We start from the raw sequence: 53887 nt of genomic DNA, 5'->3' as shown, positions 1-53887 counted from the left end.
TCGGCCAGAATGCGGCGCCCGAAGGTGGACAGGTCGATCCGAGGCCAGGGCGCGCCGGACGGGCCGATCGCCATGATCGACGATCCCACCGCGAAAGGAGTCAGGGGAGGCAGCGTCTCGGGCTCGGCAATCAGCGAACCGTCGGCCCGCATGATCTCGCCTTCCAGCGGGATCAATGTCACCGTTCCGCCTTCGACGGACAAGGCCGCGTGATGCGCCATCACCTCGTCGATGGCAAGGACGATATCGCAGTCCGGTGCAGAGCCGACAACGGTGCGGCCGTCGCCAAGAGTTCCCTTGGCGCCCGCATGCACACCCTGCAAGACCTTGATTCCAAACATATTTTTCATGAAACGCCGCAACTTTCGCTGCGTTCGACTATGGCAAGAAGAATCTCTAACAGCAACCAATAAAAGTATCGGGAACTCTCTGCCGCCTGCCGTTACTAAGATTTCAGAGGATTTGCATTTGCGTCGCGGGGCCAGGCTTCTGGACGTGATGTCTTGGCCCGCGGCGGCGCAATGGGAGACGATAAGGATGAGCTTGGACAGGTTGCTGACGGATTTTGCGGCCAAGGCGGGAGTGGACAGCATTCCCGTCAAGCAGGATGGGTCGCGCGTGCTGGTCTTCGATGGCCGTTACAAGGTGACCATCCTGCCCGAGGGAGCGTCCACGGCGATCCTGCGGTCCCGCCTGGGCAAGCTGCCGGAGGAGGATGTCGAACGCCGCGAGGAATTGGACCGCCTGCTGCAACTGAGCACCAGCCGCATGCGCGCCTCGGGCGATATCCTGTCCTATGACGAGGAGCGCCGGGAACTGGTGCTGCACCACCGCTTTCCCGTCGACCTGCAGCCTCATGACTTCAGCAAGCTAATGGGGGATTTCGTCAATTCGCTCGCTTTCTGGCAGCGCCAGATGACAGCGCGCCCGTTGCGTCCCGCCGTCCCCCCGCCCTTCCAGATGATGTTCCGTTGAGAAAGCCGCCGATGTTCCGCGTCCTTTGCCTGCTGGCCGTCCTTCTGCTTTCCAGCATGGCCACGACCGCCCAAGCGGCTCCACCGCCCTGGCCGAATACCAGCTACGCCTATCACGCCACGGGTGAGTCCATCCGTCAGGTGCTGGAGACCTTCGGCCGCAGCTTCGGCGTGCGCACCCAGGTCAGCCCGGCTGTCTCCGGCACCATCGAGGGGCGCTTCTTCGCCGACACGCCCTCGGCCTTTCTCGACCGACTGTCGATGGCCTATGGCCTGACCTGGCATTACCATGCCGGTGTTCTGCACATTCATTCAGCCGCCGAAACCGTCAACCGTCCCATCGAGGTTCCGAACGAGGACCTTGCCACGGTGCGGGATGCCTTGCTCGGCCTGGGCGTGCTCGACGAACGCTTCGGCTGGGGGGAATTCCCCGATCGTGGTGCCGTCATGGTTTCCGGCCCGCCCTCCTATGTGGACCTGGTGGAGCGGACCTTGCGCAACCTGCCGTCCGGGCGCTCGCCGGGCATGACCCTGTCCGTCTTCCGCCTGCGCCATGCCACAGTCGACGACCGCACCTTCACCTATCGCGACCGGCAGGTCACGGTGCCCGGCGTCGCGGCGGTGCTGCGCAACCTGGTCACCAACCAATCCCTGGCCGGAACCGGTACACGGACGGAACCCCTGACCACGGTCGCCCCGGCGTCGCGTGGCGGAATCCTGGGCTCGGGCGTGCCGCCGCTGATCGTCCAGCCGGAAGGACAGGCCGGCAATGGCGAAGGCGGCCAAGCCCAGGCCGTTCACCGCGACGCCTCGACGGAAAGTCCGGTCATCCAGGCCGATACCCGCTTGAATGCGGTGATCATCAAGGATAGGGCCGAGCGTATGCCCGCCTATCAGGCGCTGATCGAATTGCTGGACGTGCCGACCGCGCTGATCGAGATCGAAGCCACCGTGATCGACGTCAACACCAGCCGGGTCGAGGAATTGGGCATCCGCTGGCAAGGACGGTCGGGTAATTTCGCGGGCGGTTTCGGCACGATCGATTCGGCCCAGCCGTCGGATCGTGCCATCTCCATCGGCACCGCCAACAACGCGAACCTGCAGACCATTCTCTCCGGCACGGGGGCCTTCTTCCTGGCCCGCATCAGTGCGCTCGAAGAGGTGGGGGATGCCTCGATCCTCTCCCGCCCCTCGGTCCTGACCCTGGACAACCTGCAAGCCGTGCTCGACCTTAGCGAAACCTTCTATATCCGCCTCGAAGGCGAACGGGTCGCCGATGTGGTGCCGGTCTCGGCCGGTGTAATGCTGCGGGTGACGCCGCGCATGATCGCCGACACCTCCGGCCATCGCATCCAGCTTGCAGTGGATATCGAAGACGGCACCATCATGCGTGAACAGACCGTTTCCAACATTCCCACCGTACGCCGCAGCACCATCAGCACCCAGGCCGTCATCGGCTCCGAGGAAAGCCTGCTGATCGGCGGCTATTACTACGAAACCGGCGTGGACAGCGTCGAGAAGGTGCCGCTGCTGGGAGACATTCCGGTCCTCGGGCTACTGTTCAGCCGCACCGCCAAGGAAGCGCAGAAACGGGAACGTCTCTTCATGATCACGCCCCGCCTGATCGAGGTGCCCGGGCAATGACGACTGCGGACAACAGCGTGACGGGACGCCTGAGCACCCTTCTGGCACAGTTCGGGGAAGCCATGGGGATTCCCGGCCTCACCTTCGACCAGAACCGCAATTGCTGCCTCGTCTTCGACCGCCAGATCCTGGTCAACATCGCCCACCAGGAACGGCTGAACCGCGTGGTGCTGTTCTCCTATCTCGGCCGGACACCGCAGAACGTGGCGGGACGTTCGCTGCTGCCCCTGCTGGAAGGCAACTTCTTCTGGCAGGGCACTGACGGCGCGACGCTGAGCATCGAGGCCGCCTCGCGCAGCATCGTGCTGATGCGTGAACTGCCCACCGACAAACTCGACCTGCCCCTCCTGCAGGAGGGCGTGGAACGATTCGTCAATGTCGCCGAGCATTGGATCGGCCGGCTGCGCTGCGAGGATGATGACGACGACAGGCCGAATGAACGCCACAGACCCCTGGGAATGAGGGTCTAGAGATGAGGAGGCGTCATGGCTCCCGTCGGCTTTAATCCCTTCCGCCCTCCCCCCGGGACAGGTGAACGCACCGTCGAGGGAGCCGGTACAGCTGCGCCTGCTTCCACCGACGGCACGCAGGCAACCGCCGACTCAAATGTCAGTGGAACCTTCGGACGTCGTCAGGTCGAACCCCTGAAGATGGACAGCCAGACCGCGCAACTGGCCTTCAATGCCATGGCCGCTTTCAGCCATCTGCTGCAGGCGCCGCAAGACAAGGCGCTGCCCGAAGCCAAGGATCTGAGCCAGCGCAGCCTCTCCATCACCGAAACCGGGCCGCAGGAACAACGCGCCGGGGCGGATATGATGACGGCGAAGCTGTCATTCTCGGCCTGTGCCGGCGGGCCGAAGTTCGAGGCGCTGGCGAAAGCCGCCGGTTTCGACTCCTCCCTGCTGACCGAAAGGCAGAGGATGCAGGTGGATTCCCTGGCGGCCCAGATCGCCATCCCCCTGCAGCCCGCGGCCTTGGCCGAACGGCTGTTGGAGCGGGCCACCGGCCTCGCCCTGGACCAGGTCGCCCATTCCCGCGATGGGGCCGGAGACGGCAAAGCCTTGGCGGCAGCCCTGGCGAAGGAAATGCGCGCGCTGGCGGCCGACGCCTTGTCCACCATGGTCAAGACGGGCGAAACCGGCCATGCCGCCGAACTTCTGGCCGATGCCTTCCTCCGGAGTCACGGCGACATAGGCGGAAACAGGAAAGTGGGGGCAGAGATGCTGAGAGATTTTGCGATGACTCTGCTCGATGAAGGCAAAGTTTCGATGGGGCGTGAGGATGCTGTGACAGCCTCTTTCCTCCAAAGAGCCGTGGATTATATCTCGAACAACAAACACATCGCGTCACATGGGCAGCATTAAGCGCCTCGTTCCGCTGAACGCTGCCCTCCTTCGTGAGCCGTGAGAGAAAGATAAGAATAATGACTACCGTATTCCCTTCTTTGGACGCCTTTGTCCAAGCCGCAGCGGCCGGGGAGTATATCGACATCCGAAACGAGCCGAATGGCCCGGCGGTTATCGCCACCGGCCGCGCCCCAAGCGGACGCCGTGTGGATTGGGTCGATCCTTCTCAGCCCGGTGCCTTGCCCCCGGGCATGGCCGATGCCACCCGCGCCTTCCTGGCTGCCCTGGAAGCCGTCTATGGCGAACGCATCACCAATGTGGTGCGCAAGGAGCTCGGCCTTTCTTCCGGCCAGCATCTGCCCTCGCCCCTGGTACGGCGCGCCGTGGAAATGGCAAAAGCCAGCCAGTCCATGTTCTCGGGCTTCAATTTCATGTCCCGGCTGCATTTCTCGGCCGTGCGTGGCGGCGCCGAGCTGGATGCCGCCTGCGCCGCAGCCGGTATCGAGGCCCGCAAGATGGGTCCCGGCCAGAAGGCCCTGGCCGATGAACTTTTCGGCCGCAGCTTCGAGGCGGCGGCGAAGGGGGATACCGTGCAGATCGAGGTGGATGAGGCTCGCCCCCTCTTCCGGGAAGCCGTGGCCCGCGCCATCGCCGTCCCCGAAGGCCAGGCCGCCGCTCTCACCGCTGGCCGCACCGAGGGCACGGGCGGATCGGCATAAAGGATGGAAAGCGAACAGGCAGGGGCTTGCAAGCCAGCCCCTGCCCGCAGCCCTCGCAGCTTGTGCCTGATGCCGTCTATGCCGGCTTTGCCAGCAAACCGGTCGCAAGGCAGCGGAACGCCTCGACGGCTTTCGGCAGAACCTCCGCCGGATTGTCGCTGGCCGCGATCCAAAGAGCGGCATTGAGGGCGGCTCCGTTCAGGAGCCGGGCCGCGGCTTCGGCATCCACCGGCTTGAGGATGCCCCCCGCGATCAGTCTTTCCACCGTCCGCTTCGTCGTCTGCAGGCAGCTGTCCTGGCTGGGCCATTGGGAAGGGTCGCCAAGGACAGCCGGCCCGTCGAGCAGGACGATGCGCTGCACTTCAGGGTCCAGCGCCATTTCGATATAGGCCACCCCCTCGGCCAGCAGCGCCTCCCAATCATCTTCGGAACGGGCGGCGATCTGCCGTGCACGCGCCGCCATTTCCCCGTCGACCCGGGCGACCACCGCCGCCAGCAACCCTTTCTTGTCGCCGAAATTATGGTAGAGCGCGCCCCGGGTAAGGCCGACCTCGGCGGTCAGTTCATCCATCGAGGCAGCCGCATAGCCCTTCTCGGCAAAAGCCTTGCGCGCGGCCTGAATCAGCTTTGCGCGGGTCTCCTCCATCATCTCGGCGCGGCGTCTCGTGGCCATGAATGATTCCCTCCACATCACATACACAGCGTATATGAGTTGACATACGCTGCGTATGTGTCAATTTCACATACACGGCGTATATCAGCTTGCGCCGGCATGATGAAGAGGAATCAAGCGATGACACAGCGTGAAGCGATTTTTCCTGCCGACAGACATGCTCTCTACGAAGAACATGGCTACTCCGCCGCGATCCGTTCCGGCGATCTTCTGTTCGTCTCCGGGCAGGTCGGCAGCCGCCCCGACGGCAGCCCGGAACCGGACTTCGAGCGCCAGGTCCAATTGGCCTTCGACAATCTTGCCGCCACGCTGAAAGCGGCTGGCTGCACGTTCGCAGATATTGTCGACGTGACCACCTTCCACACGGATCCGGAAAACCAGTTCGCCACCATCATCGCCGTCAAGAACCGGAACTTCCCCGCCCCGCCTTATCCCAATTGGACGGCGATCGGCGTGAACTGGCTGGCGGGGTTCGATTTCGAGATCAAGGTCATTGCCCGGATCCCCGCCAAGGCATGAGCCTATACGGGCCGGAGCGGAATCTCTTTGGGCTCCGCTTCGGCCCGCCGCCGACAGGCTGTAGCCCCCCTGTTTCCATCGTCATTCCCGCGAAAGCGGGAAACCATGCTGCCACAGCATCAGTCGTTAGAGGGTTCGCTTTTCCGCAACCGCTAAAGCTCGATCCGCCCCAGCGGCTGGATGTTAATTTCCTGGGTCAGTTCCTGATAGGACAGGACCGGCAGGTCATAGAGATCGAGCTCGATCAGCTTGCGGACATAGCGGCGGATGTCCATCGAGGTCAGCAGCACCGGCTTCTGCGCCGTCGCCGACAGATCGCCCACCATCTTGCTCACATTGGCCACCAGCTTCCGCGAGACGTTGGCGTCCAGCGCCAGATAGCTGCCGCCCGAGGTCTGGCGCACGGCATTGCGGATGGTATCCTCGACCGAGGGCGCGAACATATAGGCGGGCAACATGTTATGGCCGCTGCTGTATTTGTAGCTGATGTAGCGCCGCAGGCTGGCACGGACATATTCGGCCAACAGCACCGTGTCCTTTTCCTTCTGCCCCCAATCGATCAGCGATTCCAGGATGGTCCGCAGGTTGCGGATCGACACGTCCTCGGACACCAGGCGCTGCAGGATCTCGGTGATCTTCTGCAGCGGCAGGATACGCTGGACCTCCTTGACCAGATCGGGGAAGCGGCTTTCCATGCTGGCGAGCAGGAAGCGGGTTTCCTGGATGCCGATGAAGTCCTCGGCATATTTCTTCAGGACGAAGGCCAGATGATACGTCATCACTTGGCCATGATCCATGAAACCGATCCCGGCCTTGCCCAAGGTCTCGCGCCGCGCCTCGGGAACCCAGAGGGTCGGCAGGTTGGGCAGGAAGGCGCGGTCGGACTTGTAGTCGATGGACAGGGTCTTCAGGTTGTCTTCGCGTTCGCGGACGAAGACGTGATCGGCCAGCAGGCTCCCCTGCGACACCGGCACCTCATGCAGCATGATGGCATAGCCCCCGGACGGCAGATGCTCGTTGTAGCGCAGATGGATGCCGGGGAACGGCACGCCCAGGTCGTAGTAGAGCGCCCGGCGGACCTTCAGCAATTCCTCGTTCAGGACATCGGGCTTCAGCTTGTGTTCCAGATGGGCCGACACATCCACCAGCAACGGCACCGTCAGGACGACTTCCTCGTTCTTGTCGGCCGAATTGGGCCGCTTCGGCGCCGGTTGCCCCGAGGCCGCCAGGGCCGGCATGGTGTCGTCGACGGGGCCTCCCGCCGCGACCCTTTGGGCATTGCGGAAGAGGATGAAGCCCACCGAGCCGATGACCAGGGCCAGCACCACGAAGGTCGGCGTCGGCATGCCGGGAATGAGGCCGAAGCCCAACATGATCGTGGCGCCGATCAGCAAGGCGCGGGGCTGGGCCAGGACCTGGCTGCCGATGTCGCGGCCCACATTGCTCGGCCCGTCGTCCGAAGACACGCGGGTCACGATGATGCCCGCGCAGATCGAGATGAACAGCGCAGGGATCTGGCTGATCAGACCGTCGCCAATGGTCAGGATCGAATAGACCTGCATGGCCTGCCCGACCTCCATGCCGCGCTGCAGGGAACCAATGGTGATGCCCCCCAGCAGGTTGACGGCCACGATGATCAGACCGGCGATGGCGTCGCCCTTAACGAATTTCATGGCGCCGTCCATGGCGCCGTAAAGCTGGCTTTCCTTTTCGACCATGCCACGCCGCCGGCGGGCCTCGTCCATGTCGATGACGCCGGCGCGCATGTCGCCGTCGATGGACATCTGCTTGCCCGGCATGGCGTCGAGCGAGAAACGCGCGCCCACTTCGGCGACACGTTCGGCGCCCTTGGTGATCACGACGAACTGCACGATGGTCAGGATCAGGAAGACGACCAGACCGACGATCAGGTTCCCGCCGACCACGAAATTGCCGAAGGTCTCGACGATATGCCCGGCATCGCCCTGCAGCAGGATCAGGCGCGTGGTCGAGATGGACAGCGCCAGTCGGAACAGGGTGGTGATCAGCAGCACCGCCGGGAAGGCTGAAAAGGACAAGGGCGACGGAATATACATCGCCACCATCAGCAGGATCGCCGCCAGGGCCATGTTCGTCGCGATCAGCGCATCCACCAGCGCCGTCGGCAAGGGCAGAATCATCATGAAGATGATCGCCACCAGCAGGATCGCCAGAACGATGTCGGTACGGTTGGTGGCGATCAGAAGAAGGCGGTGCAGCTTTTCCATGGAACCTATCGTCAGGTGGATGCGCGGGCGGCGAGGAACGTCTCGACTGCCGCCGCCAATTGCTCGGGCCGGCCCAGCTTGGCCAGGGCCTTGGCCCGCAGGAGATGCGTCGTGGCATCGGCCACGCCCAGGGCCGAGAGGCGATCGAGCACGGCCAGCCCTTCCTCGGCCCGATCCGCTTCGACCAGGGAGAGGGCCAGCGACTTCATGGTCACCGGATTGCCCGGCTTGAGCACGTCAACAATGCCGAACAGCACGGCCGCCTTCTGGGGGCGTTCGTGCTGCAGGTAGAAATAGCCGAGAACGGCCAGGAATTCGTGATAGGGGCGCTCCACGTCCATCATCCCTTGAACAAGGCGTTGCGATAAAGGTCGAGCAGTTCCCGCAATTCCTGCTCTTCCCGCAGCACCGAGGCGGCCTCCTTGAACAGAGAGTCGTGTTCGGGATGCGCGCCGGCCTGCTGATTGATCATGTCCAGGGCCTCTCCCAGGGCGCGATGGAACCGGTCGGGCATCAGCATGTCGTTCTGGCTCAGCTTCGGCGCCAAGTCGCGCAGCAGAGCACCCCCCACCGTCTCGGTGTGCAGGATCTGGTCGAGACGCGGAATGGCGCGGCTGTCGCTGGGCGCCAGGCGGCCTTCGCTGGGCAGGCGGTTTTCCGGCTGGTCCTGGGCAGAAATGATCCGGTCGATGCCGCGATCGAAGGAGAAGCCCTTGATATTGAAGTCCATCTCGTTCTCCCGTCACAGACGCCGGATCAGCCGCGCGCCATGGCATGCAGGCGCGTCAGCAGGTCCAGGCTTTGTTCCAGCACATTCAAGGAAACCGCCCGCTGGGGCAGGCGCACCAGGAAAACCAGCCGGTCGGCCCCCCGCAATCCCGCCTGGACCGGCCATTCCCATTGCCGGATCTCGCCGCACAGCGCCAGGGCGCGCAGCTTGAGGGCGGGGTCGTGGCTGTCTACCTCGCGGATCAGGTAGACCAGCAACTCGTCCTCGACCTCTTCGAAACACAGCCGGTCACCACTGTCGAAGGCCATCTGCACCAAGCCCGCGGCATCGGGCTGCAAGTTGTCGATACCGATGCTGCGGCCGAATTCGGCGATGGTCTGTGCCACCCAACTCATTCTTCTTCCTCGATAGCAAGATCCAGGGCTTCCTGGGCAGCGCCCAGCAGCTTGTCGCGGGTTTCGGGTTCGGCGAAGATCTTCAGCGGCATGTCGCGCAGGATGTCGCGCGTCCCTTTCAGGAACGCGATTCTTTCCTCGACGCCGTACACCCCCATGTCGCGCGCCACGGCGGAGACGCGGTCCGACGTGATCCACCGCTCACCGGTCAGGCCGACCAGCTTGCTCATCATGTCCTCCGCCCGCAAGCCGGACTTGCCGAAATCCCGGGCCAGGCGGTCGGCGACTTCGTTGCAGCCCTCCAGCACCGTCACCAGCACCTTGAGCTGATAGAGATCCTCGAGGATGCTCTGCAATTCCGCCGGGGCGGTGGACGGGCCGCGGGCAGAAAGGTCGTCGCCCGCCGCACGGATCAGCATGCCGATGGAACGCGAGAGATCGTCCTTGCCGAAGCGCTGGAGCACCGAATTGAAGGTCTCGCCCAAGGCTTCGCGGCCCAGCACCGTCTCGCGGTAGCATTCGCGGAAGGAGTCTGCCTGCGCCTCGTTGCCGCCGCCGAAGGCCTGGGCCGCCCCGGCCGTGTTGAGGTCGGCCCAGATCGCCTGGTAATGATCCTCGTTCAGCTCTTCGAGCTGCTGGCGCAAGGAAGCCAGCAGCTCTTCCGGACCGCCCTGCTCCTCGAAATGCCGCAAGGCATAGTTCAGTGCCAGGAATTGCTTGGCCGGCTCGGCGAAGGCTTCGCCGACAGCCTCGCCGGGGCGGGCGCCATTGGACAGCCGCGCCACCAGTTCCTTGAGCTTTTCCTGATTATGCTCGCCGCCCAGCAGGCTGAGATAGTCCATGATCTGCTGGACTTGCATCAGTTCCGCCAAGCGCGGCGCCTGCATCTTGCGCTCGGAAACCTCCTTTTCCTCTTCCTTTTCGGATTGGGAAAAGGTCAGTTCCTCGGCGGCATCGGCCAATTGCGACGCAATGGAGCGTTCGACCGTGACCGTCTCTCCGCGCCACGCGCCTTGCTGCGGCGCCGCATCGGCGGCGTCATTCGCGCCGCCCTGCAACTGTCCGAATTGTGCGCCTTCAATCTTCATACCCGTCTCGCCGATCCATCGCCATACGCGTCTTGAAGCTTAGTAACGCCAGAAGGCGATGAGTTCCCGCGCGGGATCACTTCCCCAACCTGCCTTTCCTGCTATGCCACAAGGCTGAGACAAATCGAGTAAAAAAACGATGTGCCGCGTGAACCAAATTCTCGCCCAGGACACTAATTCCACGAAAGCGAGGCGAAAACACCAAGCGGTGGCCTCGGGAATGATTGCAAAGGGGATTTAAAGATGGCTAAGCAGCCGGAAGAACGCGCGGTCGAGATTCTTGCCGAGATGGATGCCCTGATCCACAGCTGCGAACGGCAGCTCGAAGAAACCCGCGAACTCTACAGCGCCAACGGCCTGGATGCGGAAAAGCTGAAGAATTTCACCGCTGACCTTCCCGCGGCCCAGCGCCGCGAACTCGAAGAAGCCATCGCCCGCGACAATCAGGAAATCGAGGACGAGGTGCAGCGCGCTCGCCTGGATGCCGATCATGCGCCGCGCAGCGTGGGCCGCATGAAAATGCGTCCGATGATCTGAGCCACTGAAGCTGAAGAAGAAGGAAACGAAGACATGTCAGATTTCGCAACGAGTGGCGTCTCCGGCAACATGACCATCGCCCAGGTCACGGGCGGCATGGACCTGGAAGCCTTCATGATGACGGTTCAGGCCCAGCGGGCGGAAAACCTGGAATCGCAGATGGCAGACCAGATTAACGAGATCAAGCAGCGCCAGGCCGAGGTTGCACATTACAACGATATGCTGGCCGCGCTGCGCCAAGAGCGCCCGGAAGGCAAGCCTGACGCCAAGACAACGGTGTCCAAGGACTTGCTGAACGATATGATCAAGGCCGGCCTCAAGGACGCGGGAGAAAACGTCACGACCGCGACGCAGATCAAATATGACAACTGGATCGAGCAGGTCAAAGCCAAGCTGGACAACCTGAACAGCACCTCGCAGCTCGACATGATCCGCCTGCAGAGCCTGTCGAACAAGCGCAACGAGGCCTTCGAACAGCTGACCAACGCTGTCCAGAAATTCGCCAAGGCCCGCGAAAGCATCATCGGCAACATGCGATAATCGACAGGGACACTCGGAGAGCGGGCTGACCCGTAGAGGATGACAATGACCACGACTCCCAATACCACTGTGGGTGCCACTGCGCCGCTCTCCCTTAGCCAGGTTACGGGCGGCCTGGACCTGGAAGCCTTCATGATGGCGGTTCAGGCCGAGCGCGCCAACAACCTGGAGGCGCAGATGGCCGACCAGATCAACGAGATCAAGCAGCGCCAGGCCGAGATCGCGAACTTGAACGAGCTTCTGGCCGACATTCGCGGCCTGCGCCCCAGCGGCGACAATCCGAACGCCTGGGCGGACTTGGGCTCCACCTACGAAGAATCCGAAGCCATGGTGACCCGCCTGGAAAAGGCCGGGGTGACCATCAAGCGCGACGGCAGCGATTCCGAAATGGGCGGTGTCAACGTGCCCGGCACTGGAAAGTATGATGCCAAGCAGATCTGGTTCGACAACTGGATCGAAGAGATCAAGGGCAAGCTGGACAACCTGAACAGTACTTCGCAGCTCGACATGATCCGCCTGCAGAGCCTGTCCAACAAGCGCAACGAAGCCTTCGAACAGCTGACCAATGCCGTCCAGAAGATGGCCAAGACCCGCGAGTCCATCATCGGCAACATGCGCTGACGCACGTCATTCATTGAAATAGGGAGAGTCTCGTGTCCGCTACCAATCCCAGCCTCGCCGTCGATCCCGCCTTGCAAGCCCAGATCGCGGAAGTCACCGACCTGCTTCTGAACCAGGGCATCACCATCGGGCAGATGCACAATCTGACAGACCAGGATTACGAAGCCGTCTACACGCTGGGCTTCAACCTCTACAACCAAGCCAAATATGAAGACGCCCTGAAGGCCTTCACCTTCCTGAACTTCTTCAATCACCTGGAACCGCGCTACATCAAGGCCCTGGCCGCCTGCCAGCAGATGCTCAAGCGCTACGAGACGGCGATCCAGACCTATGCGATCGCCACGATTCTCGATGCCAGCGACCCGAACCCCACGCTGCATATCGCCGAGTGCCTGATGGGGCTGGGAATGAAGGAAGAGGCCATCGAGGCGCTGCAGCTGGTGCTCGAAGCGACCAGCGGCAAGCCGCAATATGCCGCGCAGGGTGATCGTGCCGAAGCGCTGCTCGAACTGCTGTCCGACTCTGCCGCCAAAGAGGAAGAGAAATGAGCGTCGACGGATTGGGCCGGAGTGGCGTCCTGCCGACGCAGACCCCGACCACAACCGGCACGGAAGCGGCCGGACCGAACCTCCAGCAGCTCGTCCAGAAGGTCGTCGGCGATCTGAGCAAGGTGGCCATGCCCAAGGACAGCAAGGGCACCTCCGCGCCGCCCGGCGCACCGCGGCTTGAAGCCCCGAAGATGTCGTTCAGTGCCGACGATGCCGTCCTGATCCTCGGCTCGCTGCAAAACAAGCTGAACGAGAGCCAGCTCAAGACCGCCAAGGAAGGCATCCAGATGGATGCCAAAAAAAAGGACGAGCTGCACCAGGAGGCGATGAAGAAGCTCGAGGAAGCGGCCAAGAAACTGGCCGAAGCCTCCAAATCGAGCTTCTTCGGCAAGATTTTCGGCTTCATCAGCAAGATCGCCACCCTTGTCGCCTCGGCCGTGGCGGTTGCCGCCGCTGCCGCCTTGACGGCCGCCACCGGTGGCGCGGCGGCACCCCTGCTAGTGGTGGCATGCATCGGGATGAGCATCGCCATCGTCGATACAGTGGCAACCATCGCAAACGAGATCTCCCAGGCCCTGGGCGGACCGGACCTGACCATCAACGGCCTGATCACCGCCGCCGTCACCGAGATCGCCAAGGCCTTCGGCGCCGACGAGGAAAAGGCCAAGGAAATCGCGGGCTGGACGGCCATGGCGATCCAGGTGGCCGTTGCCGTGGCCATGGCCGTGGCCAGTATCGCCGCCACCGTTGCCACCGGCGGCGCGGCGGCCGGCTCGATGGTCCAATCCTTCGCCACGACCGCCAACGTGATTTCGGGCATCGTCCAAGGCGGCCTCGCCGCGGCTCAGGGCGGCATCTCCATCAACACGGCGGTCAAAGAAAAACAAGCGACCAACGCCCAGGCCGACAAGCTCGATATCCAGAAGCTGATGCTCAAGGTGCAACAGCAGATGGAAGAGGAAGCCGACCGCGTCCGCGAACTCGTCCAGCAACTGGACGAAGGCATGCAGCGTGTTTCCTCGATCGTCGCAGCCGGCGGCGAGACGCGCATGCAGATTTCGCGCAACATGATCTAACGGCTGTCAAGGAAGACTGAAATGAGCGATATGCGCATTGGCGCCAACGCGCCGGGCCTCCAGCGCCCCGACTTGAATGGCGCCGCCGAAGCCAAGGCCGCGGCGGCCAGCGAAAAAGCCAGCCAGTTCAAGCTGGGCGAGGCCGACCTCAAGGCCGCCAGCAGCCGCTTTCTGGCGCTGAGCCAGGGCGATCTCCAGATCCCCAACCCCAACGGCAAGAGCACCGCCTCGGACGAGCTCAACACCAAGCTCGACTCTCTCAGCAACCACGTTGCCGGCGACATCTTTACCATGATGGCCCTGTTCCAGAAGCTGGGCCAGGAAATGCGGACCGCCGCCCGTGAGGAACGCCTCGCGGAGACCCAGATACAGATGCAGGCTTTGGGCGATGCCGCCAACAAGATGCGCGAGGCGGCCCAGGCCCGCCTGACCGGCGCCATCATCCAGGGCACGATGCAGATCGCGGGCGGCATTGCCCAGGGCATGGGCGCCATGGCCGCCGGCGGGGCCAAAACGGACTCAGCCGCTCAAATAAACATGCAACAAGGCAGGGCTGCGTCGGAGGTCTTCAACGGCATCGGCGCCATCGCCAATGGCATCTGCCAATTCCAGGCCTCCCTGGCCGATGCCGACAAGGCGGACTTGGACAAGCTGGCGACCCTGCATGGGGCCAAGCGCGACCAGGCCCAGGAAATGATGCAGGCCATGCGCGACCTGATCAAGGACATCCAGGACAAGCTGGCGGCGATCGAGCAATCCTCGCACGACACCAACAAGTCCATCGTCCGCGCCTGAGTTCGAGTTTCTTGAGAATGGAGAAGGGATGGATTTCCCGTCCGATATTGTTCGTCTGATGACTGAAATCGGTTTCCTGGCCGCCGGCACCGGCCAGGCCGAACAGGCACAGATTATTCTCGAAGGCGTGCAAGTCATGCGTCCGGGCCATGGTCAAGCCTTCATCGGCATGGCCATGGCCCATCTCAATGCGGGCCGCGCCGCCGAGGCGGTGCGGGTGCTGCAACAGGAAGCCTTGCCAAAGGTGGTAGCGGAAGACCAGGATATGCTAAAGGCATTCCTGGCCCTGGCGCTGAAGCTGGACGGACGGCCTCGCGAGGCAGGCGAGGTGCTCGACGCCCTGGATGGCGAGGCACGGGATGAAGCGGCCATCAAGCTGGCGGCCGCGATCCGCGAATCGTTGTGAGACTGGCGAGGCAAGCATGGTAGTCGAAGCTCCCCTTGGATCGGCCGGCGCGGGCCTTCTGACCGACCTCGGTCAGGGCGCGAGCCAGCAATTGCGCCCGGCCCAAACCAGCGATGTCGAACGCTTCCAAACGGCGATGGCAACGCCGCCCGCCGATCTTCTGGCACCTCCGGAAGCGCCCGAGCCGTCCGCGCAATCGGCTGTCTACCTTCAGCCCGTCGAGCCGCAGCCCGACCTGCCCGCGCCTCCCGTCTCGCTGGGCCAGACCATCCTGGACGGCATGAATTCCCTGCGCGGACAGTTCGATTCCCAGGTCAACACCATCCGCGATACCTTGACGGCCTCCGGCTCCGACCTGACCCTGCAACAGATGATGTCGATCCAGATGCAGATCAGCACGCTGTCGGTTCAGCAAGACCTGATGGGCAAGATCGTCGGCAAGGCCACCCAGAATGTCGACCAGTTGCTGAAGGCACAATAAGGGGCGCCACAGGACATGCTTTCATTTCTCGGCCGTCTTCGTGCGGTATTCCTGCTGGGCTTCCTGGCTGTTTCCGTGGCGGCCTGCGGCGATCGCGTCGAATTGCTGTCGGCCATTTCCGAACAGGAAGCCAACGAAGTGCTGTCCGCCCTGCTTTCGGTGGGGATCCAGTCGCAGAAGGTTCCCGGCAAGGACGGCCTGGTCAGCATCACCGTGGATGGTTCCCAGGTCGCCCACGCCCTGGCCGTCATGCGCGCCAGCGGCCTGCCGCGCCAGCAATTCGCCCGCATGGGCGATGTCTTCCGCAAGGAAGGGCTGATCTCCTCGCCGCTGGAGGAACGCGCCCGCTACGTCTATGCCCTGTCCCAGGGACTGGCGGAAACCATCTCGCAGATCGACGGCGTCATCACCGCCCGCGTCCATGTGGTCCTGCCCGACCGCGCGCCGGGAACCGGCGAGCAGCAGGCTCCCTCTTCGGCGGCGGTGTTCATCAAATACAAGGAAGTCTACGACCTCGACAGCGTGGTGCCGCAGATCAAGCGCCTGGTGACCAACAGCATCGCCGGGCTGAATTACGACAACGTCTCGGTCATCCTGGTGCCCTCCATGGAAAGCGCGCTGCTCGCCCCGATCAGCGAGATCGGCGGCGACGGCCAGGGCAATCCGATGATCCTGGCGGCCATGGCGGCGCTGGGCGTGCTGGCGCTGGCAGGCTTCGGCGCGGCGGGTGGCATGTATTGGATGTGGCGCATCCGTCCCAACCGGCAGGGCGCCGATGCAGCCCGATCCTGATACGGGAGGGATGAGCCGGCTTGCCGCCATGATGGCGGCCCGCGACCCGCTGTTCCGCCTGATCTACCAGTTCAATCTCTTCCCCAGCCGCTACATCCATGCGAGCTGGGTCGACGTCATGTTCGAGCCGAGCCTGTGGCAGCGCATGGCGGCAACCCGGCGCTGCGAGGCCGCGCTCAATCGCGTGCTGCTGCAGGAACTCTCGCTCGAAGACAGCTTTCCCGTCGATTTTTCGGCCCCGGCCGCGCGGGTCGGACTGCTGGACCAGGAAAGCCTGTCCCGGCTGAGCCTGTATCTGGGCCTCACCCTCGACCATTCCAGCATCCGCCGGGTGATTCACGGCCCCAGCGTCGCCGTCTTGCGCCAGACCCTGGGCGACGACGCCTTCCTGTTCGCGGTGCAGCGCGCGCCGCTGCTGGCACCGCCGCCGGGGTTGCTGTCCCCTTCCCTCCTCCCCGAATCCGATCCGTCGGACGAACCGGGCGCCATGCTGGGCCGCTTCCAGGCCATCGGCCGCCGGGTCCTGGCCATCGCCCTTGGCGGGCTGCCGCCCGACATCCTCAAGCGCTTCCGCCTGAAGCTGCCTTATGACCCGGACATGGATTTCTCGGCCTCGGATGCGTCGCCCCAGACGCAGGTCCTGCTGAACCGCGTTTTGAAGGAGACAGAGCCGCAATGGGCTTTCTTGTTCGCGCCAACGACCGCCTGATCCGCTTCGCGCCCGAAGGCAAGGTGCTGAAGGCCCGCGACCACCTGGTCTTCCTCCAGGCCGAGGAGGTGCTGGACCGCGCGCTGGTGCAGGCCCGCCAGATCCTGGATGCGGCGCAGACCGGCTATGACCTGGAATGCAAGCGCGGCTATGCCGACGGCCAGGAAGAGGCCAAGCTGGAGGCGGCCGAGCACATGATCGACACCGTCAGCCGGGCCATCGACTATTTCGGCAAGATCGAGACCCGCGTGGTCGAGCTGGTGCTGACGGCCCTGCGCAAGATCCTGTCGGAATTCGACGAGCGCGAGCGGGTCGTGCAGGTGGTCAAGAACGCCCTGTCGGTGGTGCGCAACCAGAAACAGGTGACCCTGCGCCTGAACCCCGCCCAGGCGGACATGGCGCGCGAGCGGATCAACGACCTGCTGTCAGCCTATCCCGCCATCGGCTTCCTGGAAATCACCCCCGACGCCCGCTTGCGGCCCGATGCCTGCATCATCGAAAGCGAGATCGGCTCGGTCGAGGCCGGGATCGAGGTCCAACTGGACGCCATCCGCCGGGCCTTCGAGAAAAGCCTCGGCAGCCGGCACGGCTAGGACAGGATCAGCACGCCATGCGGCAGTTCGACTATATCATCGATCTGATGGAGATCGCCCTGACCGACACCCCGACCATGCATGTCAAGGGGCGGGTGGTGCAGGTTGTCGGGACCATCATCAAGGCGGTCGTGCCGGCGGTGAAGATCGGCGAGGTCTGCCTCCTGCGCAATCCGGGCGAGAATTTCGAGATGCAGGCCGAGGTGGTGGGGCTGAGCCGCGACGCCGCCCTGCTGACCCCCATCGGCGACATGTTCGGCATCTCGACCGCGACCGAGGTCATTCCCACCGGCCGCACCCATCTCGTCCCGGTCGGGCCGGGATTGCTGGGGCGCGTGCTCGACGGCCTGGGCCGCCCCATCGACACCAAGCAGCGCGGGCCGCTGGAGGCCGAGCAATATTATCCCGTCTACCAGGATGCCCCCGACCCGCTGACCCGCCGCGTCATCAGCCAGCCCCTGCCGCTTGGCGTGCGCGTGCTCGACGGCCTGCTGACCTGCGGCGACGGCCAGCGCATGGGCATCTTCGCGGCGGCGGGCGGCGGCAAGTCCACCTTGCTGGGCATGCTGGTCAAGGGCGCCGAGGTCGATGTCACCGTTCTGGCCCTGATCGGCGAACGCGGCCGCGAAGTGCGCGAATTCCTGGAACATGAACTGGGCGAGGAAGGCCGCCGCAAATCGGTGATCGTGGTCGCCACCTCGGACAAGTCCTCGATGGAACGCGCCAAGGCCGCCTATGTGGCCACCGCCATCGCCGAGTATTTCCGCGATCAGGGCAAGCGCGTCCTATTCCTGATGGATTCGGTGACCCGTTTCGGCCGCGCCCAGCGCGAGATCGGCTTGGCCGCCGGCGAGCCGCCGACCCGCCGCGGCTATCCGCCGTCGGTCTTCGCCACCCTGCCCAAGCTGATGGAACGCGCCGGCACCAACGACAAGGGCTCGATCACCGCCCTTTACACCGTGCTGGTCGAAGGCGACGACATGAACGAGCCTATCGCCGATGAAACCCGCTCCATCCTCGACGGCCATATCATCCTGTCGCGCAAGCTGGCGGCGGCGAACCACTATCCCGCCATCGACGTGCTGGCCAGCGCCAGCCGCGTGATGAACAACGTCACCACGCCCGAACACCGCGCCTCGGCCGGGCGCATCCGCGAATTGATGGCGAAATACAAGGAAGTCGAACTGCTGGTGAAGATCGGCGAGTACAAGCGCGGCGCCGACCGGGTCACCGACGAGGCCCTGGACAAGATCGATTCCATCAACGCCTTCCTGCGCCAGCGCACCGATGAACGGGTCGCCTTCGCCGATACGCTGGCGCATATGGACAAGCTGGTCAAATGAGCGTCTTCACGGAATTGCTGCGGATCAAGGAATTCCGCGAGACGCAGGCGGAAACAGAAGTCCAGCGCCGCCGCGTCCTGTTGGCCGAGGCCGCCGAGGCGGTCGAAACCCTGAACCGCAAGCTCGAAGAATACCGGATCTGGAGCCTGGAACACGAACGCGGCCTCTATGCCGATCTTTGCACCCGGCTGGTGAAGCTGCGCGAGATCGAGGAATTGCAGCATCGCGTGGCCGATTTGCGCAACCAGGAACGCAACCTGGAACAGGGCATCCTGGATGCGGAAAAGCAGCGTCACCAGGCGACGTCGGCACTCGACACCGCCGTCGAACGCCTGCGCGACGCCGAACGCCAGAAGGGCAAGTTCACGGAACTGGCCCGCATTTATTCCGAAGAAGCCCGTCTCGAACTGGAACGGATGGAGGAACTGGAAATGGAAGAATTCCAGACCCCCGACCGCGACGACGAATGGCAAGGGGGAGAAGAAGATGAGTCAGATTCCGCCTTCCATTAACGGCCTGGGGGCCGGAACCGGAACAGGCAGCCCGTCCGACGGCCTCTCGAACGAACGGCGCCCGGCCGATGGCGGCGACACCCGGCATTTCGACGAGATGATGCGCGGCAACCGGGAACGCGAACCGGGCGGATCGAAAGACTCCGGCACGGGCCAGCAGGATGGCGGGGGCGAGCAGCCGCAATCGCTGCCCAATCCCTTCGACCTGCTGCGCCCGGGAACGATGCCCAGTACGGCCCCCGCCGCAGCGCCTTCACCGCTTGCCTCCGCCGACCTCACCGCTTTGGCAGATACGGTGGCCGAGCGGATCCTGGTCTCGGACGAAAATGCCGATGGCAGCCAGGAAGTGCGCATCCAGTTGAAGGAAAACGTCCTGCCCGGCACCGAGATCAGGCTGCGGCATGAGGGCGGCCGTCTGGTCGTGGAACTCGTCTGCGCCAATGCCGACAGCCTGCGCTTCCTGGACAGCCAGCGCGACGGCCTGAGCAGCCTGCTCAACAGCCGCCTGAAGGACGAGGTGCAGGTGCGCGTGACGCCCGCCGGGCCCGGCGAAGGCAGCGGCCAGCCGCAGGACGGCCGGTCCCGTGAGGAATATCTGGCCGAAGATGAAGACGGTAAGAAGTGATGCTTGACCTTCCGCAGCTTTCCTCGGTCGAGGCCGGATATTTCAATCGCCTGGCCGGACATTCCGGCGCCGCGGCGATTCCCTTCCTGGGCAGCCGGTGGGATTTCCGCCTCGACCTGCAGGCCGAATACGACGAGACCGAGCGGCCGAGCTTCCATCTCGCCATCGATCTCGGCGGCGCCAAGCTGGGCATCGCGGTCGAACAGGCCGTCTTCGCCGAAATGCTGCGCAGTTTCGATCCCGGCGGCGACCCGGCCTCCATGCCCGAGGCCCTGCTGCTGGCGCTGAGCGAACTGGCCTTTGCCGACATCACCACCGCCCTGGAGAAATTGTGCGGGCACGACGTCCGCATCATTGCCGGGGGCCTGTCGCCGCATCTGCCCCGGGGCCGCCATGCCCTGGGCTTCCACCTCCGGCGCCAGGACGGCAGCCGCAGCATCACCGGCCGCATCACCGCCGACACGCCGGGCCTGGCCGTCATCGCCGACCTGGCGCTTCACTTGCCGAAGCCGGTGGCGGAAACCGGCTGGGAAGATCTGCCCCTGCCCTTGCGCCTGGATGTCGGCTGGGTCGATCTGGGCCTGTCGGAGCTGCGCTCTCTCGAACGCAACGACATCCTGCTGCTGGACGACACCAGCCTGATCGAAAACGACCGGCTGATCCTGCGCCTGACCTCCAGGATCGCGCTGAAGGCGCGGCTGGAGGGCACGACATTGACCATTGAAGACATCATGAGGACCGCCATGACCGAGGATCCCGCCACGCCGCCGGCCGCAGACCAGGAAGTCGTCTCGGAAAACAATGCCGAGCCTCTTCTGCCGTCTCTTGACGACGTCGAGATCCGCCTGACCTTCGACATCGGCCACCAGACCCTGACCCTGGCGGAGCTGCAGGCCCTGGCGGCGGGCTTCACCTTCGACCTGGGGCATGATCCGCGCCGCGCCGTCAATATCCGCGCCGGCGGCAAGCTGGTGGGCCGGGGCGAACTGGTGCAGGTCGACGAGCGGATCGGTGTGCGGGTCGTCACCCTTTCAGGTGCGGTCGAATGACCCAGTTGCCCGATCCCTTAGTCCTCGCCGCCTTTCTGGCGGTGGTCGCGCTTGTGCCCTTCCTGGCCATCATGGTCACCTCCTTCGTCAAGCTCGCCATCGTCCTGTCGCTGGTCCGCAATGCCCTGGGGGTGCAGCAGATTCCGCCGAACATGGCGATCTACGGCCTGGCGATCATCCTCAGCGTCTACATCATGGCCCCCGTCGGCTACGCTATCGCCGAGGGCATCCGCGGCCTGAATGTGGACCTCAGCACCAGTGAAGGCGTCATGATGGCGCTGGAAACGGGGTCCGAACCGCTGCGCGAATTCCTCATGCGCCACACCTCGGCGGCGCAGCGGGAATTCTTCCTGCATACGGCGACCCGCCTCTGGCCGGCCGAAATGACCGAAACCCTGACCGCCGACAGCTATTTCATCCTGGCCCCGGCCTTCACCGTTTCGGAACTCACCCTGGCCTTCCAGATCGGCTTCCTGTTGTATCTGCCCTTCGTCGTCATCGACCTGATCGTGTCCAACATCCTGCTGGCCATGGGCATGATGATGGTGTCGCCGATGACGATCTCGCTGCCGCTGAAACTGTTCCTGTTCGTCATGGTCGACGGCTGGTCGCGCCTGATCGAGGGCCTTGTCCTCAGTTACGCCTGAGCGCCCGAAGGGGGGGCACAACATCATGAATGAAGCGGATATCGTCGGCTATCTGGCGCGCGGCCTGATCCTGGTCCTGCTTCTGTCCCTGCCGCCGATCATCGTCGCCTCGGTGGTCGGCACGCTGGTCAGCCTGCTGCAGGCCCTGACCCAGGTCCAGGAACAGACTCTGTCCTTCGGCTTCAAGCTGGTCGCCGTGGGCGTGACCATCTTCATCACCGCCCCGTGGCTGGGCGGCGAGCTGTACCGCTATACTCTCACCCTGTTCACCACTTTCCACGAAGTGGTCCGGTAAGGCGGGCATGTGATTTGGCCGAACTAGGCGACATCCGGGTCTTCATCCTGACCTTTGCCTTCGCCATGCCGCGCATCCTCGGCATGTTCACCGTCCTGCCCTTCTTCTCGCAGCAGGCCCTGCCCGGCATCCTGCGCATGGGGGTGGCCGCCTCCCTGTCGCTGATGGTCGCGCCGCTCGTCATTCCGGCGGCGTCACGGCCCGACCTGGACGGCCTGCTCATCGCGGCCATCGTTCTCAAGGAAGTCCTGATCGGCTTCCTGCTCGGCTATCTGGTGGCGATCCTGTTCTGGGGCATCGAAGCCATCGGCTTCTTCATCGACAACCAGCGTGGCGCGACCATGTCCAGTTCGATGAATCCCTTCACAGGGGTGGATACTTCGATCCTGGGCATGCTGCTCAACCAGGCTATCACCGTCTTCTTCTTCACCAGCGGCGCCTTCCTGCTGCTGTTGGCCGGACTGTACGAGACCTACGCGCTGTGGCCGGTGGATTCCTTCTGGCCGCGCTTCCATTTCGGCGATTCGCTCTTCTTCCTCGGCCAGTTGGACCGCCTGATGTATCTGGGGATCATCTTCGCCTCTCCGGTCATCATCGCCATGTTCCTGTCCGAACTGGGGCTGGCGCTGATCAGCCGCTTCGCCCCGCAGCTTCAGGTCTTCTTCCTGGCCATGCCGATCAAGAGCGCCGTCGGCGTGCTGGTCCTGGCCATCTACGTCCAGTTCCTGTTCGACTACATGGGCCCGGAACTGACCCTGGCGGTCGATCTGGCCGAGATGGCGCGGCGGCTGTTCCCATGAGCGAAAAGACAGAACAGCCAACAGCCAAGAAACTGCGCGAGGCCCGCGAGAAGGGCGAAGTCGCCTACAGCAAGGACTTCACCCAGACCATCCTGATCCTGGTGATCTTCGGCTATTTCCTGGGTAACGGCGCCAATATCGTCGAAGACATGGGCAAGCTGATCGCCCTGCCGGGCGCCGCCCATGACCTGCCCTTCGAGATGGCGCTCGACATCGTCGGCCGGGAAGTCCTCAGCCTGTCCCTGCGCATCCTCGCCCCCCTGCTGGTCATCGTCATCGCGGTGGGCATCTTCGCGGACATGATGCAGGTCGGCGTCACGCTGGCCTTCAAGGCACTGATGCCCAGCGCCAAGAAACTGAACGTTCTGGCGAACGCCAAGAACATGGTCTCGAAGAAGAATCTGGTGGAATTCGCGAAATCCATCGTCAAGGTGGTATTTCTCTCCGTCCTGATCTATCTCGTGGTGCGAAGCTCCCTGGACGGCCTGATGCGGGTGCCGCCCAGCGGCCTGCCGGGCGTGATGGGGGTGCTGGGCAAGCTGGTCGGCCAAGTGATGGCCTATACCGCCGTCGCCTATATCGTCGTCGCCGCCTTCGACTTCGCCTTCCAGCGCTTCAACCACACCAAGCAATTGATGATGAGCAAGGACGAGGTGAAGCGGGAATACAAGGAGATGGAAGGCGACCCGCATATCAAGGGCAAGAGGAAGCAGCTTCACCAGGAAATGATGACCACCAACATGGTGGAGAAGACACGAAAGGCATCGGTCGTGGTCACCAATCCAACGCATATCGCCGTCGCCCTCTATTACGACAAGGACGAAACGCCCCTGCCGGTGGTCCTGGCGAAAGCCGAGAACCTGATCGCCAAGCGCATCGTCGAAATCGCCAAGGAAGAAGGCATCCCGATCATGCGCAACGTGCCCTTGGCCCGCGCGCTGTTCGAGGAAGCCGAAATCGATCAATACGTGCCCTCGGACCTGCTGGAACCGGTGGCGGAAGTGCTGCGCTGGGTGCAGCAGCTGGAGCAGGAATAACCGCCGTTCCACTGTGTCGCGCTGACTTTCGTGAAATTCGCGAGTCACGGGAACCAAAAGGGTGCTTCGCGCCACAAAGACAAAGAACCGCAATGGCGTCCGGTTCCGGATGCAGAGAAGGATTTTGTCATGACCGCGCGCAACCTGCTGCTTGAACTCGGCCAACGCCTCAATCTCGGACAGATCGAGATCGATCCGGACGGCACCTGCCTGCTGGTCTTCGACAAGGATCTCGAGGTCGAGATGCTGGCAGACGACGCCAAGGGGCGGCTGATGATGATGTCCTGGGTGGGATATGCCCCGCACGAAGACCGGGAAGCCCTCTTCCGCGATCTGCTGTCGGCCAATCTGCTGGGGCGCGGCACCGGCGCGGCGGTCCTCGGCTTCGATCACTTGCGCGATATGGTGACCCTGCACCGCGACCTTCCCGCCACCACCGAGATCGAACAGGCGGTCGGCGCCCTGGAAGCCTTTGTCAATTACCTGCAGGCCTGGCGCACCCATCTGACCGAGCTGGCCTCTGCCGCGCCGGAAACGGCCCAGGCCGATACCGCGATGCCTTTCGGCCTCCGGGCCTGAAAAGGGGATGTCCATGAATAGCATCGGCAATGCGCTGAATAGCGGCCTCCGCTCCCTGGGGGAAGCTGCGCAAGGGGCCGCGCGGGCTGTCGGCAATACCATCGGCAGCCTGGGTGAACGAACCGTCACGGCCGCCAAAATCGCCAGTGGCGCCCTGCTTCAGGCCGGAACGGCCGTGTTCGAGGGCATCAAGGCGATCGGTCGCGCCATCGGTGATCGCGTCGCCCAAGCTTTCAGTGGCGAAGCCCGCGCCGCCCGGCAGCTCCAGTCGGCGGAACGGCATCTGTCTCATGTCTCCCAGAACGCGGTGGACGCACTTGCCCGCCAGCCCAATGCCAACATCCTGGCGAAACTTGCCATGCATTTGGACGCCGCCGCCGGCAAGGTGACCGAGCGCGGTGGAAACGGCGTGGCGTCGATGCAACAGATGCTGGGCCAAGCCCTCGCCGACTTGCCCCTCGGTGATAGCATCAAGGCCGCCAATGCCCTGAACGCCGTCAACGACGCCCAGATCCGTCAGGGAATACAGGCGGAGGTCGACCGCGCCGTCATCATCCAGGAACAATTGGTCGAAGCGGGCTTGATGGATCCCGAACCCTTCGATGCCGAGGCCGTGGTGAACGACAGGATGGCCGCCCTGACAATGCTGCGGGAAGCGGTCACGCAGCATGCCGAGCAGCAAGGCGTGGCGCATCTTTCCCATTTTGCCGAAAACAACACCTTCGGCGCGGATTTCAACGCCGTCAGGGGAAGCGATATTCCCGGCGCCACGTTCGCTGCCGCCCTGGAGCGGATCGATCGGGGCGGTGCCGAGATGATGAATTCGCTCAACGGCTATCTGCCCAATATCCTGAACGGCAGCAAAGACTCCAGCAAGCCAAGTCCCCTCGACGCACGGGTCTGCCAAGCCTTCATGACGGACGTGCCGCGCCTCAACATCACCCTGGACGGCATGCCCCTGTCCAAGGATAAGGCCGAGGCCGCAGAGATGCTGCACCAATGGACCGGCGGCGATGCCGGCCTGACCATGCAATTGTCGCGCATGCTCAATTCCGAGATCCTGCACGGCGTGATCGCCGCAAGCCGCGAGGTCAACAGCGCCGGCCTCCCCCTTGGCCGGACCTACGAAGGCTCGCAGAGCAGCATTGCCCTGGCCCGTAACGAAGACGGCTCGGTTCGTCTCGAGGCCAATGCGCGTCAGGAATATTCCCGCTGGATTTCGCTCACGCCTGAAAGCCAGGAGGACCTGCCCCTCGATCCGTCGGCCAGCTTCCGCGCCCTCTCCCTGTCCCTGAGCGCCACTCCCCAGCAACTGGCCTCGGGCACCGCCGACATCGTGGGCCAGCCGCTGTTCCACGAGCGCTTGGTCCCCACTTGGGACGGCGTCTAGGACCACGGGAAGGAAAGCGTCTCCGCCATGACCACGATCACCCTGCCGGTCTCCGATGGATTGCGCGGCATCCCGCCGGTCCTCGACACGCTGGCCGAATTGTGCGAGGCCCAGGGCCTGGCGCCCCAGGTGGCGATGCGCCTGACCCTGGCGCTGGACGAAGTGCTGACCAATGTCGTCAGCTACGGCTTCGAGCCGGACCAGGCACAGGACATCTCCGTTTCCTTCACGATCGAAGACGGCTGGCTGGAAACCATCGTCAGCGATGGCGGCCGTCCCTTCGACCCCCTCAGCCTGCCTCCGCCCGACCTGGACGCTTCCCTCGACGAGCGCCAGGTCGGCGGCCTGGGCATCCATTTCATGCGTCAATTGATGGATAATGTCAGCTATCAATACAGCAATGGCCGGAATATTCTGACCATGAAAAAGAACCTTGTCCAACAATGCCCAACCAAATGAAGCAGGCGAAGGAAGACTAAGTCATGGCTATCAATGTCACGGTCCTGGATACGCATGTGGTGTTCGCGCCCCAAGGCAGGATCGACAGCAACAATGCGGCGGAAGCGGAAAGTACCATCATCGGCAATATCGACGGCGGCGCCGAACGCGTGGTCTTCGATTTCGGCCAGTTGGACTACATCTCCAGCGCCGGTCTGCGCGTCATCCTGGTCGCTGCCAAGAAGATCAAGGCCAAGCGCGGCAAGCTGGCCATCTGCAGCATGAAAGCCTCGATCCGCGAAGTCTTCGAGATGAGCGGTTTCCTGTCGATCCTCACCGTCTGCGACACGCCCGAAGCGGCGCAAGCAGCCGTCGTCTAATCACCCCCACACGGCAATGTGATGTGAGGGATGCAAAAGGTGGCATCGTGACCAAGCCGTTCCGGCAAATGCGCACCAGCCTGGGAGTGGAAATCGAAATGGCGTTGGCCCGTCTTCACGACGGGACCTCCCATTGCGTCGGACCATTCTTCCAGGCCCTGCGGACGATCAAGCAGACCCAGGGGGAAGGTGCCACCTTGTCGCAGGTGGAAGGGCGGGACATCGCGGTGAACTCGCCCCTGGTCTGCACATCCCTCGACAATGCCTTCAACAACCTGGAATCGGCGATCGGTCCGGTCGTGGCGGACGGCGCCGAGTCCGGCCTGCATGCCCTCGACGCGATGATCCGCCGCGAATTGCGCGACATCACCGCGGCCTTGGCGGCCGAAGGTGCGGGCATCCTGAACCTGTCCCAGCACCCGGCCCTCGCCATCGACGAAGACCTCTACAAGGCGGTGCGGGCGCCCAAGGCCATCTATGATTACTGGGTTGATTATCGCGGCTGGGATCACAAGGTCGGCATCGACGCCAAGGCCCAGAACGGTCCCACCACCGGCATTGGCATCCGCGACGCGGTGGCGGCATTGAATGTGATCCTGGCGGCCAGCCCCGCCTTCATCGCTTTGTTCGCGAACAGCCCGTTCGAGAACGGGCGGGAGACGGGCTACAAGGAAACCCGCCTGACCATCTGGCCGCGCATGTTCGCCAAGAGCCGGTTTCCGGCAGACGACCAGTTGCACCGCCTGCCGTCGCGACCCTTCGCCGATCTGCGCGACTATTTCGCCTGGATGTTCGGCCCCCACACCCATATGCAGATCATCCCCCGAGGCGGCGGGCATGATTACAAATGCATGCGCGAAGTGGTGCGCGTTGCGGGCGATCCGGCGCTGCTCGAGTTCCTGAAGCAGCCCTCCTGGCAGGCTACCCATCTTGCCCACGGCACCGACCTGACCGTCACGCCCAGCCTGCGCCATCTGGAATTCCTGCAATTCAGCCAGTTTATCGACGCCCGCATCCGCTACGGCTTTGCGGAGGAACCCTCCGTCGAGGACTTCTTCGCGGCGTGGAACAGCCGCGAGGGCCTGGAACCGCTTTTCGAGCGCACGACCGCTTATTGCTATATCGAGGGACGCTCCCCCGGCGCCAATTTCCCCGACCGCGACCTGCTCGACCGGCAGGGCGAGGGGGCGGCCGCCTCGGTCACCATCGCCCCCAGCGCCCTGCAGATGGGGCTGTTGCGCAATCTCTCCACCGCCCGGCACTGGCTGGAAAAGCTGGACTGGAGCATCCTTCCGGCCCTGCGCGAGGCGGCAATCCGCGACGGCATGGCCGGCGAGGCCGGCGGCCTGCGTCTGCGCGACCTCTGCGAGGCCGTGATCGACCTCGCCGCCGACGGTCTTGCGGCGCATGAACACTGGATGCTGGCCTATCCCCAGAGGGTTCTGCGGGATGGACAAAGCGGCGCGGATCGCGCGCTTGCCCAATACCATTCCTTCCACGGCAGTTCCGAGGCGCGGCTACGGCGCCTTTGCGAATGGCGTCAGGCGGTCGTCGTTCCGGCACCGGCTCCACTCGTGGCGGCATAAGGCACTGAGTCCGGACCATGTTTCTGTATTCCATCAAGACCAAGATCTTCCTTGCCGTCACGCTGATCCTGGCGGCCGTGGCCGGTTTCGTCATGACCTCGTCCCGCTTCACGGTGGAAACCGAAGTGGTCGAGGCCGAACGGCGCTCGGGCGAGAACATCCTCAGCCTGGTCGAAGACAATATCCGGGGCCGCTACCGCACCTTACTCAAGGACAAGGTGGCGACCATCCAAAGCTACAAGGAACAATTCCGCGATTTCGACCGCGTGGTCCTGAACACGCTGGAGCGTTTCGCCCAACTGGCCGATCAGGGCCTGGTGACGGAAGACGAGGCGCGCGCCATGGCACTGCGCTGGCTGTCGGAAACGCGGCCAGCATCCGGCGATTACCTGATCGCCTTCGACAGCGACAACCGGGCCATCGTCTCGCCCGATCCGGCCCGCCTGAACACCGACATCTCCGCCTTCCTCGACGTCAAGGGCCGCAGCGTCGCCGCCGCCGCTCGGGACGAGACGGAACGCTACGGCGACACCTTCCTGACCTATCACTGGCCCGCCTATGGCGAGGACAGGACCGAGGCCAAGTTCGGCCATTTCGTGCTGTTCCGGCGCTGGGGCTGGGTGATCGGCTCGGTCGGCGACGTCGCCCGCGTCGAAGCCGAAGTGGGGCGCAAGCTTTACCAGCTTGAAGTGGAACTGGGCGAAACCCTGCCCAGCATCCAGATGGCCGGGCGCGGCAGCATCTTCATCTTCGACAGCGACGGCCGCATGGTGATCCCGCCCAACCCCGATTCACCGGGCGCCGGGGCGACGGCAATGCTGGACGATCTCGCCACGCTTGCGCGGCAGGGCAGCAGGCAGGAAAACGAGGTACTGCCGCTGACTACGCCGCAAGGCGAGGCGCTGGAGGCCCGCGCGATCTATATCAAGCCGCTGGACTGGTATATCGCCTCGATCGTCTCCCGCGATGCCATGCGCGCCCCTGCCGAAGCGCTGGTCGCCGGACAGGCCCGCATCTTCCTGGCCGCCTTGGCCGTCGGGCTACTTTTCGCCTATCTCTTCGCCCATCGCATCGCCCTGCCCCTCAACCGCCTGACCGCCTATGCCAAGACCCTGCCCGAAACCGATTTCGAGGCCGGTTCCCGCGCCAAGGAGGGCACACCCGACCTGCCGGTGGGACGCAAGGACGAATTGGGGCGGCTGGCCGAGGCTTTCGTCTTCATGGAAGAAAGCCTGCTGCGCAACGTGCGCTCGCTGATGAACGCCACTGCGGCCCGCCAGCGGATCGAAGGCGAGCTGACGGTCGCCCGCGACATCCAGATGGGCCTGCTGCCCAAGGTCTTCCCGGCCTATCCCGACCGCCCCGAGATCGACCTGTTCTCGGCCCTGGAATCGGCCAAGGAAGTCGGGGGCGACCTGTTCGATTTCTACTTCCTGGACGAGAACCGGCTGTGCTTCACCATCGGCGACGTGGCCGGCAAGGGCGTACCGGCCGCCCTGTTCATGGCGATCACCAAGACCCTGATCAAGGCGGCCTCGGAACGCGATGGCGATCCGGCCCGGATGCTGGCCAAGGTCAATGACGACCTCAGCCGCGACAATCCCAATTCCATCTTCGTCACCCTTGTCATCGGCATCCTGGACCTCCGCACCGGACAGGTGCACTACGCCAATGGCGGGCATAACCCGCCCATGATCCGCCGCCAGGACGGCCGGATCGAAACCCTGCGGGACATCAGCGGTCCGGCGGCGGGCGTCTTCGAGGACATGGACTATTCCCCGCTTGAAGTAAAACTGGAGCCGGGCGATACACTTCTTCTGTATACCGATGGTGTGACCGAAGCCATGAACCCGGCCAATGATCTCTACGGCGAGGAACGCCTAGTGCATCTGCTTGAACAACGCGAATGCGCCGATGCCGAACCCCTGGTCGCGCAGATCATGGAGGACATCCAAATTCATGCCGATGGCGCCGAACAATCCGACGATATCACGATCATGGCGATCGGGTTCCGGGGAGCCGCAGCCTCGGTTCTCGTGGACGGCGCCAAGAAGGAAGTAACTGTATGAGGATGAAATTCTCCCTTCTGGCCATGCTCGGCCTGCTCGTCGTCCTGGCGGTGGGCCAGCCGGTCCAGGCCTCGGACGCCGACCGCCTGCCGGCCACGCCGACTCTCAACGACGGCAAGAAGTGGCGCCTCGGCTATTACGAGGGCGGGCAATATCCCGATTACGAGATCATCCTCAAGGCCACCGTCCGCGGCCTGATCTCGCTGGGCTGGATGGAGCCCCTGGAACTGCCGCCCGAGAATGATCCCACCGCCGGCGGCTTCTGGAACTATCTGGTCGAGCATGCCGTCAGCGATTATCTCGAATTCCTGCCCGACGGCTATCACAGCGCCGGTAATTTCGACCGTGATCTGCGCGTCACCACCCGCGAAGCCCTGATCCGGCGCCTCAAGCAGAACGGCGACATCGACCTGATGATCGCCATGGGGACCTGGGCCGGTCAGGATCTGGCCAATGACAATCATGCCGTTCCGGTGGTGGTGGCGTCGACCAGCGACCCCATCGGGTCGGGCATCATCAAATCGGCGGAAGATTCCGGTTTCGACCATGTCCATGCCAAGGTCGAGCCGGACCGCTATGCCCGTCAGGTCGAACTGTTCCACGACACGATCGGCTTCACGCGCCTGGGCGTGGTCTACGAGGACAGCGCCGAGGGCCGAACCTTCGCCGCCATCGACGCCATCGAAAACACCGCCGCCGAACGCGGTTTCGAGATCGTACGCTGCCTCGCCCCCTTCAACGACGTGACGCTCCAGGAAGCCGAGGCCCGGGTCATCGCCTGCTACGAAGAACTGAGCCGTTCGGCCGATGCCGTCTACCTGACCGTCCACCGGGGCCTGAACGACAACAGCCTGCCCCATGCCATCGAGCCGCTGATCGCCGCCGAAGTCCCGTCCTTCTCGATGCTGGGCGAGACGGAAGTCCGCCAGGGCGTGCTGATGAGCGTGGCCCAGGGCAATTACATCTATGTCGGCCAGTTCCACGCCGAAACCATCGGCCGCATCTTCAACGGCGCCAAGCCGCGCGATCTGTCACAGACCTGGCTGGCCCCGGCCAAGATCGCCCTGAACCTGAAGACGGCCGAATTGATCGGCTACGACCCGCCGGTCGATATCCTGATGGCCAGCGACGAGATCTTCCAGACCATCTCCACCCGCTAGATCGCGGTCTCATTGTAGCCGGAGCACGAATCCTGACTGCCGTTCTTTCCCCTGCCGAAGCCTCCAGTCCCCGCAGCGGTCGCTATCACGGTCTCGCCCGAATGTTCTTCGGCTGCGTGGCCGTGCTGCTGCTGGTCCTCGCGCTCAATGGCGGCCTGACCCTGGGCGCCTTGCGCAACGTCCATCAGGATACCCTGTCGGCCTCGGCCCGCGTGGTGGGCAACGACTGGGCCCTGCGGATCCAGGGCGCCATCCGCTTCGGCAAGCCCATCGAGCAATTCTACGGGCTGGACCAGACGCTGCAGGAGATCAAGACGGACCTCACGGCCGCCTCGATGGTCGCGGTGACCGATGCGCGGGGCGAGGTACTGAACTTCGTCGGTGACACCCCCAGGGACATGGACCTGAAGCGGGCCGTCCAGGAAAGCCGCGACAAACCGCCGGGGCAGACCGTCACCCTCGGCGACGACCATTACCAGGTCTTCCCCATCCTGCACCGCAACGGGGAATGGGCCGGCACGCTGGCCCTGATCATCCCCAATGCCACGGTGACGCGGGCCGTGGAGCAGCATGTCCAGGACAATATCCTGCTTCTGCTGCTGGTCGCCGCCGCCGGTTCGGCCGGATTGCTGGCCGGGTTGCTGATCCTCAATCCCACCCGGCGCGACCGCCCGGTCTCGCGCCTGCGGCTCTATGCCATGCCGATCCTGGTGCTGATCCTGGCCCAGGGCGTCTATTCCTACGAAAGCATCCAGACCTTCCGCAGCCAGTATCTCGGCGCCACGCACGAGACGGCGCGGCTGTCCGTGCATCGCCTGGAAAGAGACCTGGAACGCCTGTTCGAGAAAGGCGTGAAGATCGAGCGTCTGGTCGGCATCGAGGCGCCGTTCCTCAGGGTCATGCAGCAGACGGCCGAGATCGGCTTCATGGAAATCGCCCGGCCCGACGGCCAGGCCCTTTACCGTGTGCATCGGGACGAGCGGCTGGAAAAGGATGCCGCCCCCTATCCCATGTCCCAGGAATACGACTTCGCCGCGCCGCTGGAGGATGCCGAGGGCAATGTGCTCGGCCTGCTGCGCGCGCATCTGTCGGAAGAGGCCATTGCGGCGGGGGTGCGCCAGCGCCTGCTGGATTCGGGGACCGTGGCGCTGGTCTCGGCGCTGTTCGTCGGCGAGCTGTTCCTGCTGCTGACGGTCCTGTTGCAGCGTCAGGTCGCGTCCGCCGCGCCCACCGCCGCCAATGACCGCCGCCATGTCCTGGCACGGCCCGGCGCCTTCCTGCTGCTTTTCGCCTGGGCCTTGCCGCTCTCCTTCATCCCGCTGCGCATGCGCGAGCTTCACATGCCCTCTCTCGGCCTGCCCGAGCATGTGATCCTGGCCCTGCCGCTTTCGGCGGAAATGCTGTGCGCCCTGGTCATGGCGCTGGTCGCCGGTGCCATGTCGGACAAGCGCGGCTGGCATCTGCCCTTCCTGCTGGGCGTGGGCATCAGCATCCTGGGGGCGGCCATGTCGGCCTTGGCCCATGACGGCCTGTCCTTCATCCTGGCCCGGGCGCTGGTCGGCACCGGCTATGGCCTGGCCTGGATGGGCATCCAGGGCTTCATCTTCGCCTGGGCGACGCCCCAGACACGGGCGCGCGGCCTGTCGCATCTGGTCGCCGGGATCTTCGCCGGGCATATCTGCGGCGGCGCGGTCGGCGCCATGCTGGCGCAGCAGATCGGCTATGGCTTCGTGTTCTGGACCAGCGCCGTCCTGACCGCCCTGCCCGCCCTCTTCGCCCTGACCTTCATGCGCCCCTATCTCGGCAAGCCCGCCGAGGGCGGATTGAGCGAAGCGGAAATGCGCCAGCGCCGCTTCGACTTCAAGAGCATGGCGCGGCTGCTGCGGGACCGCAATTTCCTGTGGCTGATGCTGGGCAGCGTGGTGCCCTTCTCGGTCGCCCAGGTCGGCCTGCTCTACTACACCCTGCCCCTGTTCCTGGCGGACCAGGGCGTCAATCAGGCCAGCATCGGCCGGATCATGATGATCTACGGCCTGTCGGTGATCTATCTGGGCCCGCTGCTCGCCCGCTATGTGGACCTTTCCACCGGCAAGCGGATGTTCATCGTCCTGGGCGGGCTGATCGGCTCGACCGGCATGATCTATCTATTCTTCGATCACAGCCTGCTGGCCATCACCCTGTCGGTCTTCATGCTCGGCCTCGCCAGCGCCCTGTCCGGTTCCGCCCAATCGGCCTTTGCGCTGGAACTGCCGGTGGTCAAGGAAATGGGCTCGGGCAAGGCCATGGGGGTGCAGCGCGCCGCCGACAAGCTGGGTCAGATGCTGGGGCCGCTGGTGATCGGAGCCATGTTCGCCACCATCGGCACCAGTTCCGGCCTAGCCGCCACCGGCCTCTATTACATGCTGGCGACGCTGGCATTCCTGCTGCTGACCCGCAGCGCCCTGACCGGCGTCAAGATGCCGCGGCAGGCGAGCTGACGACGCCCGGCGACGGGGTGCGGCCCTAACCCTGGGGCAGCACCCAGCCGGAGCCGATGGCGACCCGTACGAGATCGCCGACGGAGGGCGGGCGTCCGGCATGCTGGAGATGCAGCACGTCGTCCGGGAACATCTGCGGCGCGACCTCCAGGCTGTGCCAGGCGCCGCGATAGGTCGTGCCGATCACCCGTGCGGGCAGGCTGGTCTCGTTGCCCGTGGCAAGGCGCAGGTCTTCCGGGCGCAAGCAAATGTCGGCCATACCGCTCGGCCGGCCGGTACAGCTCAGCGTGACCTTCACGCCCAACAATTCGGCCTGGCAGTGCCGGTCGTCCACCATGCCGACGATACGGCCCCGCACCACCATGCCCGCCCCGATGAAGCGCGCCACCTCGGCATCGACGGGACGGCGGTAAAGGGCTTCAGGCGCATCGAACTGGCGCAGCCGTCCCCGCATCACCACCGCCACACGGTCCGCCAGGGCCAGGGCCTCGGCCTGATCATGGGTGACATAAACCATGGTCGCCCCGGTCTGGCGGTGGAAGGACTTGAATTCCGCCTGCATGGCCTCGCGCAGATGGACGTCCAGATTCGACAGGGGCTCGTCCAGCAGCACCAGGCGGGGCGACATGGCGAGGCAGCGGGCCAGGGCTACGCGCTGACGCTGCCCGCCCGACAGATCCGATGGCCGCCGCTCCTCCATCCCCTTCAGCCCCACCGTCTCCAGGGCCGAGGCGACGATCTTCTCGCGCTCCGCCCGCCCTATGCGCTGCACCTTCAGCGCATAGGCCACATTCTCGGCCACGCTCATATGCGGCCACAGGGCGTAGGACTGGAACACCATGCCGATCCGCCGGTCCTCGGGCGGGAGATGGATTCCCTCGCCCGAGACCACGTCGTCATCGATGCGAATACTGCCCATGTCCGGCTGCTCGAACCCCGCCAGCAGGCGCAGCAGCGTCGTCTTGCCGCAGCCCGACGGCCCCAGCAGCGCCACGAACTGGCCCGAGGCGATCTCCATGGAAACGCCGTCCACGGCACGGATCGCGCCGAAATCCTTGGAGACGTTCTCGATACTCACGCTTGCCACGGCAGGATTCCTTTCGGCAGGCGACGCGCCAGCAGGCTCAGCACGGCGGCACTGAGCAGGGTCGCCAGCACGGTCAGCACGGCCACCGCCGATGCCCCCGTCGCATTGCCCTCGTCATACATGTTGAAGACCATAACGCCGATGGTTTCATGGCCGCTGCTCCACAGCAGCACCGAAACCGTCAACTCGCTGAAGGCGCTCATGAAGATTAGGATCGCCCCGGCCGCCGCCGCCGGTGCGGCCAGGGGCAGGACGATCGTCGCCAGACGGCGCAGGCTGCGCGCCCCGGCCATGCGCGCCGCCTCTTCCAGAGCCGTGTCGATCTGCTGCATCCCCGCTAGGCTGGGGCGCAGGGCCAGGGCCAGGAAGCGCGCCAGATAGGCGGCCAGGATAATCCAGATCGTGCCGTACAGGCCGATGCCGAAGACCGGCAAGGGCCTGAGCAGCACCAGGATGAACGCGATCGACAGCACGATGCCCGGCAGGGCATAGGGTGCATCGGCGACGGAATTGAGAAAACGCGCCAGGGCGGAACGGCGGCAATGCAGGTAATAGGCGATGGGCACGGCCACGGCCATCGAGACCAGCGCGGCCCCCAGGGCAAGCAGGAAGCTGTTGCCGAAGGCGCGCTTGATGGTCGCCGAGGACAGCACCGCCTCGTAATGCCGCCATGTCCAACTGTCCAGCGTCAGGGGAACCCCCAAAGCCTGCACGATGGAGGTCGCGCCCAGCGCCACCAGCGGCAGGATCGAGATCAGCAGCAGCACGGCCCACAGCCCGGCTTCAATAGGCAGGCGCCAGCGCCGCAGGCGGAAGAAGGAACCGCTGCCGATGCCGCCGCCCATGATCACGACCTTGCGCCCGCGCATGGCCCATGCCTGGACCAGCAAACCCATGGCCGCCAGGACGGCCAGAACCAGGGCCAGCACCGCCACCTCGCCCAGAATGCTGGGGCCGAAGCCGTTGAGGCGCTGATAGATCAGCGTGGTCAGCATGGTATAGCGGCCGGGAATGCCCAGCAGCGCCGGAATGCCGAAATTGCCGATGGCCGAGACGAAGGCCAGCGCGCCGCCGGCGATCAAGGCCGGGCGCAGCAGCGGCAGGATCACGGTGAAGACGATCCGCAGGGGACGCGCGCCCGCCGCACGCGCCGCCTCGACCAAGTCGGCGGGCACGCTGCGCAGTCCCGCCAGCACAGCCAGGAAGACGATGGTCGAATGCTCGATCCCCATCAGCAGGATGATGCCTTCCCGCGAATACAGGGGATTGCGCGTCCCGGCGCCCGGCGCCAGCCCCAAGGGCGAGAGGATCGGGCTGCTCGGCCCCATCAGTTCCAGCCAGGCCAAGGCCGATATCTGGGCCGGAATCAGCATGGGCAGCAGGGCGAGGAACACCACCAGCGACTTGAAGCGCACATCGGCAACGCCGATGACGAGCGCCAGGGCAGTGCCCAGAAGCAGGGAGACCATCGTGGCGCCAAGGCTGGCCTCGATGGTCTGGAGGGTGGCGGTGCGGACGGCCCGGGAGGACAGGACCCGTTCGATCAGCGCCCAGTCGAAAGCCTGCCCCCCGGGGACAAGCGCTTCCATCAACAAGCGCCCCAAGGGCAATACGCAAAGCAGCGCCACATAAACGGCCAGGATGGCGAGCAAAAGCTGCCCGCCATCGAAAGACCGGATCGCGGCCGAACGCCGTATGGACGCCGTAAGGACGGCTACGGTCAAGGATCAGCCCCCGAAGAGGTCGGCGAACTTGCGCTTGGTTTCTTCCGTCCCCTTGAGCAGCAGGTCCGGATCGGCCGACATGATCTTCAGCCCCGCCGGATCAGGATAGCCCGCCGGCGGCTCGACGCCTTCGAGCAAGGGGAAGTATTGCTGCGCCACCGATTGGATCTGCGCTTCGCGCGACAGCTGGAAGTCGATGAAAGCCTTGGCCTCGTCGACATTCTTCGCCGTCTTCAGGATCGCCACCGGCTGGTTGATGGTGGTCACGCCTTCCTCGGGGAAGACGAAATCCACCGGCGAGCCCTGGGCCTTCTGCTCATAGGCCATGTATTCGATGATGATGCCATAGGCCTTTTCGCCACGCGCCACGGCATCGCGCACGCCGCCATTGCCACGGGTGGCGGTGGCGTCATTCTCGGCCAGGGCGTCGAAATAATCCCAGCCGAAGGCGGGATCGGCGGCCATGGTCCCGACATGGATGGCCGCGGCGCCGGAATAGAGCGGACTGGGCAGGATGACCTGGCCCTTGGCTTCCGGCTTCAGCAGGTCCTTCCACGAGGTCGGCTTGGGCAGGCCGGAAGCGGTGTTGTACATGATGCCGGTGGTGATCAGCTTGGTGCCGAAGAAGGTCTTGTCCGGATCGTACTGGCTGGGATGGTAGCCCGCGACCGGAGCGTCCTCGTAGGGCATCAGCAGGTCCTGGTTCTTCAGTTCCTGCATCGCCACCGAATCGGCGATCAGCATGACGTCAGCACGGGGTTCGCCGGCGGCGATCTCGGCCTGCAGCTTGTTCATGATCTCGGTGGTGCCGGAACGGAACAGCTCGACCTTGATGTCGGGATGCTTCTCGTTGAACAGCTTCAGCACCTCTTCCATCTGGTTCGTCGGCTGCGACGTATAGACAACCAGCGTCTTCTCGGCCTGGGCTTGGCCGGCCAGCCCCAGAGCCATGAGGCCCGCCAGAGATGCGATCAACTTGCGCATGTATCCTCTCCGCTCAATCAGGCATGGAACGAGCATGCCTATGCATTTCATGAAGATGACACTAGACGGGCACCGCACCCTCTCGCAATATTCGCCGGAAAATTTTACATTACCGCAACATTTGCCGGTCTCTAAAATTTTACATTACGGATATATTACAAATTCTTCTTGAAGACTCCTTTCTCAGAACTCCAGGAAAAAAGACCATGAAAGCAAGACTGACTTGCCTCTCCGGCATCGGCGGCAAGGGTCCGGCCTGCTTCCTCGTCGAGGCCGAAGGCTTGCGGTTGATGCTCGACCTGGGGGTCGGCCCCACCCCGGGCGAGTTTCCGCCGGTGGACGGCGTGGGGAAGGTGGATGCCCTTCTGCTGTCCCATCAGCATGGCGACCATATCGGCGCGCTGTCCCTGCGCCCCCGGATCGGATTGCCGACGATTCATGCCACGCCGCCGGTCGCCCAGGCCGCCGCCTTGGCCGAAGCCGATTATGTGCCCCTGCCGCTTCGGGGGCGTTGCGAGGTGGCGGGTATCGGCGTCTCGACCGGCCGCAGCGGCCATTCCCCGGGCGGCATCTGGCTACATCTGGCGGTCGGCGACGGCCTGCTCTATTGCGGCGACATCTCCTGCGAGTCCGCCCTCTTTCCTTTCGACCCGCCGCCGCCCGCCACCACCGTCCTGCTCGATGCCTCCTACGGTATCGACGACGTGCCGCAGAGCACCCGCGCGGCGGCGGTCCTGGCGGAACTGGCGGCCGGGCCGGTCCTTCTGCCCGTTCCGGCGGCCGGACGGGGGGCCGAGATCGCGCTGATGCTGCATGACGCCGGAGCCCCCCTGCCCCGACTCGATGCCAAAGTCCGCACCGCGATCGCCGCCCTCGCCAAGGGGGACGGCATGGTCACTCCCAGCGTCGCCGTCCGCCTCGCCCGGATCGCCGAAAACGCCCCCGAAGCCGGACCGGCCGAGGGCGTGACGCTGGCATCCGACGCCAATGCCATGGACGGCATGGCCCGCGAACTGGCCCTGGCCTGGGCCGAGGCCCCCAACGGCCCGGCCATCCTGTTCACCGGTTACATTCCCCCCGGCACCCTTGCCGATCAACTGATCCGCGAAGGCCGCGCGCGCTGGATGCGCTGGAACGTCCATCCCACTTTGTCGGACAACCGCCGCCTGGTGCGTGCGACCGGCGCGCGCCGCGTCATCCCGGCCTTCGGCCCGGCGAAATATCTCGATGACTGGAAGACGGCCTTCGCCCCCGCCGAGGTCACGCTGCAAAAGGTCGTGGAGCTATGACGACGCTGCCCCTGCCCTTCTTCTTCCTGCGCCATGGCGAGACCGACTGGAACCGGGCCGGGCTCGTCATGGGGCTGAAAGACATCCCCCTCAATGCCGAGGGCCGCACCCAGGCGGCGGCAGCGGCCAACATCCTGACGGAATACGGCATCGCCTCCATCTGGTCGAGCCCCCTGGGACGGGCACGCGAAACGGCGGAAATCGTCGCGTCCCGCCTAGGCCTGGCCGTGTCCCTCATCGGGGGCCTGGCGGAACGCAACTGGGGGATCTATGAAGGCGGTGCAGCCTCCGCCCGCAAGAACAAGGACGCCGCCCCCGAAGGTGGGGAAAGCGCGGCCGACTTCACCCGACGCAGCATCGCCGCCTTGTCGGAGGTCGGCGGCCCCGCCCCCGCCCTCGTCGTCGCCCATTCCGGAACCTTCCGGGCCTTGTGCCGTCACATGAACTGGCCCCACGGCGCGGAACCGGTCGCCAACGCACAGCCCCTCCTCGTCACCGAGGAAGGCCCGCACCCCCTCCACAATTTCGCCCTGTGAGCATCATCGCAGACAAGAACAGAATTCATCCGCCGTCTTTTCATTACAGTTTACGTAAAACTGCTGACCGGCCAGCAATGATGTTGACGCCCGACAGCCGCCCCTCTATCAAACGACAGTCATGAGGCTCGGCCATGACTGGAAATATTAAAGAGGGATGAAGATGAAGCGCGGACGTCTGTTTCTGGTTGTCGGCCCGAGCGGAGCCGGTAAGGATTCGATCCTGGAAGCCGCCCGCACGATCCTGCGCCACGACCGGCGTTTCCTCTTTCCCCGCCGGGTGATCACCCGGCCGGAAGAAGCCGGTGGCGAGAACCACATCGCCTCCAGCCTCGATACCTTCGAACAGATCCGCCGCAGCGGGGGCTTCGCCCTGTCCTGGCAGGCCCATGATTTGAGCTACGGCATTCCGGCCGCTATCCATGCGGACCTGGAGGACGGTTTCCATGTGGTGGCGAATGTCTCGCGTTCGGTGATCGAGGAGGCCCGGCGGCGTCTTGCCCCGGTCACGGTGATCGTGATCACCGCCGAGCCCGAAATCCTGGCCGAACGCTTGGCGGCGCGGGGCCGGGAAAGCGCGGAAGATATCGCGGCGCGCCTGCGCCGTGCCGGGGCCTATCTTCCCGATGGCCCCGACGTCGCCGTCATCAATAATTCAGGCTCGCTGGGGCAGGCCGTGTCCCGCTTTCTGAGCCTTCTTTCGGAAGAAGCCCAGCCTGCGGACGCAGAGGCGCCTGACCCGAGGTAAAGACGGGCTTCCCCGCCACCAGGGTCGCCACCGCCTGCGGGAAGCCCTGTCCAGCCTGGACCAGGACGAGATCGGCCCGCGCGCCAGGCTGGATGCGTCCACGATCGGCAAGACCCGCCGCCTGGGCGGGATTGGCGGATACCAGCGCCCAAGCTGCCCCCAGATCCAGCACGCCTTGCCGGACGATGGTGAAGGCGGCCTGCAGCAGCGACGGATAATAGTAATCCGAGGTCAGCACGTCGCAGGTCCCTTCGGTCACCATCTCCATGGCCGAAAGGCGACCGGCATGGCTGCCGCCGCGCAGGATATTGGGTGCGCCCATGATGATGGGATCGCCGAGATCCCGGCTGAATTCCGCCGTCTCGCGGTTGATCGGGAATTCGCAGATATGGCAGCCCAGATCGTGGTACCAGCGGCGCATGGCCGGGGTCTCGTCGTCATGCGAGGCCATCACCACGCCCTTCGCCAGGGCCTCGGCGGCCAGACGCCCCACCACCACCGGCACCTCGGCTTCGCGCGCCCGCACCCGCTGCACCAGCAGGCGGAATTCCTCGGCCGACATTCCCGCGCGCTCGGCATATTTGTTGATGCCGCCGGGACGGGCCATCTTTTCCTCGATCAGCGGCACATGATCGTTGAAGGCCAGCAACCGCACCACGCCGCTGCGCAGCCATTCGACCACCTCGTCCGCCGCGTCCAGGTTATAGGTCTCGAACCGCAGATGGACCTTGGTGTCGCAGGCGAGGCGCCCGTCCAGGGCGGTCATGGCTGCCAGGAATTCCCGCGCCGCCTCCGGCCCGCGCAGCCCCGGCTCCCAGGAATAGGTCAGGCCGTGATAGGCGGTGGTGATGCCGTTGGCGACCAGCTGGCGGTCCGTATCCAGCAGCGCCAACTCCAGGGGAAAGGTCACGCCGGGACGGGGCATGACCTGGCGCTCGAAGGCATCGCCATGCAAATCGATGATGCCGGGCAGGACCAGCAGACCGCTGGCATCCCAGGTTTCGGCCCCTTCCCGCGCCGCTTCCGGCCCGATGGCCTGGATGGCGCCGTTTTCGATCAACAGGTCGGTACGGGATAAGGAGCCGTCGGCGAGCAGCACCTCGCCGCCACGGATATGCAGCATGAAATTCATCCTTGTCAGAAAAACGGGGCGGACAGGGGAACGGGCGACGGACGGTCCATGCCATTCCCCATACCGGCCTCAAATGATCTTGGTGCGCAGCCAGGAACTGACATGCTCGACCACCAGCACCAGCAGGAAGATGGCGATGATGATGGCGGCGGCCAGGTCGTAGAGGAACAGGTCCATCGCCACCTTCAGCTCGATGCCGATGCCGCCGGCACCGACGAGGCCGAGGATGACCGAGGACCGCGTCGCCTTCTCAAGGCTGAACAGCGAGGTATTGATGAAGGAGGGCATGGCCTGGGGCACCACCGCCGAAAAGACCGTGCCGGTGCGGCTGGCGCCCAGCGCCGTCAGCGCCTCGCGCGGTCCCTTGTCGGTCTCTTCCATCGATTCGGCGAAGAAACGGCCGCAGAAGCCGATGGTGTCGAGCATGATCGCCAGCGTCCCGGCCACCGGCCCCAGCCCCACCGCGATCACGAAGAACAGCGCCCAGACCAGGTCGGGAACCGTGCGGAACAGCGAGATCAGGCTGCGCGTCGCATGCTGGATGATCGGATGCGGCGACAGGGACCGAGAGGCCAGGATCGCCAGCGGCAAGCTGATCACCACCCCCAGCGCCGTCCCCACCACCGCCATCTGGAAGGTTTCCAGCAAGGCCAGGGAGATGGGGCCCAGGCGCGAGGGATCGGGCGGGAACATCTGGCCGAGGATGCGGCCGATATTGGGCAGACCGTCCACCAGGCGCGGAATCGACACCCCGACATTGTTGAAGGACCAGACGATGAAGGCCAGGGCCAGCACATAGAACAGGAAGGTCAACGCGCTGGGGCGCTCGAACCGGTTCGGCGGGGCAGAGACAGGGGTCATGGGTCTACTCATAGATCTCGCGCAGGACGGCGATGTCCTGGGCCTTGGCCAAACCGTCCAATTCCAGCCGCCCCTGGCGCAGGCCGATCAGGCGGTCCGCATAGGAAATGGCATGGTCCAGGTGGTGGGAGGTGAAGACGAAGGTGATGCCGTCGCTGCGCATCAATTCGGCGAACATCTCCATCACCTCTTCACCGGCCGAGGGATCGAGGCTCGCCACCGGCTCATCGGCGATGACGAAGCGCGGGCGCTGCATCAGGGCGCGGGCGATAGCGACACGCTGCGACTGGCCACCCGACAGGCTGTCGACCCGCTGGCGCGCCAGATGGGCCAGCCCCACCCGGTCCAGGCAATGCATGGCCTGCTCGCGCACCGCCTTGGGGGCCAGGGCCTGATGCCAGTAGCAGGGGCCGGAATGATGGGCCTGGGCGCCGTGGATGACATTACTGAGCGCCGAAAGGCGGGAGACCAGGTTGTGGCGCTGGAACACGAAGCCGACCTGGGAGCGTACCCGGCGCAGGCGGCGGCGCGGCATGTGGTCGATGTTTTCGCCCAGCAGGGCGATCCTGCCGCTATCGGGCTCGATCAGGCGCATGCAGCAGCGCAGGAAGGTGGACTTGCCAGCGCCGTTGGAGCCGATGATCGCCACGGCCTGGCCGCGCGGCACGGCCAGGCTGATACCGTCGAGGATCGCCTTCTTGCCGTCGAAGCTCTTGCGCAGGCCCTCGACCGCCAGATCGAGGCCGACTTCGGTCTCGGGGCCGGCCTGGGCGGTGGAAGACGGAGCACCGGACGCCGCCCGGTCGGGATGACCGGGGGCGAACGGAGACGTCTCGTTATTGGTCATGGAGGCGCCTTCCCAGGGCATCAGTCCCCCACGAATTCAGAGAACTGATTGACGCCGATCACGCGGTAAGAAGTGCGCACGTCGTTGAAATCGGCATCGGTGATGCGGGTATGGAAGAAGCCGCCCTTGAACTTCTGATTGTCCTCGCCCTGCAGCAGGGAGGCGCGGATCTCGTCGCCATGGTCCAGGAAGATCTTGCGCACGGCCTGCTGCAGGTCCTGCGGCACATGGGCGCCGGCGATCAGCACGTCGCTCGGCAGATCGCCGCCACGGGCGATGACGCGGAACTGGTGATTGGGGAAGGCCTGCTCGACGCGGTCGAGATGGGTGCGGTTCATGCCGATTGCGGCGATATCGCCACGGATCATGCCCTCGACGGCGACATTGCGGCTGATATTCATCGGCGAGTAATCCTTGCCGAGGACGAGGCCCAGATCGGCCAGCACACGGGCCGGACCGAGATGCTGGGAGGTCGAGCCGACGTCACCGAAAGCCACCCGCTTGCCCTTCAGGTCCTGGGCGGTGATGTAGGGGCTGTCGGCCATCACGACGATCTGCGAGAAATAGCCGGGGCGGGACCAGCCGACCACCGGCTCGGCATTGGTGCGGGCGCGGAACACGACATATTCGGCCGGACCGGTCAGCACGAAATCGACGCTCTTGGCGTTCATCGCCTCGACCGCGGCGGTGCGGCTGTTGACGGCGAAGAAGTCGACGTCACGGCCGACCAGCTTGGCCAGGGTGTCGCGGAACGGTCCGAATTCCCGCTGCAACTCTTCCATGCCGGCGATGTCGGTCACGGCGAAGCGGATCGGGTCGGCGGCATGGGCCGTGAAGGAGGCGGTCAGCGAAAGCGCCACGGCAGCCGCAGCACTGGCAATTTTCTTGAAGAACATCGTCTTCCTCATGGCGGGGTGAATTTGTGAGGAGACGATAGCGGCGCGATGCTACAGAATGATGATATCGCCGTTACAGTTATGTTATAGAAACACAATAATTATAGACAAGAAGTACGGTTTGTCTAACCCCTCACCTCACAGATGAAGTTGTCTATTATACCTATCAAGACTCGATTACAAGCTGAACCCAGTCACTGGCGAAACGAGTCATCCCATATTCAACAATCTTTCCCTTATCATCGATGTTCACGCTCTCCGTCACCAGGATCGGACGGTTACGCGGCTGTTGCAGATGATGGGCGTCTTCGGCGGTCGGCATCCGGGCGGTGACACGGGTCCAGGCCCGCTGGTAATCCTCGACCCCCCAGCGCCGCAGCGCCTGGGTGATGGAACCGTATTCCCGCAGGACCTCGTCCAGCCCCGCGAAGCGGGCCTGGGGAAAGTAGTGGGCGCTGACATTGATGGGACGGCCGTCCGCCTCGCCCAGCCGCTCGATCAGGATCACCGGCGCCCCGCGCGCCAGCTTCAGCTCCCGCGCCACCACGGCATCGGCCTCGACCACCTCGGCCCGCAGGATCTTGCCCCCGACGCTGCGGCTCTGACGTGACAGATTCTCGCTGAAGCGAGTGCGCTTGGACACCAGATAGTCGATCACATGCTCCTGCACGAAGGAGCCGCGCCCCTGTTCGACCCGGATCAGACCCTGTTCCTCCAGCGCCCCCATCGCCCGGCGCACCGTGTGACGGTTGACGTCGAAACGCTGCGCCAGATCGTTCTCGGTCGGCAATTGCTGACCGGGTGCCAGACGGCCCTCGACGATATCGGATTCCAGCGCGCGCTGGATCTGCCGCCACAGGGCGATACCACTTCCTCGTTCAAGAGAATTCATTGGAGTCACCGAAATTTCATCATGCACGGCTTTACCAGACAAAGCAGGTGTGTCTACCATAGCGCCAAGAACATATAGACGTCTATACAAATTTTTAGGTGATCTATGCTCCCTTCCCCCTCCGACGACCAGATCGCGTCGCGGCGGCACTGGATGTCCGTCCTTGCCAAGTCTCCCGCCGCGCGTCTGGAAGAGCTTTGGCGCGATCTTGCCGAACCTCCCGCCTACCGCTTCCTGCGCCGCCCCGAAATCGGGCTGACCATGATCCGCGCCCGCGCCGGCGGCACGGGTACCGTCTTCAATCTTGGTGAGATGACCATGACACGTTGCGCCGTCGAGACGGCCACCGGCCATGTCGGCTTCGGCCATGTGGCGGGGCGGGACACGCGCCATGCCGAACTGGCGGCCCTGTTCGACGCCCTGTTGCAGGACCCCGCCCGCCACGACGAAATCTCCGCCACGGTGCTCGCGCCGCTGACGCGGGAGCAAGAGACCCGGCGCGAGCAGGCATCCCGCAAGGCGGCGGCAACCCGCGTGAACTTCTTCACCATGGCGCGGGAGGCCTAGGATGAGCGTCCCCTCCCTCGCCACCGGCTTCGACGATCCCGTCCAGGACGGCCAGCGCGTCTTCCGCGCCGTGCTGGACGCCATGAGCCGCCCGGGCCGGATCGTCCCCCTGCCCCGGCTGCCGGAAATCCCGGCCGGGCTCCACGCCTCCAGCGCCGCCGTCGCCCTGGCCCTGCTCGACCTGGAGACGCCGGTCTGGCTCGACGAAGCCGCCAGCCCGGCCGCGAAATGGCTGCGCTTCCATTGCGGCAGCCCTTTGACCGCCGCCGCCGGAGACGCCGCTTTCGCCCTGATCGCCGACGGCACGCGCCTGCCCGATCTCGACCTCTTCCCCATTGGAACGCCCGATTATCCGGAACGCGGGACCACGCTGCTGATCCAGGTCGCCGCGCTGGCGAAGGGTCGCGGCCACCGGCTGCGCGGTCCCGGCATTGAGCATGAAACCTTCCTGGACGCGGAAGGACTGGACGAGGCCCTGTGGCGCCACATGGCGCAAGGCCGCGACCGCTTCCCGCTGGGCCATGACGTGATGCTGCTGTCGCCCGATGCCCTCGCCTGCCTGCCGCGCAGCATCATCCTGGAGGATTGAGCATGTATGTCGCAATCAAGGGCGGCGAGACGGCCATCGACAACGCGCATGCCCTGCTCGCCGAAAAACGGCGCGGCAATCCCGCCGTTCCGGAACTGTCCCTGACGCAAATCTCGGAACAGATGGCCCTGGCCGTGGACCGCGTGATGACCGAAGGCTCGGTCTATGACCGCGAGCTGGCGGCCCTGGCGATCAAGCAGGCGCGCGGCGATCTCGTCGAGGCCATCTTCCTACTGCGCGCCTATCGCACCACCTTGCCGCGCCTCGCCACCAGCGAGCCGCTGGACACCGCCGCCATGGCGGTGCAGCGGCGCATCTCGGCCACCTTCAAGGACCTGCCCGGCGGGCAGGTGCTGGGGCCGACCTTCGACTACACCCATCGCCTGCTCGACTTCACCCTGGCGGCGAACGGGCAGGACGTTCCCACCCCGGAACCGGCGGACGAGCCCCTGTCCGCCGACCTGCCGCGCGTCGCCGAGCTTCTGAACCAGGAAGGGCTGATCGAGACGGCAGAAGACGGCGAGGACGGCCCGGTCGGCGACCTGACGCGCGAGCCCCTGACCTTTCCCGCCGGGCGCGACCTGCGCCTTCAGGCCCTGGCGCGGGGGGACGAAGGCTATCTGCTGGCCTTGGGCTATTCCACCCAGCGCGGCTACGGCAATTCCCATCCCTTCGCCGGGGAAATCCGCATGGGCGAGGTGACGGTCGAGATCGTGCCCGAGGAACTGGGCTTCCCGGTCGAGATCGGCACCGTCACCGTCACCGAATGCGAGATGATCAACCAGTTCAAGGGCTCGAAGACCCAGCCGCCGCAATTCACCCGCGGCTACGGCCTGGCCTTCGGCGAGGCCGAGCGCAAGGCCATGTCCATGGCCCTGGTCGATCGCGCCCTGCGCTGCCGTGAACTGGGCGAGGAAGCGACGGTCCCCGCCCAGGACGAGGAATTCGTCCTGTCCCATGCCGATTCGGTCGAGGCCCAAGGCTTCGTCCAGCATCTGAAGCTGCCCCATTACGTCGACTTCCAGTCCGAGCTGGTGCTGGTACGCGCCTTGCGCGCCGAGGCCGAAGCACGGGCGGAGCAGGAAAAGGGGAGCGAGGAGAAAGAATGAGCGCCACCCTGGAAGGCTACAATTTCGCCTATCTCGACGAGCAGACCAAGCGCATGATCCGCCGGGCCGTGCTCAAGGCCGTGGCGATCCCCGGCTATCAGGTGCCCTTCGGCAGCCGCGAGATGCCCCTGCCCTATGGCTGGGGCACCGGCGGCATCCAGGTCACCGCCAGCATCATCGGCGCCGACGATGTGCTGAAGGTCATCGACCAGGGCGCCGACGACACCACCAACGCCGTCTCGATCCGCCGCTTCTTCCGCCGCACCGCAGGCGTCGCGACGACGACCCGCACGGAAGAGGCGACGCTGATCCAGACCCGCCACCGCATTCCCGAGACGCCGCTGCGCGAAGGGCAGATCCTGGTCTACCAGGTGCCGATCCCCGAACCGCTGCGCTGGCTGGAACCGCGCGAGACCGAGACCCGCAAGATGCACGCCTTCGCCGATTACGGGATCATGCATGTCAAGCTCTACGAGGACATCGCCCGCTTCGGCCGCATCGCCACCGGCTACAATTATCCGGTGATGGTCAATGGCCGCTATATCATGAGCCCTTCGCCCATTCCCAAATTCGACAATCCGAAGATGGACCGCAATCCGGCCCTGCAGTTGTTCGGCGCCGGGCGCGAGAAGCGCATCTATGCCGTGCCCCCCTATACGCGGGTCGAGAGCCTGGATTTCGAGGACCATCCCTTCGAGATCGAACGCTGGGAAAGGGCCTGCGCCCTGTGCGGCTCGACCGAGAGCTTCCTCGACGAGGTGGTGATGGATGATCGCGGCGGGCGGATGTTCGTCTGCTCCGACACCGATTACTGCGAAAGCCACCGTCCCGACAGATCCGAACAGGAGGCGGCGGAATAATGAACGCCCAATCCCCCCAGCCCCTTCTCACCGTCCGGGGGCTCAGCCGCTATTACGGCCAGCATGTCGGCTGCCGCGACATTTCCTTCGATCTCTGGCCCGGCGAGGTGCTGGGCATCGTCGGCGAATCCGGCTCGGGTAAGACGACCCTGCTCGGCTGCCTGTCCGGCCGCCTCGACCCCAGCGAAGGGTCGGTCCTCTACCGCGACCGGGCGGGACAATCCCACGACGTCTATGCCATGCCGGAAATGATGCGCCGCCGCCTCGCCCGCAGCGAATGGGGCATCGTCCACCAGAATCCCCGCGACGGCCTGCGCATGGCGGTCAGCGCCGGGGCCAATGTGGGCGAAAGGCTGATGGCCCAGGGCGCGCGCCATTACGGCGGCATCCGCAACCAGGCCCTCGACTGGCTGGACAAGGTCGAGATCGATGCCGGGCGCATCGACGATTCGCCACGCACCTTCTCCGGCGGCATGCAGCAGCGCCTGCAGATCGCCCGCAACCTGGTCAGCATGCCGCGCCTTGTCTTCATGGACGAACCCACCGGCGGGCTGGATGTCTCGGTCCAGGCGCGCTTGCTCGACCTGCTGCGACGTCTGGTCGGCGAGATGGGACTGTCGGTGATCCTGGTGACGCACGACCTGGCGGTGGCCCGCCTGCTGGCCCATCGGCTGCTGGTCATGCGCGGCGGCGAGGTGGTCGAAAGCGGCCTGACCGACCAGGTGCTGGACGATCCGCAGCATCCATACAGCCAGCTTCTCGTTTCCTCGATCCTGCAGGTATGATCATGGACCTGATGATAAACGCCAAGGACCTGCGCAAGACCTTCATTCTGCATCCGCAAGGCGGCGTGCGCATTCCGGTTCTCGCCGATTCCTCGCTGCAGGTGGCATCCGGCGAATGCGTCACCCTGCACGGCCCCTCGGGGGCCGGCAAGTCCACCCTGCTGCGCAGCCTTTATGCCAATTACAAGCTCGACCAGGGCAGCATCCTGGTCCGCCATGGCGGCCAGATCGTGGACATGGTCACGGCCGCCCCCCGCACGGTGCTGGAGGTCCGCCGCCGCACCATGGGCTATGTCAGCCAGTTCCTGCGCGCCATTCCCCGCGTCCCGGCGCTCGACGTGGTGGCCGAACCGGCCTGCCTCGCCGGCATCGACCAAGCGGAAGCGCGCGAACGCGCCGCCGCGCTGCTGGCGCGGCTGCGCATTCCCGAACGGCTGTGGCATATCCCGCCCGCCACCTTCTCGGGCGGCGAACAGCAGCGCGTCAATGTGGCGCGGGGCTTCGTTCTCGATTACCCGATCCTGCTGCTCGACGAACCCACCGCCTCGCTGGATGCCGCCAATCGCGGCACCGTGATCGAGCTGATCAACGAGGCCAAGGCGCGCGGCGGCGCCATCGTCGGCATCTTCCACGATGCCGAGGTCCGCGATGCCGTCACCACCCGCCTGCACCTTATCCAGCCCATGGACGCCGCCGCATGAGTACCGAACAGATCCTCACCAACGCCGCCATCGTCACCCGGAATGAAGTACTGCACGGCACCGTCCATCTGCGCGACGGACGCATCCAGGACATCGACAGCGGGCGGTCCAGCCATCCGGCAGCGGTGGATTGCGACGGCGACTACCTGATCCCCGGCCTGATCGAGATCCATACCGACAATGTCGAGAAGCATTTGCTGCCCCGGCCCGGCGTGGTCTGGCCGGCCATGGCGGCGCTGCTGGCCCATGATTCGGAAGTGGCGGCAGCCGGCATCACCACCGTCTTCGATGCCCTGGCCGTCGGCGAATACACCCAGAAAAGCCGCCGCCGGGAAATGCTGAAAGTCGCCGTCGAGGCCATCCGCGAGGCGCGGCGGCAATCCCTGTTCCGGGTCGATCACCTGTTGCATATGCGCCTGGAACTAGCCGATCCCCAGGTGATCGACCTGTTCGAGCCGCATCTGGGCGAGACGCTGGTGCGCCTCGTCTCGCTGATGGACCACACGCCCGGCCAGCGCCAATGGCGGGACATCGAGCATTTCGCCCGTTTCTACAAGGGCAAGCATGGCTGGACCGATGCCCAGGTGACGGAACGCCTGGCCGAGGCCCGCGAACATCAGGCCCGCTATGCCGAACCCAACCGCCACTATCTGCTGAACGAATGCAAGGCACGCGGTTTCATCATCGCCAGCCATGACGACACCACCGCCGAACATGTCGCCGAAGCCGCCGCCGACGGCATCACCATCAGCGAGTTCCCGACCACGCGCGAGGCGGCGCAGGCGGCGCGGGATCACGGCATGGCCGTGGTGATGGGCGCCCCCAATGTGGTGCGCGGCCAGTCCCATTCCGGCAATGTCTCGGCCACGGAACTGGCAGGCGACCGGCTGGTGGACGGCCTGTCCTCGGATTACGTGCCGGCCAGCCTGCTGTTCGCCGCCTTCCATTTGCATCGCAGCCTGGACCGGCCGATCTGGGAGAGCTTGGCCATCGTCACCGCCAATCCCGCGCGCATGCTGGGGCTGGAGGATCGCGGCGAGATCGCCATCGGCAAGCGGGCCGATCTGGTGCGGGTCAAGGAAGCGACGCACGGCCCGGTGGTCCGCTCGACCTGGTGCGGCGGCGAAAGGGTGGTGTGATGGAACGCTGGGCCATCTATTACGCCCCCGCCGCCGATACTTCCCTGGATGTGCTGGGGCGGCGCTGGCTGGGGCGCTCGGCCCATGACGGGCGGAGCCAGGAACGCCCGTCCGTGCCGGGCCTGACGGCGGACAAGATCGCCGCCGTCACCGCCGAACCCGCGCGCTACGGCTTCCACGCCACGCTGAAGCCGCCCTTCGCCCTGGTGCCGAGCCGCAGGCCGGAAGAGCTGCGCCAGGCCCTGGCCGATTTCGCCGCGAAACGCAGCGCTTTCGAGGCTCCTCCCCTGCGGCTGGCGGAACTGGGGCGTTTCCTCGCCCTGATTCCTTCCGCTCCCTGTCCGGCACTGGAGGAACTGGCGGCGGAGAGCGTGCGCCATTTCGACGGCTTCCGCGCCCCGCCTTCCGCAGCGGAATTGCAACGCCGCCGCTCTCGTCCCCTGACGCCCCGGCAGGAGGCATTGCTGGAGGCCTGGGGCTATCCCTATATCATGGAGGAATTCCGCTTCCACATGACCTTGACCGGGCCGCTGCAAGAGGAAGACCGCGCCGCCTTGCGCGAGAGCCTGGACGTTCTCTGCGCCGAGGCGACGCGGCAGCCTCTGCTCATCGACGGGCTGACCCTGTTCCGCCAGCCCGCCGCGGATGCTCCGTTCGTGATCGAGACCCGTTTTCCCTTCAGGCCCCGGGACTGACCGGGGCCTCGCCTTTTCTCATCCTTCGCCTCAATACCGGTCGCCCCTGGCGGTGGTGGTGACATGCCGCCGCTCGGTATGGAAGAAACCGAAATAGAGGGCGGGCGCGGCGATCAGGGCATGCAGCCAGATATCGTGCCCATGCAGCGGCGCCAGGCCGAAGGTCGTGTGCAGCACCGGAATGAACCCAAAGATGATCAAGGCTGCATAGACGATACCGGTGATCCTGGAATAGTTCCTTGCCGCTCCGAGGCTGCGATAGCAGGCGATCCCGGCAATCCCGAAGGCCAGATGGATCAGGTTGTGTACCCAGTTCACGGGGAACAGCCCGAACAGGCGCCCATGCCCTGCCGCCAAAGCGAGGGGCGGATCCCCGGGCGCGGGCGGGGTCACCAGAGCCGGAATGAAACCGGCGATGCCGACAACAAGAAACACTATGCCGAGAATGAGTGCAAAATAACGCGTCGCCATGAAGCCTCCTCTTCGTTCATGATCAGGCATGATCAGGGGCCGTCGGCAGCAGATCGTCGCACTGTCGAACAAACGGATCACCCGGCATATGGCCGGTAACGTTCCTTTCGGCTACTCCCTCCAGTGGGAGAGGTCTCTTCCATACCAATGGGAGGAGAAGAGAAAGAGCGGGACATAATCCTTGGCAAGACGGGAAGAGAAGACCAGGCTTCCCGTTACTCCAAATTTCCATGGGAATGCGCCACCGCCTCTCAAAATAACCAAAAGGCACGCAGTCCCAGCCGAGCCCCCGGAGGGTATCCGCATGGAAAGTCGCAACTTCATCCTGAGCAGCCTGACACCTGCCGAGGAAGAATTGATCCGGCCGCACCTGGTACCGGTTTCCCTGCCGCACAAGATGACCTACTACCGGCCGCAGGAATCGATCAGGCATGTGTGGTTCATCGAGCAGGGATGCGCCTCGGTCATCAATCTCCTGCCGGATGGCGGCGCCACCGAGGTCGGCACGATCGGCAACGAAGGCCTGGTCGGTACGCCCATCCTGCTGGAAACGGACAGGATCCCGAATCTCTGCGAGATGCAGATCCCCGGACACGGCTGGCAGATGCCCGCCCAGGCGCTGGCCACAGCCCTGCACCGGAGCGAGAGTCTGCGGACCAAGCTGCTTCGATTCGCCCAGGCGCATTACAACCAGGTCGCCCAGACGGCGGCCTGCAACCGCCTCCACAGCCTCGAGGAACGCTGCGCCCGCTGGCTGCTGATGAGCCGGGACCGGGCCGGCGAGGATTTCCCGCTCACCCATGAATATCTCGCCATCATGCTCGGCGTCCGGCGGGCGGGCGTGACCGTGACGGCGAACGTTCTCCAGAGTGCCGGGCTGATCCGCCATACGCGCGGGCATATCACGATCACCGACCCGGCTGGCCTGGAAGAGGTTACCTGCGATTGCTATTGGATCGTACGCGAGGAATTCCGGCGCCTGCTTCCCCAGGGAGAAGAATATCCATCGCCACAGCAGGGCCCCTCTTCGGATTGATCATCGCCGCGCCGACGAGTTTCCTCCCTCCTTTTCGCAGGGCAAGGCTCCCGATGAAGCGGCCAGGCCGGGGAACCCGGGGGTGATCTGTCCGTTTAGCGAAAAACTGCAGGAGGACCAGATGGATCACCGCTCCCCCGTTCCCAGCAGGGCCGCCATCGCCGGCCATCCCATCCACCCCATGCTGATCCCCTTCCCCATGGCCTTCCTGGTCGGTGCCTTCTTCTGCGACCTCGGCTATTGGGGAACGGAGGATCCCTTCTGGGCCCGGGCCTCGTTCTGGCTTATTGCCAGCGGCCTCGCGACCGGCCTGCTGGCGGGATTGTTCGGAGCGGTGGACTTCGTGACCCTGTCTCGGCCCAAGCATGTGCTGCATGGCTGGGTCCATGCGGTGGGCAATATCGTCGTCCTGCTGCTTGCCGCCGTGAACCTCTATCTACGGGAGGAACAGGTGCCGACCGACGTGCTGCCCTGGGGCCTGCTCCTTTCCCTGGCGACGGTCCTGCTGCTCGGCATTACCGGCTGGATGGGCGGAGAACTCTCCTACCGCTATCAAGTCGGCGTCCTGCCCGCCGAAACCGATCAGGAGGAACGGACGAGGGAACCCGAATAGGTCGCACCCTTCCCCACATCCGCCTCCCACCGCACAACAAAAAAGCCCAGCCTTTTTGAGGCTGGGCTTTTTTGTATTTGGTTGCGGGGGCAGGATTTGAACCTGCGACCTTCAGGTTATGAGCCTGACGAGCTACCGGGCTGCTCCACCCCGCGGTGATGTGTGGGCGCTGGGGGTGCGCCGTGATCGTGATTAGGTTTTTCTTTCTGCGCGTTTAGAAGACCTGGCGGCGACCTACTCTCCCGCGTCTTGAGACGCAGTACCATCGGCGCTGAGGGTTTTCACGGTCGAGTTCGGGATGGGATCGGGTGTAGGCCCCTCGCCATGACCACCAGGTCGTCGAAACGCGCGTCTGATCCGGCCCTCGTGCGGGATTGTCTTCTGGAAAGTGCTTTTGTGTTCGTTGCGCCGGGCTTGCCGCTGCGATGATGGGTCAAGCCGGTCGAGCGATTAGTATGGCTTAGCTTCATGCGTTGCCGCACTTCCACATGCCACCTATCGACGTGG

The 53887-nt window shown here is 64.7% G+C and carries 62 protein-coding genes, 1 tRNA gene and 2 rRNA genes (1 of these 65 cut by a window edge); 46 read left to right on the top strand and 19 right to left on the bottom strand.

Annotation, left to right across the window (positions count from 1 at the left end; genetic code table 11):
* Window positions 1-341, bottom strand: partial view of a type III secretion system inner membrane ring subunit SctD gene (gene sctD, locus EPD66_RS09465; protein WP_185961334.1) — the 5' end (the start) only. It extends 1024 nt beyond the left edge of the window; 341 of the gene's 1365 nt are visible here — the first part of the coding sequence; it begins with the start codon at window positions 339-341; its stop codon lies beyond the left edge, outside the window.
* Between the two features lie 196 nt (window positions 342-537).
* On the opposite strand from sctD, the gene EPD66_RS24030 reads away from it, so the two are divergent.
* Genes EPD66_RS24030 through EPD66_RS09440 form a run of 5 tightly spaced genes read left to right on the top strand, consistent with a single transcriptional unit; the run spans window position 538 to window position 4683 of the window.
* On the top strand, window positions 538-975 hold the full coding sequence (locus EPD66_RS24030; protein ID WP_185961333.1) for a CesT family type III secretion system chaperone: 438 nt from the start codon (window positions 538-540) through the stop codon (window positions 973-975).
* 11 nt (window positions 976-986) lie between these two features.
* Window positions 987-2618 (top strand): type III secretion system outer membrane ring subunit SctC, encoded by a 1632-nt coding sequence (sctC, locus tag EPD66_RS09455; RefSeq protein WP_142848256.1) that lies wholly within the window; start codon window positions 987-989, stop codon window positions 2616-2618.
* Window positions 2615-3088: a type III secretion system chaperone gene (locus tag EPD66_RS09450; protein ID WP_142848255.1), complete on the top strand. Its 474-nt coding sequence runs from the start codon at window positions 2615-2617 to the stop codon at window positions 3086-3088. Before sctC ends, EPD66_RS09450 begins: the two co-directional genes overlap by 4 nt.
* A 15-nt stretch (window positions 3089-3103) precedes the next feature.
* Window positions 3104-3982 (top strand): hypothetical protein, encoded by an 879-nt coding sequence (locus EPD66_RS09445; protein WP_142848254.1) that lies wholly within the window; start codon window positions 3104-3106, stop codon window positions 3980-3982.
* Between the two features lie 59 nt (window positions 3983-4041).
* The gene (locus EPD66_RS09440) at window positions 4042-4683 is read left to right on the top strand and encodes a hypothetical protein (RefSeq protein WP_142848253.1); all 642 of its coding nucleotides are present in this window, start codon (window positions 4042-4044) and stop codon (window positions 4681-4683) included.
* Between the two features lie 76 nt (window positions 4684-4759).
* On the opposite strand, the gene EPD66_RS09435 is transcribed toward EPD66_RS09440, so the two are convergent.
* Window positions 4760-5356 (bottom strand): TetR/AcrR family transcriptional regulator, encoded by a 597-nt coding sequence (locus EPD66_RS09435; protein ID WP_185961331.1) that lies wholly within the window; start codon window positions 5354-5356, stop codon window positions 4760-4762.
* Between the two features lie 120 nt (window positions 5357-5476).
* Here EPD66_RS09435 and EPD66_RS09430 point away from each other — a divergent pair, with 120 nt between their 5' ends.
* Complete coding sequence (locus tag EPD66_RS09430) at window positions 5477-5875, top strand: RidA family protein (RefSeq protein ID WP_185961343.1); 399 nt, start codon at window positions 5477-5479, stop codon at window positions 5873-5875.
* Window positions 5876-6027: 152 nt separating this feature from the next.
* Here EPD66_RS09430 and sctV read toward each other — a convergent pair whose 3' ends face one another.
* The 5 genes from sctV to sctW are packed head-to-tail and all read right to left on the bottom strand — an operon-like array spanning window position 6028 to window position 10334.
* Window positions 6028-8121 (bottom strand): type III secretion system export apparatus subunit SctV, encoded by a 2094-nt coding sequence (gene sctV, locus EPD66_RS09425; protein WP_142848251.1) that lies wholly within the window; start codon window positions 8119-8121, stop codon window positions 6028-6030.
* Window positions 8122-8132: 11 nt separating this feature from the next.
* Window positions 8133-8456 carry a M48 family metallopeptidase gene (locus EPD66_RS09420; protein WP_142848250.1) on the bottom strand — a complete coding sequence of 108 codons (324 nt, stop codon included), beginning with the start codon at window positions 8454-8456 and terminating at the stop codon, window positions 8133-8135.
* 5 nt (window positions 8457-8461) lie between these two features.
* Window positions 8462-8851, bottom strand: a complete 390-nt coding sequence (locus EPD66_RS09415; protein ID WP_142848249.1) for a hypothetical protein — start codon at window positions 8849-8851, stop codon at window positions 8462-8464.
* 26 nt (window positions 8852-8877) lie between these two features.
* Window positions 8878-9246 (bottom strand): type III secretion chaperone SycN, encoded by a 369-nt coding sequence (gene sycN / locus EPD66_RS09410; RefSeq protein WP_142848248.1) that lies wholly within the window; start codon window positions 9244-9246, stop codon window positions 8878-8880.
* Window positions 9243-10334, bottom strand: coding sequence for a type III secretion system gatekeeper subunit SctW (sctW, locus tag EPD66_RS09405; protein ID WP_142848247.1), 1092 nt, complete (start codon window positions 10332-10334; stop codon window positions 9243-9245). The genes sycN and sctW overlap by 4 nt, the downstream gene beginning before the upstream one ends.
* A 243-nt stretch (window positions 10335-10577) precedes the next feature.
* On the opposite strand from sctW, the gene EPD66_RS09400 reads away from it, so the two are divergent.
* The 27 genes from EPD66_RS09400 to EPD66_RS09270 all read left to right on the top strand — a co-directional run bounded on the left by EPD66_RS09400 (window position 10578) and on the right by EPD66_RS09270 (window position 33819).
* Complete coding sequence (locus EPD66_RS09400; RefSeq protein ID WP_142848246.1) at window positions 10578-10871, top strand: hypothetical protein; 294 nt, start codon at window positions 10578-10580, stop codon at window positions 10869-10871.
* A 33-nt stretch (window positions 10872-10904) separates the two neighbouring features.
* Window positions 10905-11411 (top strand): hypothetical protein, encoded by a 507-nt coding sequence (locus EPD66_RS09395; protein WP_142848245.1) that lies wholly within the window; start codon window positions 10905-10907, stop codon window positions 11409-11411.
* Window positions 11412-11456: 45 nt separating this feature from the next.
* A complete protein-coding gene (locus tag EPD66_RS09390; RefSeq protein ID WP_142848244.1) occupies window positions 11457-12032 on the top strand; it encodes a hypothetical protein in 576 nt (191 codons plus the stop codon).
* A gap of 32 nt (window positions 12033-12064) precedes the next feature.
* Window positions 12065-12580 (top strand): SycD/LcrH family type III secretion system chaperone, encoded by a 516-nt coding sequence (locus EPD66_RS09385; protein ID WP_142848243.1) that lies wholly within the window; start codon window positions 12065-12067, stop codon window positions 12578-12580.
* Complete coding sequence (gene sctE / locus EPD66_RS09380; RefSeq protein WP_142848242.1) at window positions 12577-13656, top strand: type III secretion system translocon subunit SctE; 1080 nt, start codon at window positions 12577-12579, stop codon at window positions 13654-13656. Before EPD66_RS09385 ends, sctE begins: the two co-directional genes overlap by 4 nt.
* A 21-nt stretch (window positions 13657-13677) precedes the next feature.
* On the top strand, window positions 13678-14451 hold the full coding sequence (sctB, locus tag EPD66_RS09375; RefSeq protein ID WP_142848241.1) for a type III secretion system translocon subunit SctB: 774 nt from the start codon (window positions 13678-13680) through the stop codon (window positions 14449-14451).
* Window positions 14452-14509: 58 nt separating this feature from the next.
* A complete protein-coding gene (locus EPD66_RS09370) occupies window positions 14510-14857 on the top strand; it encodes a tetratricopeptide repeat protein (RefSeq protein WP_185961329.1) in 348 nt (115 codons plus the stop codon).
* 16 nt (window positions 14858-14873) lie between these two features.
* Window positions 14874-15338, top strand: coding sequence for an EscI/YscI/HrpB family type III secretion system inner rod protein (locus tag EPD66_RS09365; protein WP_185961328.1), 465 nt, complete (start codon window positions 14874-14876; stop codon window positions 15336-15338).
* Window positions 15339-15353: 15 nt separating this feature from the next.
* The gene (gene sctJ / locus EPD66_RS09360) at window positions 15354-16130 is read left to right on the top strand and encodes a type III secretion system inner membrane ring lipoprotein SctJ (protein ID WP_142848238.1); all 777 of its coding nucleotides are present in this window, start codon (window positions 15354-15356) and stop codon (window positions 16128-16130) included.
* Between the two features lie 10 nt (window positions 16131-16140).
* Window positions 16141-16839: a SctK family type III secretion system sorting platform protein gene (locus EPD66_RS09355; protein WP_185961327.1), complete on the top strand. Its 699-nt coding sequence runs from the start codon at window positions 16141-16143 to the stop codon at window positions 16837-16839.
* Window positions 16806-17432 (top strand): HrpE/YscL family type III secretion apparatus protein, encoded by a 627-nt coding sequence (locus EPD66_RS09350; protein ID WP_142848236.1) that lies wholly within the window; start codon window positions 16806-16808, stop codon window positions 17430-17432. Before EPD66_RS09355 ends, EPD66_RS09350 begins: the two co-directional genes overlap by 34 nt.
* Window positions 17433-17449: 17 nt before the next feature.
* Window positions 17450-18775: a type III secretion system ATPase SctN gene (gene sctN, locus EPD66_RS09345; RefSeq protein WP_142848235.1), complete on the top strand. Its 1326-nt coding sequence runs from the start codon at window positions 17450-17452 to the stop codon at window positions 18773-18775.
* Complete coding sequence (locus tag EPD66_RS09340) at window positions 18772-19287, top strand: YscO family type III secretion system apparatus protein (protein WP_142848234.1); 516 nt, start codon at window positions 18772-18774, stop codon at window positions 19285-19287. The genes sctN and EPD66_RS09340 overlap by 4 nt, the downstream gene beginning before the upstream one ends.
* A complete protein-coding gene (locus EPD66_RS09335; RefSeq protein WP_142848233.1) occupies window positions 19262-19912 on the top strand; it encodes a type III secretion HpaP family protein in 651 nt (216 codons plus the stop codon). The genes EPD66_RS09340 and EPD66_RS09335 overlap by 26 nt, the downstream gene beginning before the upstream one ends.
* Window positions 19912-20961, top strand: coding sequence for a type III secretion system cytoplasmic ring protein SctQ (gene sctQ / locus EPD66_RS09330; RefSeq protein WP_142848232.1), 1050 nt, complete (start codon window positions 19912-19914; stop codon window positions 20959-20961). Before EPD66_RS09335 ends, sctQ begins: the two co-directional genes overlap by 1 nt.
* The gene (gene sctR, locus EPD66_RS09325; protein ID WP_142848231.1) at window positions 20958-21608 is read left to right on the top strand and encodes a type III secretion system export apparatus subunit SctR; all 651 of its coding nucleotides are present in this window, start codon (window positions 20958-20960) and stop codon (window positions 21606-21608) included. Before sctQ ends, sctR begins: the two co-directional genes overlap by 4 nt.
* 25 nt (window positions 21609-21633) lie before the next feature.
* Window positions 21634-21903 carry a type III secretion system export apparatus subunit SctS gene (gene sctS / locus EPD66_RS09320; protein ID WP_142848230.1) on the top strand — a complete coding sequence of 90 codons (270 nt, stop codon included), beginning with the start codon at window positions 21634-21636 and terminating at the stop codon, window positions 21901-21903.
* A gap of 14 nt (window positions 21904-21917) precedes the next feature.
* Window positions 21918-22703, top strand: a complete 786-nt coding sequence (sctT, locus tag EPD66_RS09315) for a type III secretion system export apparatus subunit SctT (RefSeq protein ID WP_142848229.1) — start codon at window positions 21918-21920, stop codon at window positions 22701-22703.
* On the top strand, window positions 22700-23740 hold the full coding sequence (gene sctU, locus EPD66_RS09310; protein WP_142848228.1) for a type III secretion system export apparatus subunit SctU: 1041 nt from the start codon (window positions 22700-22702) through the stop codon (window positions 23738-23740). Before sctT ends, sctU begins: the two co-directional genes overlap by 4 nt.
* Before the next feature lie 129 nt (window positions 23741-23869).
* Window positions 23870-24319 (top strand): type III secretion system chaperone, encoded by a 450-nt coding sequence (locus EPD66_RS09305; protein WP_142848227.1) that lies wholly within the window; start codon window positions 23870-23872, stop codon window positions 24317-24319.
* 13 nt (window positions 24320-24332) lie between these two features.
* Window positions 24333-25709, top strand: coding sequence for a hypothetical protein (locus tag EPD66_RS09300; RefSeq protein ID WP_142848226.1), 1377 nt, complete (start codon window positions 24333-24335; stop codon window positions 25707-25709).
* A gap of 27 nt (window positions 25710-25736) precedes the next feature.
* Window positions 25737-26168, top strand: coding sequence for an ATP-binding protein (locus tag EPD66_RS09295; protein WP_142848225.1), 432 nt, complete (start codon window positions 25737-25739; stop codon window positions 26166-26168).
* Between the two features lie 23 nt (window positions 26169-26191).
* The gene (locus tag EPD66_RS09290; protein WP_142848224.1) at window positions 26192-26527 is read left to right on the top strand and encodes an STAS domain-containing protein; all 336 of its coding nucleotides are present in this window, start codon (window positions 26192-26194) and stop codon (window positions 26525-26527) included.
* A 47-nt stretch (window positions 26528-26574) separates the two neighbouring features.
* On the top strand, window positions 26575-28113 hold the full coding sequence (locus EPD66_RS09285; RefSeq protein ID WP_142848223.1) for a glutamate-cysteine ligase family protein: 1539 nt from the start codon (window positions 26575-26577) through the stop codon (window positions 28111-28113).
* Window positions 28114-28130: 17 nt separating this feature from the next.
* Window positions 28131-30182, top strand: coding sequence for a SpoIIE family protein phosphatase (locus EPD66_RS09280; protein WP_142848222.1), 2052 nt, complete (start codon window positions 28131-28133; stop codon window positions 30180-30182).
* Window positions 30179-31342, top strand: coding sequence for an ABC transporter substrate-binding protein (locus tag EPD66_RS09275; protein WP_221930941.1), 1164 nt, complete (start codon window positions 30179-30181; stop codon window positions 31340-31342). The genes EPD66_RS09280 and EPD66_RS09275 overlap by 4 nt, the downstream gene beginning before the upstream one ends.
* Window positions 31343-31443: 101 nt before the next feature.
* Complete coding sequence (locus EPD66_RS09270; RefSeq protein WP_142848221.1) at window positions 31444-33819, top strand: MFS transporter; 2376 nt, start codon at window positions 31444-31446, stop codon at window positions 33817-33819.
* 25 nt (window positions 33820-33844) lie between these two features.
* Here the strand turns inward: EPD66_RS09270 and EPD66_RS09265 are convergent, their stop codons facing one another.
* Genes EPD66_RS09265 through EPD66_RS09255 form a run of 3 tightly spaced genes read right to left on the bottom strand, consistent with a single transcriptional unit; the run spans window position 33845 to window position 37614 of the window.
* A complete protein-coding gene (locus EPD66_RS09265) occupies window positions 33845-34906 on the bottom strand; it encodes an ABC transporter ATP-binding protein (RefSeq protein WP_142848220.1) in 1062 nt (353 codons plus the stop codon).
* The gene (locus tag EPD66_RS09260; RefSeq protein WP_221930940.1) at window positions 34894-36630 is read right to left on the bottom strand and encodes an iron ABC transporter permease; all 1737 of its coding nucleotides are present in this window, start codon (window positions 36628-36630) and stop codon (window positions 34894-34896) included. Before EPD66_RS09260 ends, EPD66_RS09265 begins: the two co-directional genes overlap by 13 nt.
* Window positions 36631-36633: 3 nt before the next feature.
* Entirely contained in the window at window positions 36634-37614 is a 981-nt protein-coding gene (locus EPD66_RS09255; protein WP_142848219.1) for an ABC transporter substrate-binding protein, read from the bottom strand.
* 206 nt (window positions 37615-37820) lie between these two features.
* Between EPD66_RS09255 and EPD66_RS09250 the strand changes: the two genes are divergently transcribed.
* The 3 genes from EPD66_RS09250 to phnN all read left to right on the top strand — a co-directional run bounded on the left by EPD66_RS09250 (window position 37821) and on the right by phnN (window position 40187).
* A complete protein-coding gene (locus EPD66_RS09250; protein ID WP_142848218.1) occupies window positions 37821-38903 on the top strand; it encodes an MBL fold metallo-hydrolase in 1083 nt (360 codons plus the stop codon).
* Complete coding sequence (locus tag EPD66_RS09245; protein ID WP_142848217.1) at window positions 38900-39439, top strand: histidine phosphatase family protein; 540 nt, start codon at window positions 38900-38902, stop codon at window positions 39437-39439. The genes EPD66_RS09250 and EPD66_RS09245 overlap by 4 nt, the downstream gene beginning before the upstream one ends.
* A gap of 163 nt (window positions 39440-39602) precedes the next feature.
* Window positions 39603-40187 carry a phosphonate metabolism protein/1,5-bisphosphokinase (PRPP-forming) PhnN gene (gene phnN, locus EPD66_RS09240; RefSeq protein ID WP_142848216.1) on the top strand — a complete coding sequence of 195 codons (585 nt, stop codon included), beginning with the start codon at window positions 39603-39605 and terminating at the stop codon, window positions 40185-40187.
* On the opposite strand, the gene EPD66_RS09235 is transcribed toward phnN, so the two are convergent.
* The 5 genes from EPD66_RS09235 to phnF form a co-directional block, all read right to left on the bottom strand.
* Window positions 40087-41310: an alpha-D-ribose 1-methylphosphonate 5-triphosphate diphosphatase gene (locus tag EPD66_RS09235; RefSeq protein WP_142848215.1), complete on the bottom strand. Its 1224-nt coding sequence runs from the start codon at window positions 41308-41310 to the stop codon at window positions 40087-40089. The two genes, phnN and EPD66_RS09235, sit on opposite strands and share 101 nt — an antisense overlap.
* Before the next feature lie 78 nt (window positions 41311-41388).
* Window positions 41389-42180 (bottom strand): phosphonate ABC transporter, permease protein PhnE, encoded by a 792-nt coding sequence (gene phnE / locus EPD66_RS09230; protein ID WP_221930939.1) that lies wholly within the window; start codon window positions 42178-42180, stop codon window positions 41389-41391.
* Window positions 42181-42184: 4 nt separating this feature from the next.
* Window positions 42185-43027 carry a phosphonate ABC transporter ATP-binding protein gene (locus EPD66_RS09225; protein ID WP_142848213.1) on the bottom strand — a complete coding sequence of 281 codons (843 nt, stop codon included), beginning with the start codon at window positions 43025-43027 and terminating at the stop codon, window positions 42185-42187.
* A 20-nt stretch (window positions 43028-43047) separates the two neighbouring features.
* Entirely contained in the window at window positions 43048-43923 is an 876-nt protein-coding gene (locus EPD66_RS09220) for a phosphate/phosphite/phosphonate ABC transporter substrate-binding protein (protein ID WP_142848212.1), read from the bottom strand.
* Window positions 43924-44089: 166 nt separating this feature from the next.
* The gene (gene phnF / locus EPD66_RS09215; RefSeq protein WP_142848211.1) at window positions 44090-44815 is read right to left on the bottom strand and encodes a phosphonate metabolism transcriptional regulator PhnF; all 726 of its coding nucleotides are present in this window, start codon (window positions 44813-44815) and stop codon (window positions 44090-44092) included.
* A gap of 105 nt (window positions 44816-44920) precedes the next feature.
* Between phnF and phnG the strand changes: the two genes are divergently transcribed.
* From phnG to EPD66_RS09175, 8 genes are read left to right on the top strand one after another with little or no spacing between them, the layout of a single operon-like run.
* Window positions 44921-45382, top strand: a complete 462-nt coding sequence (phnG, locus tag EPD66_RS09210) for a phosphonate C-P lyase system protein PhnG (RefSeq protein ID WP_142848210.1) — start codon at window positions 44921-44923, stop codon at window positions 45380-45382.
* A gap of 1 nt (window position 45383) precedes the next feature.
* Window positions 45384-45971: a phosphonate C-P lyase system protein PhnH gene (phnH, locus tag EPD66_RS09205; RefSeq protein ID WP_142848209.1), complete on the top strand. Its 588-nt coding sequence runs from the start codon at window positions 45384-45386 to the stop codon at window positions 45969-45971.
* Between the two features lie 2 nt (window positions 45972-45973).
* The gene (locus EPD66_RS09200; protein ID WP_142848208.1) at window positions 45974-47080 is read left to right on the top strand and encodes a carbon-phosphorus lyase complex subunit PhnI; all 1107 of its coding nucleotides are present in this window, start codon (window positions 45974-45976) and stop codon (window positions 47078-47080) included.
* Window positions 47077-47940 carry an alpha-D-ribose 1-methylphosphonate 5-phosphate C-P-lyase PhnJ gene (locus EPD66_RS09195; RefSeq protein WP_142848207.1) on the top strand — a complete coding sequence of 288 codons (864 nt, stop codon included), beginning with the start codon at window positions 47077-47079 and terminating at the stop codon, window positions 47938-47940. The genes EPD66_RS09200 and EPD66_RS09195 overlap by 4 nt, the downstream gene beginning before the upstream one ends.
* Window positions 47940-48725, top strand: a complete 786-nt coding sequence (gene phnK / locus EPD66_RS09190; RefSeq protein WP_142848206.1) for a phosphonate C-P lyase system protein PhnK — start codon at window positions 47940-47942, stop codon at window positions 48723-48725. Before EPD66_RS09195 ends, phnK begins: the two co-directional genes overlap by 1 nt.
* 2 nt (window positions 48726-48727) lie before the next feature.
* Entirely contained in the window at window positions 48728-49426 is a 699-nt protein-coding gene (gene phnL / locus EPD66_RS09185; RefSeq protein WP_221930938.1) for a phosphonate C-P lyase system protein PhnL, read from the top strand.
* Window positions 49423-50565 carry an alpha-D-ribose 1-methylphosphonate 5-triphosphate diphosphatase gene (locus tag EPD66_RS09180; RefSeq protein ID WP_142848205.1) on the top strand — a complete coding sequence of 381 codons (1143 nt, stop codon included), beginning with the start codon at window positions 49423-49425 and terminating at the stop codon, window positions 50563-50565. The genes phnL and EPD66_RS09180 overlap by 4 nt, the downstream gene beginning before the upstream one ends.
* Window positions 50565-51260, top strand: a complete 696-nt coding sequence (locus EPD66_RS09175; protein ID WP_142848204.1) for a DUF1045 domain-containing protein — start codon at window positions 50565-50567, stop codon at window positions 51258-51260. Before EPD66_RS09180 ends, EPD66_RS09175 begins: the two co-directional genes overlap by 1 nt.
* A gap of 30 nt (window positions 51261-51290) precedes the next feature.
* On the opposite strand, the gene EPD66_RS09170 is transcribed toward EPD66_RS09175, so the two are convergent.
* Window positions 51291-51731, bottom strand: coding sequence for a DUF4383 domain-containing protein (locus tag EPD66_RS09170; RefSeq protein ID WP_142848203.1), 441 nt, complete (start codon window positions 51729-51731; stop codon window positions 51291-51293).
* A gap of 304 nt (window positions 51732-52035) precedes the next feature.
* Here EPD66_RS09170 and EPD66_RS09165 point away from each other — a divergent pair, with 304 nt between their 5' ends.
* Together EPD66_RS09165 and EPD66_RS09160 are read left to right on the top strand one after the other, a co-directional pair.
* Complete coding sequence (locus EPD66_RS09165; RefSeq protein ID WP_142848202.1) at window positions 52036-52767, top strand: Crp/Fnr family transcriptional regulator; 732 nt, start codon at window positions 52036-52038, stop codon at window positions 52765-52767.
* 121 nt (window positions 52768-52888) lie between these two features.
* Window positions 52889-53380 (top strand): DUF2231 domain-containing protein, encoded by a 492-nt coding sequence (locus EPD66_RS09160; RefSeq protein WP_142848201.1) that lies wholly within the window; start codon window positions 52889-52891, stop codon window positions 53378-53380.
* A 78-nt stretch (window positions 53381-53458) separates the two neighbouring features.
* Here the strand turns inward: EPD66_RS09160 and EPD66_RS09155 are convergent.
* From EPD66_RS09155 to EPD66_RS09145, 3 genes are all read right to left on the bottom strand, one after another.
* Window positions 53459-53535, bottom strand: a tRNA-Met gene (locus EPD66_RS09155).
* Window positions 53536-53601: 66 nt separating this feature from the next.
* Window positions 53602-53716, bottom strand: a 5S ribosomal RNA gene (gene rrf / locus EPD66_RS09150).
* Between the two features lie 93 nt (window positions 53717-53809).
* A 23S ribosomal RNA gene (locus tag EPD66_RS09145) occupies window positions 53810-53887 on the bottom strand; the annotation flags it as partial.

This window comes from Telmatospirillum sp. J64-1 (assembly GCF_006980715.1).
Lineage (GTDB): Bacteria > Pseudomonadota > Alphaproteobacteria > Rhodospirillales > Magnetospirillaceae > Oleiliquidispirillum > Oleiliquidispirillum nitrogeniifigens.
The sequence above is the reverse complement of the archived record's forward strand: the minus strand, read 5'-3'. Positions and strand labels throughout refer to the sequence as shown.

What these genes read in the sequence shown, in the direction of transcription:
- EPD66_RS24030 (WP_185961333.1), top strand. Translation starts at nt 538, where the DNA reads ATGAGCTTGGACAGGTTGCTGACGGATTTTGCGGCCAAGGCGGGAGTG.
- sctC (WP_142848256.1), top strand. Translation starts at nt 987, where the DNA reads ATGTTCCGCGTCCTTTGCCTGCTGGCCGTCCTTCTGCTTTCCAGCATG.
- EPD66_RS09450 (WP_142848255.1), top strand. Translation starts at nt 2,615, where the DNA reads ATGACGACTGCGGACAACAGCGTGACGGGACGCCTGAGCACCCTTCTG.
- EPD66_RS09445 (WP_142848254.1), top strand. Translation starts at nt 3,104, where the DNA reads ATGGCTCCCGTCGGCTTTAATCCCTTCCGCCCTCCCCCCGGGACAGGT.
- EPD66_RS09440 (WP_142848253.1), top strand. Translation starts at nt 4,042, where the DNA reads ATGACTACCGTATTCCCTTCTTTGGACGCCTTTGTCCAAGCCGCAGCG.
- EPD66_RS09435 (WP_185961331.1), bottom strand. Translation starts at nt 5,356, where the DNA reads ATGGCCACGAGACGCCGCGCCGAGATGATGGAGGAGACCCGCGCAAAG.
- EPD66_RS09430 (WP_185961343.1), top strand. Translation starts at nt 5,477, where the DNA reads ATGACACAGCGTGAAGCGATTTTTCCTGCCGACAGACATGCTCTCTAC.
- sctV (WP_142848251.1), bottom strand. Translation starts at nt 8,121, where the DNA reads ATGGAAAAGCTGCACCGCCTTCTTCTGATCGCCACCAACCGTACCGAC.
- EPD66_RS09415 (WP_142848249.1), bottom strand. Translation starts at nt 8,851, where the DNA reads ATGGACTTCAATATCAAGGGCTTCTCCTTCGATCGCGGCATCGACCGG.
- sycN (WP_142848248.1), bottom strand. Translation starts at nt 9,246, where the DNA reads ATGAGTTGGGTGGCACAGACCATCGCCGAATTCGGCCGCAGCATCGGT.
- sctW (WP_142848247.1), bottom strand. Translation starts at nt 10,334, where the DNA reads ATGAAGATTGAAGGCGCACAATTCGGACAGTTGCAGGGCGGCGCGAAT.
- EPD66_RS09400 (WP_142848246.1), top strand. Translation starts at nt 10,578, where the DNA reads ATGGCTAAGCAGCCGGAAGAACGCGCGGTCGAGATTCTTGCCGAGATG.
- EPD66_RS09395 (WP_142848245.1), top strand. Translation starts at nt 10,905, where the DNA reads ATGTCAGATTTCGCAACGAGTGGCGTCTCCGGCAACATGACCATCGCC.
- EPD66_RS09390 (WP_142848244.1), top strand. Translation starts at nt 11,457, where the DNA reads ATGACCACGACTCCCAATACCACTGTGGGTGCCACTGCGCCGCTCTCC.
- sctE (WP_142848242.1), top strand. Translation starts at nt 12,577, where the DNA reads ATGAGCGTCGACGGATTGGGCCGGAGTGGCGTCCTGCCGACGCAGACC.
- sctB (WP_142848241.1), top strand. Translation starts at nt 13,678, where the DNA reads ATGAGCGATATGCGCATTGGCGCCAACGCGCCGGGCCTCCAGCGCCCC.
- EPD66_RS09370 (WP_185961329.1), top strand. Translation starts at nt 14,510, where the DNA reads ATGACTGAAATCGGTTTCCTGGCCGCCGGCACCGGCCAGGCCGAACAG.
- EPD66_RS09365 (WP_185961328.1), top strand. Translation starts at nt 14,874, where the DNA reads ATGGTAGTCGAAGCTCCCCTTGGATCGGCCGGCGCGGGCCTTCTGACC.
- sctJ (WP_142848238.1), top strand. Translation starts at nt 15,354, where the DNA reads ATGCTTTCATTTCTCGGCCGTCTTCGTGCGGTATTCCTGCTGGGCTTC.
- EPD66_RS09355 (WP_185961327.1), top strand. Translation starts at nt 16,141, where the DNA reads ATGAGCCGGCTTGCCGCCATGATGGCGGCCCGCGACCCGCTGTTCCGC.
- EPD66_RS09350 (WP_142848236.1), top strand. Translation starts at nt 16,806, where the DNA reads ATGGGCTTTCTTGTTCGCGCCAACGACCGCCTGATCCGCTTCGCGCCC.
- sctN (WP_142848235.1), top strand. Translation starts at nt 17,450, where the DNA reads ATGCGGCAGTTCGACTATATCATCGATCTGATGGAGATCGCCCTGACC.
- EPD66_RS09340 (WP_142848234.1), top strand. Translation starts at nt 18,772, where the DNA reads ATGAGCGTCTTCACGGAATTGCTGCGGATCAAGGAATTCCGCGAGACG.
- EPD66_RS09335 (WP_142848233.1), top strand. Translation starts at nt 19,262, where the DNA reads ATGAGTCAGATTCCGCCTTCCATTAACGGCCTGGGGGCCGGAACCGGA.
- sctQ (WP_142848232.1), top strand. Translation starts at nt 19,912, where the DNA reads ATGCTTGACCTTCCGCAGCTTTCCTCGGTCGAGGCCGGATATTTCAAT.
- sctR (WP_142848231.1), top strand. Translation starts at nt 20,958, where the DNA reads ATGACCCAGTTGCCCGATCCCTTAGTCCTCGCCGCCTTTCTGGCGGTG.
- sctS (WP_142848230.1), top strand. Translation starts at nt 21,634, where the DNA reads ATGAATGAAGCGGATATCGTCGGCTATCTGGCGCGCGGCCTGATCCTG.
- sctU (WP_142848228.1), top strand. Translation starts at nt 22,700, where the DNA reads ATGAGCGAAAAGACAGAACAGCCAACAGCCAAGAAACTGCGCGAGGCC.
- EPD66_RS09305 (WP_142848227.1), top strand. Translation starts at nt 23,870, where the DNA reads ATGACCGCGCGCAACCTGCTGCTTGAACTCGGCCAACGCCTCAATCTC.
- EPD66_RS09300 (WP_142848226.1), top strand. Translation starts at nt 24,333, where the DNA reads ATGAATAGCATCGGCAATGCGCTGAATAGCGGCCTCCGCTCCCTGGGG.
- EPD66_RS09295 (WP_142848225.1), top strand. Translation starts at nt 25,737, where the DNA reads ATGACCACGATCACCCTGCCGGTCTCCGATGGATTGCGCGGCATCCCG.
- EPD66_RS09290 (WP_142848224.1), top strand. Translation starts at nt 26,192, where the DNA reads ATGGCTATCAATGTCACGGTCCTGGATACGCATGTGGTGTTCGCGCCC.
- EPD66_RS09280 (WP_142848222.1), top strand. Translation starts at nt 28,131, where the DNA reads ATGTTTCTGTATTCCATCAAGACCAAGATCTTCCTTGCCGTCACGCTG.
- EPD66_RS09275 (WP_221930941.1), top strand. Translation starts at nt 30,179, where the DNA reads ATGAGGATGAAATTCTCCCTTCTGGCCATGCTCGGCCTGCTCGTCGTC.
- EPD66_RS09270 (WP_142848221.1), top strand. Translation starts at nt 31,444, where the DNA reads ATGTTCTTCGGCTGCGTGGCCGTGCTGCTGCTGGTCCTCGCGCTCAAT.
- EPD66_RS09255 (WP_142848219.1), bottom strand. Translation starts at nt 37,614, where the DNA reads ATGCGCAAGTTGATCGCATCTCTGGCGGGCCTCATGGCTCTGGGGCTG.
- EPD66_RS09250 (WP_142848218.1), top strand. Translation starts at nt 37,821, where the DNA reads ATGAAAGCAAGACTGACTTGCCTCTCCGGCATCGGCGGCAAGGGTCCG.
- EPD66_RS09245 (WP_142848217.1), top strand. Translation starts at nt 38,900, where the DNA reads ATGACGACGCTGCCCCTGCCCTTCTTCTTCCTGCGCCATGGCGAGACC.
- phnN (WP_142848216.1), top strand. Translation starts at nt 39,603, where the DNA reads ATGAAGCGCGGACGTCTGTTTCTGGTTGTCGGCCCGAGCGGAGCCGGT.
- EPD66_RS09235 (WP_142848215.1), bottom strand. Translation starts at nt 41,310, where the DNA reads ATGCTGCATATCCGTGGCGGCGAGGTGCTGCTCGCCGACGGCTCCTTA.
- phnE (WP_221930939.1), bottom strand. Translation starts at nt 42,180, where the DNA reads ATGACCCCTGTCTCTGCCCCGCCGAACCGGTTCGAGCGCCCCAGCGCG.
- EPD66_RS09225 (WP_142848213.1), bottom strand. Translation starts at nt 43,027, where the DNA reads ATGACCAATAACGAGACGTCTCCGTTCGCCCCCGGTCATCCCGACCGG.
- EPD66_RS09220 (WP_142848212.1), bottom strand. Translation starts at nt 43,923, where the DNA reads ATGTTCTTCAAGAAAATTGCCAGTGCTGCGGCTGCCGTGGCGCTTTCG.
- phnF (WP_142848211.1), bottom strand. Translation starts at nt 44,815, where the DNA reads ATGAATTCTCTTGAACGAGGAAGTGGTATCGCCCTGTGGCGGCAGATC.
- phnG (WP_142848210.1), top strand. Translation starts at nt 44,921, where the DNA reads ATGCTCCCTTCCCCCTCCGACGACCAGATCGCGTCGCGGCGGCACTGG.
- phnH (WP_142848209.1), top strand. Translation starts at nt 45,384, where the DNA reads ATGAGCGTCCCCTCCCTCGCCACCGGCTTCGACGATCCCGTCCAGGAC.
- EPD66_RS09200 (WP_142848208.1), top strand. Translation starts at nt 45,974, where the DNA reads ATGTATGTCGCAATCAAGGGCGGCGAGACGGCCATCGACAACGCGCAT.
- EPD66_RS09195 (WP_142848207.1), top strand. Translation starts at nt 47,077, where the DNA reads ATGAGCGCCACCCTGGAAGGCTACAATTTCGCCTATCTCGACGAGCAG.
- phnK (WP_142848206.1), top strand. Translation starts at nt 47,940, where the DNA reads ATGAACGCCCAATCCCCCCAGCCCCTTCTCACCGTCCGGGGGCTCAGC.
- phnL (WP_221930938.1), top strand. Translation starts at nt 48,728, where the DNA reads ATGGACCTGATGATAAACGCCAAGGACCTGCGCAAGACCTTCATTCTG.
- EPD66_RS09180 (WP_142848205.1), top strand. Translation starts at nt 49,423, where the DNA reads ATGAGTACCGAACAGATCCTCACCAACGCCGCCATCGTCACCCGGAAT.
- EPD66_RS09175 (WP_142848204.1), top strand. Translation starts at nt 50,565, where the DNA reads ATGGAACGCTGGGCCATCTATTACGCCCCCGCCGCCGATACTTCCCTG.
- EPD66_RS09170 (WP_142848203.1), bottom strand. Translation starts at nt 51,731, where the DNA reads ATGGCGACGCGTTATTTTGCACTCATTCTCGGCATAGTGTTTCTTGTT.
- EPD66_RS09165 (WP_142848202.1), top strand. Translation starts at nt 52,036, where the DNA reads ATGGAAAGTCGCAACTTCATCCTGAGCAGCCTGACACCTGCCGAGGAA.
- EPD66_RS09160 (WP_142848201.1), top strand. Translation starts at nt 52,889, where the DNA reads ATGGATCACCGCTCCCCCGTTCCCAGCAGGGCCGCCATCGCCGGCCAT.